General features: G+C 55.3%; 57 protein-coding genes, 2 tRNA genes, 1 other RNA gene and 1 riboswitch (2 of these 61 running past the window's edge). Of the genes, 39 read left to right on the forward strand and 21 right to left on the reverse strand.

The window, feature by feature from the left end; all coding sequences use genetic code 11:
- The 6 genes from C8R31_RS02030 to C8R31_RS02055 all read left to right on the forward strand — a co-directional run.
- Positions 1–268 carry the final stretch of an SPOR domain-containing protein gene (locus C8R31_RS02030; RefSeq protein ID WP_107692395.1) on the forward strand. The gene continues 422 nt to the left of window position 1, outside the view, so the window shows 268 of its 690 coding nt (coding positions 423–690); its start codon lies off the left edge, out of view; the stop codon is at positions 266–268.
- 75 nt (positions 269–343) lie between these two features.
- Entirely contained in the window at positions 344–850 is a 507-nt protein-coding gene (locus tag C8R31_RS02035) for a CvpA family protein (protein WP_107692396.1), read from the forward strand.
- Positions 851–966: 116 nt separating this feature from the next.
- Complete coding sequence (gene purF / locus C8R31_RS02040) at positions 967–2,487, forward strand: amidophosphoribosyltransferase (protein ID WP_107692397.1); 1,521 nt, start codon at positions 967–969, stop codon at positions 2,485–2,487.
- Positions 2,488–2,647: 160 nt separating this feature from the next.
- Complete coding sequence (locus C8R31_RS02045) at positions 2,648–3,826, forward strand: O-succinylhomoserine sulfhydrylase (RefSeq protein WP_107692398.1); 1,179 nt, start codon at positions 2,648–2,650, stop codon at positions 3,824–3,826.
- A 630-nt stretch (positions 3,827–4,456) separates the two neighbouring features.
- Complete coding sequence (locus C8R31_RS02050; protein WP_107692399.1) at positions 4,457–5,236, forward strand: choice-of-anchor N protein; 780 nt, start codon at positions 4,457–4,459, stop codon at positions 5,234–5,236.
- Between the two features lie 164 nt (positions 5,237–5,400).
- Positions 5,401–5,486, forward strand: a riboswitch (cyclic di-GMP riboswitch).
- 135 nt (positions 5,487–5,621) lie between these two features.
- On the forward strand, positions 5,622–7,502 hold the full coding sequence (locus C8R31_RS02055) for a S8 family serine peptidase (protein WP_107692400.1): 1,881 nt from the start codon (positions 5,622–5,624) through the stop codon (positions 7,500–7,502).
- Positions 7,503–7,641: 139 nt separating this feature from the next.
- Here C8R31_RS02055 and C8R31_RS02060 read toward each other — a convergent pair whose 3' ends face one another.
- From C8R31_RS02060 to C8R31_RS02080, 5 genes are all read right to left on the reverse strand, one after another.
- On the reverse strand, positions 7,642–8,463 hold the full coding sequence (locus tag C8R31_RS02060; protein WP_107692401.1) for a M48 family metallopeptidase: 822 nt from the start codon (positions 8,461–8,463) through the stop codon (positions 7,642–7,644).
- A gap of 134 nt (positions 8,464–8,597) precedes the next feature.
- Entirely contained in the window at positions 8,598–9,092 is a 495-nt protein-coding gene (locus C8R31_RS02065; RefSeq protein ID WP_107692402.1) for a peptidylprolyl isomerase, read from the reverse strand.
- Positions 9,093–9,101: 9 nt separating this feature from the next.
- Positions 9,102–9,707: a peptidylprolyl isomerase gene (locus C8R31_RS02070; RefSeq protein ID WP_107692403.1), complete on the reverse strand. Its 606-nt coding sequence runs from the start codon at positions 9,705–9,707 to the stop codon at positions 9,102–9,104.
- A 113-nt stretch (positions 9,708–9,820) separates the two neighbouring features.
- Positions 9,821–11,053, reverse strand: a complete 1,233-nt coding sequence (locus C8R31_RS02075; RefSeq protein ID WP_107692404.1) for a murein L,D-transpeptidase family protein — start codon at positions 11,051–11,053, stop codon at positions 9,821–9,823.
- On the reverse strand, positions 11,050–12,129 hold the full coding sequence (locus C8R31_RS02080) for a nuclear transport factor 2 family protein (protein ID WP_107692405.1): 1,080 nt from the start codon (positions 12,127–12,129) through the stop codon (positions 11,050–11,052). The genes C8R31_RS02075 and C8R31_RS02080 overlap by 4 nt, the downstream gene beginning before the upstream one ends.
- Positions 12,130–12,216: 87 nt before the next feature.
- On the opposite strand from C8R31_RS02080, the gene cysS reads away from it, so the two are divergent.
- The 12 genes from cysS (at position 12,217) to C8R31_RS02140 (ending at position 23,442) form a co-directional block, all read left to right on the forward strand.
- Entirely contained in the window at positions 12,217–13,599 is a 1,383-nt protein-coding gene (gene cysS, locus C8R31_RS02085) for a cysteine--tRNA ligase (RefSeq protein WP_107692406.1), read from the forward strand.
- Between the two features lie 215 nt (positions 13,600–13,814).
- On the forward strand, positions 13,815–14,207 hold the full coding sequence (locus C8R31_RS02090) for a DUF5675 family protein (RefSeq protein ID WP_107692407.1): 393 nt from the start codon (positions 13,815–13,817) through the stop codon (positions 14,205–14,207).
- A 45-nt stretch (positions 14,208–14,252) separates the two neighbouring features.
- Positions 14,253–14,774 (forward strand): hypothetical protein, encoded by a 522-nt coding sequence (locus C8R31_RS02095; protein ID WP_107692408.1) that lies wholly within the window; start codon positions 14,253–14,255, stop codon positions 14,772–14,774.
- 133 nt (positions 14,775–14,907) lie between these two features.
- Positions 14,908–15,633: an EI24 domain-containing protein gene (locus C8R31_RS02100; RefSeq protein ID WP_107692409.1), complete on the forward strand. Its 726-nt coding sequence runs from the start codon at positions 14,908–14,910 to the stop codon at positions 15,631–15,633.
- A 50-nt stretch (positions 15,634–15,683) separates the two neighbouring features.
- Positions 15,684–17,420 carry a hypothetical protein gene (locus tag C8R31_RS02105; RefSeq protein ID WP_375136111.1) on the forward strand — a complete coding sequence of 579 codons (1,737 nt, stop codon included), beginning with the start codon at positions 15,684–15,686 and terminating at the stop codon, positions 17,418–17,420.
- A gap of 143 nt (positions 17,421–17,563) precedes the next feature.
- On the forward strand, positions 17,564–18,127 hold the full coding sequence (locus C8R31_RS02110) for a DUF488 family protein (protein ID WP_107692410.1): 564 nt from the start codon (positions 17,564–17,566) through the stop codon (positions 18,125–18,127).
- A 130-nt stretch (positions 18,128–18,257) separates the two neighbouring features.
- Entirely contained in the window at positions 18,258–18,668 is a 411-nt protein-coding gene (locus C8R31_RS02115; protein ID WP_146164528.1) for a hypothetical protein, read from the forward strand.
- A gap of 111 nt (positions 18,669–18,779) precedes the next feature.
- The gene (locus tag C8R31_RS02120) at positions 18,780–19,904 is read left to right on the forward strand and encodes a DNA recombination protein RmuC (RefSeq protein WP_107692412.1); all 1,125 of its coding nucleotides are present in this window, start codon (positions 18,780–18,782) and stop codon (positions 19,902–19,904) included.
- A gap of 15 nt (positions 19,905–19,919) precedes the next feature.
- Entirely contained in the window at positions 19,920–20,687 is a 768-nt protein-coding gene (locus tag C8R31_RS02125; RefSeq protein WP_107692413.1) for a zinc-dependent peptidase, read from the forward strand.
- Positions 20,687–21,700, forward strand: a complete 1,014-nt coding sequence (glk, locus tag C8R31_RS02130; RefSeq protein ID WP_107692414.1) for a glucokinase — start codon at positions 20,687–20,689, stop codon at positions 21,698–21,700. Before C8R31_RS02125 ends, glk begins: the two co-directional genes overlap by 1 nt.
- 57 nt (positions 21,701–21,757) lie before the next feature.
- Positions 21,758–22,369, forward strand: coding sequence for a transcription elongation factor GreB (gene greB / locus C8R31_RS02135; RefSeq protein ID WP_107692415.1), 612 nt, complete (start codon positions 21,758–21,760; stop codon positions 22,367–22,369).
- Between the two features lie 239 nt (positions 22,370–22,608).
- Positions 22,609–23,442: an RNA methyltransferase gene (locus C8R31_RS02140; RefSeq protein WP_107692416.1), complete on the forward strand. Its 834-nt coding sequence runs from the start codon at positions 22,609–22,611 to the stop codon at positions 23,440–23,442.
- 9 nt (positions 23,443–23,451) lie between these two features.
- On the opposite strand, the gene C8R31_RS02145 is transcribed toward C8R31_RS02140, so the two are convergent.
- Positions 23,452–24,474, reverse strand: coding sequence for an MBL fold metallo-hydrolase (locus tag C8R31_RS02145; RefSeq protein ID WP_107692417.1), 1,023 nt, complete (start codon positions 24,472–24,474; stop codon positions 23,452–23,454).
- 36 nt (positions 24,475–24,510) lie between these two features.
- Positions 24,511–26,478 carry an acetate--CoA ligase gene (gene acs, locus C8R31_RS02150; protein WP_107692418.1) on the reverse strand — a complete coding sequence of 656 codons (1,968 nt, stop codon included), beginning with the start codon at positions 26,476–26,478 and terminating at the stop codon, positions 24,511–24,513.
- Positions 26,479–26,926: 448 nt separating this feature from the next.
- Between acs and rimP the strand changes: the two genes are divergently transcribed.
- Genes rimP through truB form a run of 5 tightly spaced genes read left to right on the forward strand, consistent with a single transcriptional unit; the run spans position 26,927 to position 32,911 of the window.
- Complete coding sequence (gene rimP / locus C8R31_RS02155) at positions 26,927–27,355, forward strand: ribosome maturation factor RimP (RefSeq protein WP_107692419.1); 429 nt, start codon at positions 26,927–26,929, stop codon at positions 27,353–27,355.
- Positions 27,356–27,381: 26 nt separating this feature from the next.
- Entirely contained in the window at positions 27,382–28,869 is a 1,488-nt protein-coding gene (gene nusA, locus C8R31_RS02160) for a transcription termination factor NusA (RefSeq protein ID WP_107692420.1), read from the forward strand.
- A gap of 17 nt (positions 28,870–28,886) precedes the next feature.
- Positions 28,887–31,511 carry a translation initiation factor IF-2 gene (gene infB / locus C8R31_RS02165; protein ID WP_107692421.1) on the forward strand — a complete coding sequence of 875 codons (2,625 nt, stop codon included), beginning with the start codon at positions 28,887–28,889 and terminating at the stop codon, positions 31,509–31,511.
- A 29-nt stretch (positions 31,512–31,540) separates the two neighbouring features.
- Positions 31,541–31,921, forward strand: coding sequence for a 30S ribosome-binding factor RbfA (gene rbfA / locus C8R31_RS02170; protein ID WP_107692422.1), 381 nt, complete (start codon positions 31,541–31,543; stop codon positions 31,919–31,921).
- A gap of 36 nt (positions 31,922–31,957) precedes the next feature.
- Positions 31,958–32,911, forward strand: coding sequence for a tRNA pseudouridine(55) synthase TruB (gene truB / locus C8R31_RS02175; protein ID WP_107692423.1), 954 nt, complete (start codon positions 31,958–31,960; stop codon positions 32,909–32,911).
- On the opposite strand, the gene C8R31_RS02180 is transcribed toward truB, so the two are convergent.
- A complete protein-coding gene (locus tag C8R31_RS02180; protein ID WP_107692424.1) occupies positions 32,906–33,745 on the reverse strand; it encodes a response regulator in 840 nt (279 codons plus the stop codon). The genes truB and C8R31_RS02180 overlap by 6 nt on opposite strands.
- A 163-nt stretch (positions 33,746–33,908) precedes the next feature.
- The gene (locus C8R31_RS02185) at positions 33,909–34,838 is read right to left on the reverse strand and encodes a diguanylate cyclase domain-containing protein (protein WP_107692425.1); all 930 of its coding nucleotides are present in this window, start codon (positions 34,836–34,838) and stop codon (positions 33,909–33,911) included.
- A gap of 336 nt (positions 34,839–35,174) precedes the next feature.
- Here C8R31_RS02185 and C8R31_RS02190 point away from each other — a divergent pair.
- The 5 genes from C8R31_RS02190 to recR all read left to right on the forward strand — a co-directional run bounded on the left by C8R31_RS02190 (position 35,175) and on the right by recR (position 38,518).
- Positions 35,175–35,251, forward strand: a tRNA-Met gene (locus C8R31_RS02190).
- Positions 35,252–35,585: 334 nt separating this feature from the next.
- Positions 35,586–35,684, forward strand: an RNA gene (gene ffs / locus C8R31_RS02195) — signal recognition particle sRNA small type.
- Between the two features lie 141 nt (positions 35,685–35,825).
- Positions 35,826–37,511, forward strand: coding sequence for a DNA polymerase III subunit gamma/tau (gene dnaX, locus C8R31_RS02200; protein WP_107692426.1), 1,686 nt, complete (start codon positions 35,826–35,828; stop codon positions 37,509–37,511).
- Positions 37,512–37,526: 15 nt separating this feature from the next.
- Positions 37,527–37,850, forward strand: coding sequence for a YbaB/EbfC family nucleoid-associated protein (locus tag C8R31_RS02205; protein ID WP_181320421.1), 324 nt, complete (start codon positions 37,527–37,529; stop codon positions 37,848–37,850).
- A gap of 71 nt (positions 37,851–37,921) precedes the next feature.
- Positions 37,922–38,518, forward strand: coding sequence for a recombination mediator RecR (recR, locus tag C8R31_RS02210; protein ID WP_107692428.1), 597 nt, complete (start codon positions 37,922–37,924; stop codon positions 38,516–38,518).
- A 248-nt stretch (positions 38,519–38,766) separates the two neighbouring features.
- Here recR and C8R31_RS16400 read toward each other — a convergent pair whose 3' ends face one another.
- Positions 38,767–38,898 (reverse strand): hypothetical protein, encoded by a 132-nt coding sequence (locus tag C8R31_RS16400; RefSeq protein ID WP_258192537.1) that lies wholly within the window; start codon positions 38,896–38,898, stop codon positions 38,767–38,769.
- Between C8R31_RS16400 and rluB the strand changes: the two genes are divergently transcribed.
- On the forward strand, positions 38,859–39,710 hold the full coding sequence (rluB, locus tag C8R31_RS02215; protein ID WP_107692429.1) for a 23S rRNA pseudouridine(2605) synthase RluB: 852 nt from the start codon (positions 38,859–38,861) through the stop codon (positions 39,708–39,710). The genes C8R31_RS16400 and rluB overlap by 40 nt on opposite strands.
- A 31-nt stretch (positions 39,711–39,741) precedes the next feature.
- On the opposite strand, the gene prmB is transcribed toward rluB, so the two are convergent.
- The 4 genes from prmB to dapC form a co-directional block, all read right to left on the reverse strand.
- Positions 39,742–40,647 carry a 50S ribosomal protein L3 N(5)-glutamine methyltransferase gene (gene prmB / locus C8R31_RS02220; RefSeq protein WP_219907441.1) on the reverse strand — a complete coding sequence of 302 codons (906 nt, stop codon included), beginning with the start codon at positions 40,645–40,647 and terminating at the stop codon, positions 39,742–39,744.
- A 227-nt stretch (positions 40,648–40,874) separates the two neighbouring features.
- Entirely contained in the window at positions 40,875–42,008 is a 1,134-nt protein-coding gene (gene dapE / locus C8R31_RS02225) for a succinyl-diaminopimelate desuccinylase (protein ID WP_107692430.1), read from the reverse strand.
- Between the two features lie 64 nt (positions 42,009–42,072).
- Positions 42,073–42,894 carry a 2,3,4,5-tetrahydropyridine-2,6-dicarboxylate N-succinyltransferase gene (gene dapD / locus C8R31_RS02230; protein ID WP_107692431.1) on the reverse strand — a complete coding sequence of 274 codons (822 nt, stop codon included), beginning with the start codon at positions 42,892–42,894 and terminating at the stop codon, positions 42,073–42,075.
- Positions 42,895–42,936: 42 nt separating this feature from the next.
- A complete protein-coding gene (gene dapC / locus C8R31_RS02235) occupies positions 42,937–44,127 on the reverse strand; it encodes a succinyldiaminopimelate transaminase (RefSeq protein ID WP_107692432.1) in 1,191 nt (396 codons plus the stop codon).
- A 102-nt stretch (positions 44,128–44,229) separates the two neighbouring features.
- Here dapC and C8R31_RS02240 point away from each other — a divergent pair, with 102 nt between their 5' ends.
- The 6 genes from C8R31_RS02240 to C8R31_RS02265 all read left to right on the forward strand — a co-directional run bounded on the left by C8R31_RS02240 (position 44,230) and on the right by C8R31_RS02265 (position 49,618).
- Complete coding sequence (locus C8R31_RS02240) at positions 44,230–45,114, forward strand: DMT family transporter (protein ID WP_107692433.1); 885 nt, start codon at positions 44,230–44,232, stop codon at positions 45,112–45,114.
- Positions 45,115–45,261: 147 nt separating this feature from the next.
- Entirely contained in the window at positions 45,262–46,212 is a 951-nt protein-coding gene (locus C8R31_RS02245) for a D-2-hydroxyacid dehydrogenase (protein ID WP_107692434.1), read from the forward strand.
- A gap of 342 nt (positions 46,213–46,554) precedes the next feature.
- On the forward strand, positions 46,555–46,974 hold the full coding sequence (locus C8R31_RS02250; RefSeq protein ID WP_107692435.1) for a rubrerythrin family protein: 420 nt from the start codon (positions 46,555–46,557) through the stop codon (positions 46,972–46,974).
- 128 nt (positions 46,975–47,102) lie between these two features.
- Positions 47,103–48,434 carry a heterodisulfide reductase-related iron-sulfur binding cluster gene (locus C8R31_RS02255; RefSeq protein WP_107692436.1) on the forward strand — a complete coding sequence of 444 codons (1,332 nt, stop codon included), beginning with the start codon at positions 47,103–47,105 and terminating at the stop codon, positions 48,432–48,434.
- 21 nt (positions 48,435–48,455) lie between these two features.
- On the forward strand, positions 48,456–49,082 hold the full coding sequence (locus C8R31_RS02260) for a DUF3501 family protein (RefSeq protein ID WP_308811257.1): 627 nt from the start codon (positions 48,456–48,458) through the stop codon (positions 49,080–49,082).
- Positions 49,082–49,618, forward strand: a complete 537-nt coding sequence (locus tag C8R31_RS02265; RefSeq protein WP_107692438.1) for a CNP1-like family protein — start codon at positions 49,082–49,084, stop codon at positions 49,616–49,618. Before C8R31_RS02260 ends, C8R31_RS02265 begins: the two co-directional genes overlap by 1 nt.
- A gap of 24 nt (positions 49,619–49,642) precedes the next feature.
- Here the strand turns inward: C8R31_RS02265 and C8R31_RS02270 are convergent, their stop codons facing one another.
- The 6 genes from C8R31_RS02270 to rplU form a co-directional block, all read right to left on the reverse strand.
- A complete protein-coding gene (locus C8R31_RS02270; RefSeq protein ID WP_107692439.1) occupies positions 49,643–50,392 on the reverse strand; it encodes an MBL fold metallo-hydrolase in 750 nt (249 codons plus the stop codon).
- 54 nt (positions 50,393–50,446) lie between these two features.
- A complete protein-coding gene (locus C8R31_RS02275) occupies positions 50,447–50,788 on the reverse strand; it encodes a TIGR01244 family sulfur transferase (RefSeq protein WP_107692440.1) in 342 nt (113 codons plus the stop codon).
- A 111-nt stretch (positions 50,789–50,899) separates the two neighbouring features.
- The gene (proB, locus tag C8R31_RS02280) at positions 50,900–52,018 is read right to left on the reverse strand and encodes a glutamate 5-kinase (protein WP_107692441.1); all 1,119 of its coding nucleotides are present in this window, start codon (positions 52,016–52,018) and stop codon (positions 50,900–50,902) included.
- A gap of 153 nt (positions 52,019–52,171) precedes the next feature.
- Positions 52,172–53,242, reverse strand: a complete 1,071-nt coding sequence (gene cgtA / locus C8R31_RS02285; RefSeq protein ID WP_107692442.1) for an Obg family GTPase CgtA — start codon at positions 53,240–53,242, stop codon at positions 52,172–52,174.
- 126 nt (positions 53,243–53,368) lie between these two features.
- A complete protein-coding gene (rpmA, locus tag C8R31_RS02290; protein WP_107692443.1) occupies positions 53,369–53,641 on the reverse strand; it encodes a 50S ribosomal protein L27 in 273 nt (90 codons plus the stop codon).
- A gap of 12 nt (positions 53,642–53,653) precedes the next feature.
- Positions 53,654–53,965, reverse strand: coding sequence for a 50S ribosomal protein L21 (gene rplU, locus C8R31_RS02295; RefSeq protein WP_107692444.1), 312 nt, complete (start codon positions 53,963–53,965; stop codon positions 53,654–53,656).
- A 205-nt stretch (positions 53,966–54,170) separates the two neighbouring features.
- Here rplU and ispB point away from each other — a divergent pair, with 205 nt between their 5' ends.
- The 4 genes from ispB to ampD all read left to right on the forward strand — a co-directional run bounded on the left by ispB (position 54,171) and on the right by ampD (position 56,503).
- On the forward strand, positions 54,171–55,139 hold the full coding sequence (gene ispB / locus C8R31_RS02300) for an octaprenyl diphosphate synthase (RefSeq protein ID WP_107692445.1): 969 nt from the start codon (positions 54,171–54,173) through the stop codon (positions 55,137–55,139).
- Positions 55,140–55,296: 157 nt separating this feature from the next.
- A tRNA-Pro gene (locus C8R31_RS02305) sits at positions 55,297–55,373 on the forward strand.
- Positions 55,374–55,657: 284 nt separating this feature from the next.
- Complete coding sequence (locus C8R31_RS16405; protein WP_107692446.1) at positions 55,658–55,894, forward strand: PP0621 family protein; 237 nt, start codon at positions 55,658–55,660, stop codon at positions 55,892–55,894.
- Between the two features lie 66 nt (positions 55,895–55,960).
- Complete coding sequence (gene ampD / locus C8R31_RS02315) at positions 55,961–56,503, forward strand: 1,6-anhydro-N-acetylmuramyl-L-alanine amidase AmpD (protein ID WP_258192496.1); 543 nt, start codon at positions 55,961–55,963, stop codon at positions 56,501–56,503.
- Positions 56,504–56,574: 71 nt separating this feature from the next.
- Here the strand turns inward: ampD and C8R31_RS02320 are convergent, their stop codons facing one another.
- Positions 56,575–57,671, reverse strand: partial view of an ABC-F family ATPase gene (locus tag C8R31_RS02320; RefSeq protein ID WP_107692447.1) — the 3' portion only. Its footprint extends 571 nt past the window's final position; the window shows 1,097 of its 1,668 coding nt (coding positions 572–1,668); its start codon lies beyond the right edge, outside the window — the gene reads right to left on this strand; its stop codon occupies positions 56,575–56,577.

The raw sequence follows: 57,671 nt of genomic DNA on the forward strand, positions 1-57,671 counted from the left end.
GCAACTGGGGGCGTTTACCGACCCGGCAAAGGCCAACCAGAAGGTGCAGAACCTGGTAGCGAAGGATATTGCTTCGATTATCGGCGCGGAAGCATATACTGAAACCATCAAGGTCGATAAGGGGCTGGATAGAAACGCGGAGAAGGCCGTGGGGAAGGGCGACATCACGCGGGTGCGTGTTGGCCCGTTTCGCACGCGTGAGGACGCGGAGAATGCCCGCGAAAAATTGAAGACGTTGGGATTCAACGGGGTGGTTGCCGATAAATAGCATGATGAGGCTGTGCTATTTTTCGCCGATGCTGCGGGGAAGCAAATCGGGTTTCGGTGGATTGATTAATCGCGCATGACTATTTTTGATTACGCGGTTCTTGCCATACTCGTACTATCGATTTTGCTGAGCGTGGTGCGGGGTGTGGTACGAGAGCTTCTGTCTCTGGCGGGCTGGATCATCGCATTCATGGTGGCAAGTTCACTTGCAGCAGGGTTTGCGCCGATGCTGCCGTCCGCGATTGTTGGCGACCAGTTTCGCGGCATCCTCGCGTTTGCCTCCATTTTCCTGTCAGCACTATTGGCAATGGGTTTGCTGGCGATGCTGGTATCAGCGTTGGTGAAAACAGCGGGGCTCGGATTTGCCGACCGCTTTATGGGATCTCTATTTGGTTTGGCGCGCGGCCTGCTAGTGGTGTTATTGGTGGTGCTGGCGGCGGGATTTACTGCCGTGCCGCAGGAGCCTTTCTGGAAAAAGGCCATGCTGAGCGGACCGCTCGAAACCGCGGCAATGATGATCATCCCGTGGCTGCCTCAGGATGTGTCGCGCCACATCAACTATGTGAAATCGAAGCGCGAATGATGAGCGATCGCACAGGTCAAAGATTTCATGCCCGGCATCCGGCTTGCGGCGTGGAAGGAGCTTTACTTTCAATTTTTCGCGGCGTTTATCCGGGCGATCTTTGCGGAGTGTAAATCATGTGTGGAATACTGGGTCTTGTCGCACAAACGCCCGTCAACCAGTTGCTATACGACGGGTTGCTGGTGCTTCAGCATCGCGGGCAGGATGCGGCCGGGATCGTGACCGCGCAAGGCAATACTTTTCATATGCACAAGGGCAACGGACTGGTCCGGGATGTGTTCCGTACCCGCAATATGCGCGCGCTACTTGGCAACATCGGGATTGGGCATGTGAGGTATCCCACGGCCGGTTCCTCTGAATCACCAGCCGAGGCGCAACCATTTTATGTCAATTCGCCGTTTGGCATCGTGCTTGGGCATAACGGCAATCTCACCAACGCGGCCCAGCTCAACCAGGAGTTGTTCCGGGAGGACCTGCGTCACGTCAATACCAATTCGGACTCGGAAGTGTTGCTGAACGTTCTGGCTCATGAATTGCAAACGAGCACGAAGAATCACCAGCTCGACCCTGCGGCCATTTTTGACGCGGTGGCCGGCGTTCATCGTCGATGCCGGGGTGCCTACGCGGTAGTAGCGATGATTGCGGGATACGGATTGCTGGCTTTTCGCGACCCCTATGGCATCCGCCCATTGGTATTTGGTGGCGCCGAGACGGAGCACGGACTGGAGTACCTTGTGGCGTCTGAAAGCGTAGCGCTCGATACCCTGGGGTTCAAGCTGATCCGCGACGTTGCGCCGGGTGAAGCAATATTTATCGACGAGCGCGGCAATTTTTATAATAAACAGTGCGCCGTCAACCCCGTGCACTATCCATGCATTTTCGAGTATGTCTATATGGCGCGTCCTGATTCGGTAATGGATGGCATATCGGTCTATGAAACGCGGCTTAACATGGGGGAGAGCCTGGCGGACAAGATTACCTCGACCATGCGACACCTGGATATCGATGTAGTCATCCCCGTTCCGGATTCCAGCCGCCCCAGCGCCTTGCAGCTGGCAAACCGCCTGGGAGTCAGTTTCCGCGAAGGGTTCGTCAAGAACCGATATATCGGCCGTACCTTCATCATGCCGGGACAACAGTTGCGGCGGAAATCGGTTCGCCAGAAACTTAACGCCATGAGCGTGGAATTTCGCGGAAAGAACGTGTTGCTGGTGGACGACTCCATCGTGCGGGGCACCACGAGTCGCGAAATTGTGCAGATGGCGCAGGAAGCAGGCGCCAATAAGGTATATTTTGCTTCTGCCGCGCCCCCGGTGAGGTTCCCCAACGTTTACGGGATCGACATGCCCACACGTCATGAGCTGATCGCCGCCGGCCGGGATGAAGACGAAATCCGCCGCGAAATAGGCGCTGATTTCCTTGTTTATCAGAAACTCGATGCACTCATAAAAGACGTGTCTCGGCTTAACCCATCCATCCAGAATTTCGAGACGTCGTGTTTCGATGGGCACTACATTACCGGGGATGTCACACCCGAGTATCTGGCCTTTCTGGAAGCCCAGCGGACAGGCGGGGAATTATTGTCGCGAACCGGATCCAGTACGCAACTGGATTTGAATCTGGCTTCAGCAGAGTAGGAAAATAATGGAGATTGACAAACTCAGCTACCGAGCGTAGCGTAACAGTTGTGCGCCGATTTGATATTCAGCTTGCGGGCGCGTTATAAATTCGGCTAAAGCGGGAAAACCCGTCTTAGCGTGCGCTGAACGGGTTTTTTATTTGGAGGAGATTTTTTGCATGTCTGACGATTTGGAGCTGCAAACACTGGCGTTGCATACCGGTGTTCACCGCAGCCAATTCAATGAGCACTCGGAGGCGCTGTTTCTAACCTCAAGTTTTGTATTCGAAAGCGCCGCGCAAGCGGCCGCGCGCTTCTCCGGCGCGGAGCCGGGAAACATCTACTCGCGCTTTACCAATCCTACCGTTACGGCGTTCGAAGAGCGGCTCGCCGCCCTTGAGGGTGCCGAAGCCTGTGTCGCGACTTCTTCCGGCATGTCCGCGATTCTATCCTGCGTGATGGGCCTGCTATCGGCGGGCGATCACATCGTCGCGTCGCGCAGCCTGTTTGGCTCCACGGTAAATCTGTTCAGTAATATTCTCACGCGTTTCAATATCGAGACCACGTTTGTTTCTGCTACCGACGTTGCGGCATGGGAGGCGGCGGTAAAGCCTGCCACAAAACTGCTGTTTGTGGAGACCCCATCAAACCCGCTTACTGAGATCTCCGATATCGCCGCGCTCTCGTCCGTGGCGAGGAAAGCCGGGGCGTTGCTCGCGGTCGATAACTGCTTCTGTTCTCCCGCGCTGCAACGGCCGTTGGGACTCGGTGCCGACCTCGTGATTCACTCGGCGACCAAATACCTGGAGGGGCAGGGCAGAGTCCTGGGCGGGGCAGTGCTGGGCAAGCGCGACCTGGTCATGGGTGGGGTGTTCAGCTTCCTGCGCACCGCCGGTCCGAGCTTAAGTCCGTTTAATGCCTGGGTTATTCTGAAGGGAATGGAAACACTTAAATTAAGGATGGATGCGCACTCGGCAAATGCATTGGAAGTTGCCCGCTGGCTGGAAGCGCGACCCGGAGTCGCGCGAGTACATTACCCTGGCTTGCCGTCCCATCCGCAACATGAACTCGCCAAGCGTCAACAGAAGACCGGCGGCGGAATCGTTTCATTTGAGTTGAAAAATGGCAAAGAAGCGGCATGGCGGGTGGTCGACTCCGTACGCATGATTTCAATTACCGCCAACTTGGGCGACACAAAAAGCACATTGACTCATCCTGCCAGCACCACGCACGCTCGCATTAGCCAGGAGAGCCGGGATGCTGCGGGAATTACCGATGGGTTGCTGCGAATTGCGGTTGGATTGGAAGCCCCGAAGGATATCCAGGACGATTTAGCCAGGGGACTGAGTGTGGTCTGAAGCAGGTATTCAGGCCGCCATAGACTCAGTTGGTTGATGTCCATAACGGCAACAGTAGCGCCGGAATATCACCAGCACGACTCCTCCCGATCCCAAAATCATCTGGGATTCACGCCGTCCGATCTTCGAGGCGCGCCTCAAGCGCTTGATTCACAAGCCGTGCGGGCGCATTCAAACATCTGCTCCAGCTTCTCGCCCACTTCCCCGATCCCCTGCAGATGGATGAGCGTGGGCGGAAAAACGCGTGTATCTCGCAGTGCCCGAGTCAGACTGATGCTTTTCGCACCCGTTTTATGGGATTGCTCGGATTCAGACAGCTCAAACTGAGTGTGCGTGGCCGAGCATGAGCGAATGAGCTACTCCTCAATTTGCGGCGTCGCGGCGCAGCATTTCCTCTAGACAAAAAACCTCATCGTTTTCCCCCACTAGCACAGCCGTTCATTTGAGACATTGCCAGCTACATGATAGCCAGGTATGTGCTTGTCGGATTCGTTTACACCTCCGTAGTACCTCCTCAGGGGATAAACCTAAAATACTATTCAAAACAATGTACTTATAACATGGCATGTAAATTGCTACATGCTTGTCAGAAGTTGGACACCTTTAAGAATAACGAAGAGAACAATAAAAATGAAAACAAAATACACTGCATTATCTATCGCGGTTGCTGGGTTGTTTGCGGCGACTCAGGCTGGGGCGGTTCCTGTTCTACAAATAGGCGCGCCTGGAGGATTTGGCGAGGGAACGTATGCTGACTACCAAGGTAGTAGCACAAGCCCCACTGAGAGCAACACCGCCATCACTTCAGGCGGCATCTTATATGTGGGAGGAGTCTACCAGAACAATAACGTGCTCTCTCTGGGGGGCCAGTTTGGAAGCGGTAGTAACTGGTCGAGCTTCGGCTTGCCTACCGTTTTCAATACCCATGATGCGGTATTGCTTGTGTCTGTGCCGCAAGGCACGCTGGCCACGGCGCTGGCATCTCTCACCGTTGGCGGTAATTTTGCATTCTATTCGGATGCAAATAACAGTTTTTTTCCGAATAATCATGATCCGGTAAAAGCCGCTGTCTCCGATTTCCTTTTCTTTGATATCGGGGATTTTGCGAAGATTGCGGGAGCGGTGCCCGATTTCACTACAGAAACCGGAGGAGCTGCCGGTCAGATTAAAACCCTGAACGTGGCTGGATTTGGCTCACTTCCCTGGGCGCATTTCGATGCGATGGCACTTGAGACGAGGACTCAAGGGCAAACCAGGATAAGCACTACGCTTGAAAACGATCCCGGGTCGCATGACGTGACCTGGAAAGGTGACGGTCCTCCGCCGCAAGAAATTCCGGAACCTGCTACGCTTGCGCTTCTCGGCCTGGGGCTGTTGGGCTTAGGCGTTGCGCGCAGACAAAAAAAATAACAGAGATGTTTTTAGAATAAAAACCCGCTTCGGCGGGTTTTTTTTGGTTACTGCAAACCCATGAGTGCGGTAGGCGCAACCTGCAAAGGGCAAATCGTTATTTGTAATACCTTAAAGTCGAAATAATTTTTACCGTTAATACTTTCAGCAAATTCATATTCGTATCTGTAAAAGGGCATACCCCGTGAAAACGGGGGACGCAAAGTCATCGGTCTACGAGGCGAAGCCTTAGGACGGCAGGACTGCCAGGTAACGCCATTATCTACCGGTTAATGAGTTAACCGCGTATCGGCAAACACTCGCTTCAAGATCGGCGAAAGTCGATTGTGAGTTTATGTCTCAGGCCATGCCAGGCAGTTCATCTCCATTGGGGAGAGGAACTGAAATGCGCACTAACGAGTTTTTATCTATACGTGTAACGGGTGGGGTGCCGTCAGGCGCAGCGTGGATAAACAATTGCCACTTGCAGCGTGTCCAGCGCGATCATTCTCGTGTGGCGGAACGTCTATTGGCGGTCCTGATAGGATTAGCTACGTTCAACGCCAGTGGCGCGCCGCCAGAAAGCAATGTGCCGGGTGGCAATAGTAGCGGAGCATGGGCTAACGGCCGGGTTCTGGTGATGCCGCGTGCTGGACTGACGGAGAAGGAGCTTGGGAAGATATTGAGCGAGCACGGCGGCAAGGGCAGAAAAATCGGCCAGAGCGATTTATATATCGTGGATCTACCGGCGAATGCATCGGAAAAGGCGGTGGCTGCGAGATTGGCTCATCACCCGGCATTCAAGTTTGCTGAGATCGACGAGATGGTTCTGCCCGATCTCATACCCAATGATCCCTACTATGGCAGCGCATGGCATTTGTCTAAGATTGGCGCATCGACAGCCTGGGACAAATCACAAGGGGCCGGTGTGACCGTTGCCATTCTTGATTCGGGCGTGGATAGCGCACATCCCGATCTTGGGACCAAGTTGGTACCGGGCTGGAATTTCTATGACAACAACTCCAACACGTCCGATGTATACGGTCACGGAACGAAGGTTGCAGGCGCGGCTGCGGCTGCGAGCAACAACAGTATTGGAATCGCCTCGGTGGCCGGGCAGTCCAGGATCATGCCCGTTCGCGTTAGCAATCTCAGCGGGGGAGGCTATTGGAGCACGATAACACAGGGACTGGTCCACGCTGCAGACAATGGAGCTCGTGTTGCGAATGTCAGCTTTCTCGGCGTTACCAGCAGCTTAACGGTTCAAAACGCTGCCCAATACTTGAAAAATAAGGGGGGGTTGGTGATTGTCAGTGGCGGAAATACGGGTACTCAACAAAATTATGTTTCGACTACGACGATGATTCCAGTATCCGCCACGGATGGCAATGATGTCAGGGCCAGTTGGTCGAGCTACGGCGCTTATATCGCGCTGGCGGCTCCGGGTGCAGGGATCTGGAGCACCACCCTTGGGGGAGGCTATGGCGCAGTATCGGGAACCTCATTCTCAAGTCCTATAACCGCCGGGGTGGTCGCCCTCATGATGTCCGCCGCTCCATCATTGCTGAATACGAAGATCGAAAGCCTGCTGTTTTCCACCGCTGTTGACCTGGGCGCTGCGGGCCGCGACCCCTACTATGGCTATGGACGGGTGGACGCCGCGAGGGCGGTGCAGGCAGCCGTTGCAACCGTTCCGGTGCCCGATACGCAGGTGCCTTCGGTGGCAATTTCATCGCCAAGTAATGGCGCGACGGTGGCAGGACTGGTTCCTGTAAACGTCAATGCCGCCGATAATATCGGGGTCACTCGCGTTGAGCTGAAAATCAATAGCACTACGGTAGCCATCGACAGTACGGCTCCGTTTGCATTCAGCTGGGATTCGCACGGTGTGCCCAACGGCTTGGTCAATCTCGTAGCATATGCGGTCGATGCCGCGGGCAACTCCAAAGCTTCAACGGCGATAACGGTAATGGTAGGGAACGGAACGGCCACCATTCCCAAGGATACGACAGCGCCGACGGTCAAAATCGTCAATCCGGTGGTGGGACCTGTTTCAGGCAACAATGTGGCGATCAGCGTGAATGCGACGGATAATAGCGGGCCCATGGGCATTACTCATACGCTCTATATCAATGGCGTACAAAAGGCAAGCGGAACCGGAAGCACGTTGGGCTACAACTGGTTTATCGGTAATGTCGGGGCCGGAGCACACCTGATCCAGGCGATGGTCAGAGATGCAGCTGGAAATGCTTCGTCCTCTTCCGTTTACGTTATGGTGGTGAAATAGGAAATCGGATTAGGAACAAAAGAATCGAATAGCAGCGCTTAACTTCCAGGCAGGGCCAAGTACGACCAGCACGCACTTGGCCCGGTTCTCATTTTTTGGTCAGTGCAGAAACCCATCACGGGTATAAGACCTTTCGAGGTTAAGTTCCGCGCCGCGCGGCTTCATAGAGCGGCATGACAACCGGTAATAGCGACTCGACCTGCTGAACCCTGGTTGAGTCTGCCGGGTGGCTGCTCAGAAATTCGGGCATTTGTCCGCCCTCCTTCGCATTCATCATTTTCTGCCATAGCGTGATACCCGCGCGTGGGTTGTATCCGGCGCGGGCGCTCAGCTCCAGACCGATACGATCAGCTTCTGCCTCATCGCTGCGGCTGAAATGGGTGGCGAGCAACGCTTGATAGCCGACAGCAGCGAGAGTGGCCGTATTCTGGCTGATGCCGAACGCAGCGGTTCCCAACCCGAGCGCGGTCTGCGCGGCGATTGCCTGCGATACCTGCTCGCGCGAGTGTTCGCGCAAGGCATGGGCAATTTCATGCCCCATCACTACGGCAATTTCCTCGTCGGTGAGTTTAAGCCTGTTGATCAGGCCGGAATAGAACATGATCTTGCCGCCGGGCATGCAAAACGCATTGAGTTCATCGCTATCGATTACATTCACTTCCCATTTCCAGCCGGGCGCGTCCTTGCGAAATACCGCCGTTTGAGGTTCGATGCGGCGGGCGATAGCCTGTACGCGTTGCAACAGCTTCTCATCCTTGTTCAATGCGCCTTTTTGTGACGCTTCTGACTTGAGCTTGGTATACCCGAGGGATGCAGTCTGCTCCAGTTGCTCGGACGATATAAGAAGCAATTGAGAACGGTTTGCGCCGACTGCGCCGCCGCTGGTGGTGGTGGCGCATCCGGCGAGCGCAAGTAGCCAGATACTGATCGATACCGATGCAACAACCCGGAAAGCAGACATAGTGTTCCCCTTGTGAAATATCTATCGTCGTGACGAGCGCTTTAGCTTTAACTGTTTACAACCAATTGAACCGTGGATCAAAAGCGGTTTGACCTTCCCCTGCTGGGAAGAAATCTTGATCGGTGACGATATTGCTACTCGATCACTTCCGCTTTCTCGAGCAACACATTCTCCACCGGCACGTTCTGATGCCCGGCCCGATTGCCGGTGTTCACCTTCGCGATCTTGTCGACCACGTCCATTCCTTCGATGACTTTACCAAATACGCAATAGCCGAATCCCTGAGAGTTCGGTGCACTGTAGTTGAGAAAATTATTGTTCGCGACGTTAATGAAGAACTGCGTGGTGGCGGAGTGGACGTCCGACGTGCGCGCCATGGCAACGGTGTACTTGTCATTTTTCAGGCCGTTCGCGGCCTCGTTCTGGATTGGCGCACGGGTTTGCTTCTGTACCATGCCCGGCTCAAACCCGCCGCCCTGAATCATGAAACCGTCAATAACGCGATGAAATATCGTGTTGTCATAGTTCCCGCTGTTCACGTAGTCCACGAAATTCTGGACGGTTAGCGGGGCCTTTTCGCTGTCCAGCTCAAGGGTAATGTCGCCGTAATTGGTGTGCAGTTTTATCATGTTTTATACCTATTTCGTGGATGGGTTGGAGGGTTGAGGAGATCCGTCTGGGATCAGCCTGACTTCTTCTATGATGATATCCGACTTGGGTACGTCGCCCGGGAAGGGTCCGCGTGCCCCGGTCGGCGTTGCCGCGATCTTTTCGGCAACGTCCATCCCCTGGACGACTTTGCCGAACGCGGTATAGCCGTAACCCTGCGGGGTGGGCGAGGTATGGTTGAGGAAGGCGTTACTGGAGACGTTGATGAAAAATTGCGCCGTGGCTGAGTGGGGGTCCGAAGTGCGGGCCATCGCAATGGTCCCGGCATCGTTCCTCAGGCCATTTGCCGCCTCGTTCTCGACCGGTGTCCGGGTTGGCTTCTGAGAGAGGTTTTTATCGAAGCCGCCGCCTTGAATCATGAAGCCGGGTATGACGCGATGAAATACAGTGTTGCGGTAGTAGCCATCTTTCACGTAGCGAAGAAAATTATCCACCGTCTTGGGGGCCTTATCGGGATAGAGTTCAACCACGATATTGCCGAGATTGGTCTTTATCTCAACCTGAGGATTGGCCGCATAGCTGGTGATGCTGAAAGAAAGCGCAAGAGCAAGGGCGAGACGTCCAAAAATATGCATAATGGGAAGAATGGTTGGAAAAAATGGATAAGGTATTGGAAAAGTAGCGTCCTACTTGTGTGCTCGAGAACCTTTTTCTCAGCGACTTGTGCCGCAATCTCTTGTTCCTGATTCTATGCGGCGCTTTCGTAGATTATTTTCCACGGCCCCGTGTCGTTTTCTTTCATCCAATATTGGCGCTTTCTCATCTTATTCGACAGGTTATTGCTTGCGTACTCCTGATCGAAATCCACGACCGCCAAGTCTTCCCGCCCCGGGTAGAGAAACATGCCTATATTGCTGATTCCGACCTTGATCCAGCTTTTGCTGGCGTTCACCTGGCGTTTGTGTTGTGCCCATTCGGACCGGCCCTGATTCCCGCTGACGAAATCGCGCCCATAATTCTTCAGGTAAGCCTCGATATTGCCACTTTCCCAATCCCGCCGCCAGTTTTCCAGATGCCGGGCCAGCCTGTCGCGCAGGAGCACAGTGTCTTCAGGTTTTACCCAATCGATCCGGTCGCTGATGATAACGGGCGTGACCCCGACCTGCAATTTGGGGCTAAGCCGGTCCAAATCCTGATTGGAGAGCACCACGCAACCATCGCTGGCACGAGGCGGCCGGCTGAAGGTGTCGGAGGGCGTGCCGTGGAGCCAGATGCCATATCCACTACGGCCGTGCCGCTTATCCCATTCGTTCGGGTAGTTAATAGGAAATGCTTTTCCGCCATAAAAATCGGTCAGTTTTTCCCGGGGAACATTAGCTGTAATAAAGTAGACGCCAATGGGAGTTTTTTTGTCTCCTTCTTTTAATTTCTGCGATCCGTTTTTCCCACTGCTAATGTAATAATCGGCCACGTAGCGGACTTTACCGCCCACATTCTCAAATATATACAGCCGGGATTTACCCGTATCGGCGATTGCGGCATATTTCTGCTCGGGTTGCATTTGCAGGAGGTACTTGGGCATCCTGTCGCCTGGAACCGGCTCAAGGTGGCGGCGCACTCGCGCTCTCGCTTCATCCCGAAGATCGGTAATTTGCTGTTGGCCGGTCCCGGCGGTCTCGCCCATCGCGCTGATGGGGCGGGTGCGAGCCAGCAACAGATCGCCTTTGATCAGATGAGCAAGCCGGAAGTTCGGGTTGGCGTGGAGGACTTGCTCAATTCCGGTCAAGGCGGAATCCATGCGGCTGTCCGCAATTTCCTGCAAGCTTTTGACGAGCATCGCTTCCGGCCCGGTTGCGGAAAGGCCCGCGGAGGCGGGACGATCACTGGCGAATGCGCTAGTCATGGCTGGACTCAATATCGTCATGGCAACCGCCAGCAGAGTGACAAGCAAGCTCCCTGCTGCAATGCCCGACGATGTCATCGCCCTACGTGTTCCTGATGGATGAGCCACTTGTCCCCTGTTTTGGTCATCTCAAGTGTTTTTAGCGTATTACTTTTGATGGCGTCCGAGTGGTAGGACTGCTTGAAAGTTACTCTGGCGTGGGTATCATCGATGAAACTGATTTTGGGATTGACGATGGCTACCTGAATGGATTTTGCCTTGCCGATGCGTTCCCGACGGCTTTTCTCCCATGTGCCGCGAGATGCGCCGCCGGGAGCGCGGAAATCGGTCGCATAAAAGGCAAGGTAGGCGGGGACATCCTTTTCCGACCAGGCTTTCGCCCACGCGTTCACGATCTTGATCACCTCGGAGGAACTGTCGGATACCGCCTGAGCTTCAGGCGCAGTTTTTTCGGCCGTGGCTGTTTTCTCAGATTCGGATTTCTCCGGTTGCTCTGCTTGCGGGCCGGTCTTCTCCGCTGTTTTGACGGGAGTCTTGGGTAACGTTTCCGCCGCTGACTCGCCCGCCAGCGCAGACGTTGCAGGAGCTGCCGCTGCGGTTTGAATTTTTCCGGATCTGCTCGCGAAGAGGTCTTTGATCATCGCAAGCTTGGTCTGCGCGCCGGCATTACGATTGTCCAGCTGAAGAGCCTTGCCGTAAGCCTGGCTTGCCATCTTTGCGTAAATGTCGCCAAGATTTTCGTGCGCCGTGGAATAGCTCGGGTGAGTACGTATTGCCGCTTCTAGCGCGCCCTTGGCTTTGTCGTACTGTCCCTGGCTCGCGTATAACACCGCGAGGTTGTTGTATGGCTCGGGCAGATCCGGGTAATCCTCTGTCAGCGAAGAAAAAACCTGAATGGCTGCTATGGTTTTCTTTTGTTCGGTAAGGATCAGACCCTTGTGGAAGCGCATTTGGGGGTCCTTGGGCTTCCTGGCCAGATAGGCATCGGCTTGCTCCAGCGCCTTCCCCAGGCTGCCTTGTTGGTAGAGCTTCGCAACTTCCTCATTTTCATCGGCCAGTGCGGCAGAATTCATCCCCGTCAGCAAAACAGTAATACAAACAGTGATACAGGCCGCAATAGGGGCATTTATCCGGCGAAAATCGAGCTTTTTCATTATGCTATACTTCTCCGGTTCTTGTTGAGTTATCTTGGAATCCGCACGATTCTACCAAGAAGCCTGTTCAATTCACAATCTTGCCAGATGCTCAGAATCCACAATTCTCTCGCCAGGGAAAAGCAGGACTTTATTCCCATGCTGCCCGGCAAGGTCAAAATGTACGTTTGCGGCATGACGGTCTATGACTATTGCCATCTCGGCCACGCGCGAATGATGGTGGTTTTCGATTTGGTGCAACGCTGGTTGCGGGCGAGCGGGTTCAACGTGACATACGTGCGCAATATCACGGATATCGACGATAAAATCATCCGGCGGGCGCACGAGAATGGCGAGTCCTTCGAGGCGCTCACCGCTCGCTTCATCAAGGCCATGGAAGAAGACGCGGCCGCGCTTGGGGTGGAACCGGCGACGTTCGAGCCGCTTGCGACGCGCCATATCGACAGCATGATTGCGATGATAGACATGCTCGTGAAGAAAGGCCTGGGGTATGCCGCGGCCAACGGCGACGTATATTTCGCCGTGCACGAATTTCCCGGCTATGGAAAGCTCTCGGGGAAATCCCTTGACGACTTGCGCGCAGGGGAGCGGGTGGGTATCGATCCGCATAAAAAAGACCCGCTGGACTTTGTGTTGTGGAAGGCTGCAAAACCGGGTGAGCCGCAGTGGGATTCGCCTTGGGGGATGGGTCGCCCCGGTTGGCATATTGAATGCTCGGCTATGAGTGAACATTACCTGGGTGAACACTTCGATATACATGGCGGCGGACAGGATCTGCAGTTTCCGCATCATGAAAATGAAATTGCCCAAAGCGAGGGAGCGCATGATCATCCCTTCGTCAATTACTGGATGCACAACGGTTTTGTGCGTGTCAATGACGAAAAGATGTCGAAATCACTGGGCAATTTTTTTACCGTGCGCGAAATTCTTGCCCGCTATCAGCCTGAGGTGGTGAGGTTCTTTATTCTGCGCGCACATTATCGCAGCCCGCTCAACTACTCCGACATGCATCTGGAAGACGCCAAGCGTGCGCTGGATCGTCTTTATACCGCGCTCAAAAGTTTTGACGCGAGTCAAGTTCCGATGGAAATTGATTGGCATGACCCCCACGCCGCACGTTTCAAGGAGGCAATGGATGACGATTTCAATACGTCCGAGGCCATCGCGGTGCTGTTTGATCTCGCGAATGAGACCAACAAATCCGCATCGTCAAAGAGTATCGCATCGCTGAAAGCGCTGGGCAGCGTGCTCGGGTTACTGCAACAGGACCCTCAGCATTACTTCCAGGAAGCTGGAGCGGCGGGGGACTCGGGGTTTACACCCGAACACATCGAACAAATGATTCAAAAACGTCTTCTTGCCCGCGCGAACAAAGATTACGGCGAGGCTGACCGTATTCGCAAGGAGTTGATGAGCGCGAGCATTATTCTTGAAGATACAGCGAAGGGCACGACCTGGAGGCGTTGCTGAACCCCGCGTCATTATCCCGGATTAGGGCGATCCTAACCTTAAGGCTTCGCGAGTATGCAAGCAATATATGGCTGTGAGGGGCCTAAAACGCATCCGAAGGCCATTGCCGCCGTTTGGTGTAAGCCCCGTGGCCCGTCTGCGTAAACGAATTATCCTGGAACGCCTAACTGTTTAGTCGACTGCCGGGTTCCTGTTTGGTTGAGAGGGGGGTTGGGATGGAACTGCGTGTAAAAAGAACGGATTTTTCCGAAGAAAGTACGATAGGCGAACTGTTGGTGAATGACCAGTTTGAGTGCTATACCCTGGAAGACAAGGTAAGGCCGGTAAAGATCGCGGGTAAGACCGCCATACCGGCGGGGCGCTACGAGGTGGTCATCAGTTTCTCGCAGCGGTTTCAGCGCCCACTCCCGCTGCTTTTAAACGTGCCGAACTTTGAAGGGATAAGGATACATCCCGGAAACAAGGCCGCCAACACGGAGGGATGCATTCTGGTGGGCGAAACGAAGAGCGCGGATTTCGTCGGGCAGAGCAGGGTAGCGTTTGACAGGCTATTCGAAAAATTGAAGGTGGCGGCGGTGACGGAAAAGATCTTCATGGAAATAGCGTGAAACCGGTAACAGCAACTCGGGTTCGACGCCCATGAGCAGCACGTTATGTCGGGCTTTTTAAAATGGGTGCTTCTCGGCTATTTTGCCGCGCCCTTATGTGTCTTTGCGCAAATGGAGGTGACAAGCCCGTTCGTGCATGAAAAAAGATATGTCCTGCCGTCCGGAAAAAAAGTCGAACTTACGTTGCAGGAGCGGCGCTGCAGAAACGGCGAGTGCCGCGAGGTGGATGCGGGCATGTGGGGCATGGACGGCGGAATCCCTCGATTTGTTACTGAGACCTTTCTCGTGGGTATTAACGGCAAACCGTTTCCGATTCCCGAGAAGCTCTATAAGGATCTCACCAATATGCACTCTGCGTCCGTTATTGAAGATAAAGAACGAATTATTCTGGAACTCAAAGGTGGAGACGGAGCCGGCGCGTATACGGCACGATTCGAGTTGGGTGGCATGTGCGGATTCGAGCGCAAGATCTGCGGTGAGGTGTGCGGCGAAATCTGGGAGCATACCACTTGGTACAATTCCTTTGCCTACGAAGGGGATCCGTTGTGCAAAAGCGGGATCCAGTGATCGCCTTCGCGGCATTTGTTGCTTTTCTGAACTATTGTGAAGCTTGAGCAGAGAATGCCTATTCCCTCTTACGAGTCTCATCGATAGCTCCGGGGTTTTCCTTGCCGACGCATTATTCCGGAAAGGAGCGTGCGTGACACCCGTATTCGAAGCACTTTCGCGCGCCTTTCGCGATATGTTCCAGTTTCAGGTCTTGTGGATCATTATCTGGCCCATTCTGGCGGCGGGCCTGCTGTGGTTGATTCTGGGCGTGGCCTTCTGGAATACTTTCTCGGTATGGATCGCGAGCGGTCTTACCGCAATTGGCATCCAAACCTGGCTTGAGGGTGTCGAACCGCGATGGATCGCGTACGGAATTCAGGGGATCGCGCATCTGATTCTGTTTGTGCCGCTGGTTTTCGTTACCGCGCTGGTCATTACCGCCTTATTTGCAATGCCTGCGCTGATCCGCCTGGTCGCGATCCGCGACTATCCCTCTCTTGCACGCAAAAACGGTGGCGGGTTTGCCGGCAGCGTGCTTAATGCCCTGCTCGCCCTCGCGATCTTTATAGCCATTTGGGTGGTCACGTTTCCCTTGTGGCTAATCGGCGTCGGTGTCATTATTCCCTTTGTCGCTACCGCCTATCTGAACCAGCGTCTATTCCGTTACGACGCCCTGGCGGAACATGCCAGCAGGGAAGAAATGCAAGCGATATTTTCCACGCAACGCCCCTCCTTGTGGGTCTTGGGGTTGCTGACGGGGTTGATGCAATTTATTCCGTTTATAAATCTGGTGGCCCCCGTATTGGCGGCGCTGGCTTTTATTCATTTTGGACTTTTCCGCCTGTCGGAGTTGCGTGGTCTGGAGGCGGGCCCGTGAACCGCGATTATCAGGAGGTGACATCGGTGAAGACCCATGGCGTGGATTTCATGACTGTTCGGTTGGCGGCAATCGCGGCCTGCGCTGCGGCCGTGTTCGCGCATAATGTCCTGGCTCACGAACCCGCTTCGGCTACCCGGGGTGCGAGCGGCGCGCATCAGCATCACGGACAGCCTGCCGGGGCAAACCTCCCAGGGCAGAGTGATGACGGCGCGCCGGAACTGTTGAATCTGGGCCCGCATACATTTCCGGTGAGCACGCGGAACAAGCTGGCGCAGCAGTTCATGAACCAGGGACTAAACCTTTCCTACGCATTTAATCATGCCGAGGCGGGCCGCGCATTCCGGGAAGCGGCAAGACTGGACCCATCGCTTGCAATGGCTTATTGGGGTCAGGCGCTTGTGCTGGGGCCGAATATCAACGCCCCCATGGAGCCGAAGGACGAGATGCCGGCTCTCGAACTGGTGCGCAAGGCAGCCTCTCTGGGGGAGAAGGCATCACCGCGCGAGCGCGCGCTCATAGCGGCCCTTGAAAAGCGTTATAGCGGCAACTCGGAACGCCGCAAGGCGAACGATGAGGCCTACGCTGACGCGATGCGCGAGGTGCATCGCCGCTTCCTGGCTGATCCGGACATTGCCATGCTCTATGTCGAGTCGTCGATGGACCTGAACTCCTGGGGTTACTGGATGCGCGACGGGTATCCAATGAAAGATACAGCTGAAATTGTCGCCATCACCGAGGAAGTAATGCGTCGCCACCCAAAACACCCTGGCGCGCTGCACTTTTATATCCATCTGATAGAGCCTACCGCCACTCCCGAGCGAGCGGAAAAGGCAGCCGATACGCTGCTGACGCTGATGCCGGATGCGGGGCATATCGTACATATGCCTTCGCATATCTACCTGCGGGTCGGCAGGTATGCGGACGCAATCAAGAGCAATGAGCGCGCGGTTGCGGCGGACGAGGCTTACTTGGCGCGGAAACACGCGCAGGGGTTGTATCCCGTAGCGTACTTTCCGCACAACATCCATTTCCTTTGGGCAGTTGCCAGCGCGGACGGTCAAAGCCGGGTTGCGATTGAGTCCGCGCGCAAAGTGGCCGGTACGGTGGACGACAGGATGCTGGAGGAGGTGCCACTAACGGCGGTGTTTCGCGTCGTCCCGTACTGGGCGTTGGCTCGGTTTGGGAAATGGAACGAGATTCTACAGGAGCCTGCCCCGTCCTCGACAAACGCATTTGTGAAGGGCGGCTGGCACTATGCGCGTGGGCTGGCTTTTGCGGCAACGCGGCAGTTGCAGCAGGCGGAACGGGAATTGGAAGTGCTGCGCGGTATCCTGCATGATGGGTCGCTGGAGCATCCGCTCATGTCGCTGAACACGGCGCGGTCCGTTCTGGCAATCGGTCCGGAGGTGTTGGCGGGAGAAATTGCCGCGGCGCGCGGTCAATCCGAGATAGCCATTTCTCATCTTGAACGGGCTGTCCGCCTTGAGGATGCGCTGGCTTACACCGAGCCGCCGGAATGGCAGTCGCCCCCCAGGCTGACATTGGGTGCCATGCTGCTTGAATCGGGGCGTCCGGCTGAAGCGGAAACAGTTTACTGGGAGGACTTGCGGCGAAATCGCAATACCGGCTGGGCGCTCTACGGTTTATTGCAGGCGTTGCGTGCGCAAAATAAAAAAGACCAGGCAGAACTGATCGAAGCCCGTTTTAAACAGGCCTGGAAGCGGTCAGACGTAAAACTCAACGCCTCACGTTTCGGCTGCGTTGCAGCGCCGTCCGGGCCCTAGCGTCCGAGCGTGCATTTTAAGGGCATATCAGCTGCCTGGTTGGTGTTTGATTGTTCAATCCCTGTTCCCGGAAAGCATACGTCTTGGCGTCGTTAATGTGGTAGAAGTTCTACCGATGTTCAGTGCAGGGAGGAACCGAACGTATGGAGAAACACGACGCGCAGCACGGGCCGCTTATATATACGATTGGACATTCAACACGCCCGCTGGGCCTGTTCATCGACATGTTGGCAGGGAATGAGATCGGCCTCGTTCTTGATGTGCGCACCATACCTCATTCCCGGCGGAACCCCCAGTACAGTCAGGAAACGCTGCCGCTAGCCCTGCGCGCATCAAACATTGGCTACCGCCACTTGCCGGGCCTCGGCGGGCTTAGACACGCGCGCAAGGACTCCATCAACAGGGGCTGGCGAAACGCATCTTTTCGCGGATATGCGGACTATATGCAAACGCCCGACTTCACCGATAACATTCGGACTGTCGTGGAGATTGCCGCATCCGGGCCATGTGCGTTGATGTGCGCGGAAGCCGTGCCATGGCGGTGCCACCGTTCGCTGATTGCCGACGCGCTTGTCTTGCGTGGCCTCTGCGTCGAACATATCATGGGTGTACAGGAGCGAAAACCGCATGTGATAACGCCCTGGGCACGAACCGATGGGCTGGAGATCGTATATCCCCCTGCCGATGAGGGCATAGTCGACAGGTGATCAACGATGGGTGGCTAACGATAGGTAGAATCCCGACTTTGCCCGGGTGTTGAGTGAAGCTATTCGAGATTATTGCAGCAACTTACCCTGAAATTCACTGGACCGAACAGCGAGAGGTGCCAATATCAATATGAAAATACGATGTAACAGATGGGCAGTGCTGGCCGTTGTGACTATGTCCGTGTCACAAGCCGCGGCGGACGAAGGCAGCCTGGGCGGATATCCGGAGGCCGGGGCGAGTCAGGCAAAGCCGCAAGCGCAGGACAATACCCCTTCAAAGCCGTGGGAAGCGAAACCCTGGGAGACGAAACCGTGGGAGGCGGCACAGGAGGAACTGCGACCCGGGGGGAGAAAAGCCATGGAAGAGCGACGCAGGGCTGGCAGAAAAGCGCGAAAGGAGCGGCTTGAGAACCGAAATGAAAATATTCAGCCGGTGGGTGGTTCGGCTGGAGGGGTTGAGGAGCCGCTTCGGGACCGGCAAAGCAAATGGCGCAGGCACCAGATGGAGAGCCAGAGATATTATCCTGCCGGCATGAAATAAGCAGGAATTCGCCGGTATGCAGCAGGCCGCGCGGCAGGTGAAGATAGAAGACGCTTCAGGTCGAAACACGCGCCGTAAGCATTCTTATTCTCCGGTATACTTTCACGCATCATGTCCGAAATCCTGCTGATTACCGCTTCCGCTGCCGTGATGCTGATCACCATGGCTTTTCTCGTCATCAGGCTGGGCATACTCTCCACCATGGTACGCGAACTGCTTGGACAGCAAGCGAGGCTGCTGGAAGACAAGCACCGCGACATGCTCAAGGACTTGCACGAGGGGTTGATCAACCAGGGCGACCGGTTGTCTGAATCGCTCGGCAAAACATCCGAGCAATTGCGCGGAACGATCGAAACACGGTTGGACCAGATCAGTGGACATGTTGCTGAACGTCTCGATGAGGGATTCAAGAAAACCAACGAGACTTTTACGAGCGTAATGGAACGGCTGGCCACGATCGACGAAGCCCAGAAAAAAATAGACAGTCTTACCACCAACGTCGTGAGCCTTCAGGAACTGCTGGGGGACAAGCGTTCCCGCGGCGCCTTCGGGGAGGTACAACTGGAAGCTTTGGTGCGGAATGTCCTGCCAGCTTCCGCATATGCGATGCAGCATACGTTGTCAAACGGCAGCCGTGCGGACTGTGTTTTGCGCCTGCCTCCTCCCACCGGAATGGTGGCTATCGATTCGAAGTTTCCGCTGGAGAATTTTCATCGCATGTTCGACCGCAACGCCGATGAAGCGAGCAGGGCTGCGGCGCAGAAGCAATTCAAGGCTGACGTAAAACGACATGTCGATGATATCGCGGCCAAGTATATTGTTCCGCCGGAAACCTGCGACGGCGCAGTCATGTTTGTGCCGGCGGAGGCAGTTTTCGCGGAAATTCATGCTTATCAATCCGATGTCGTCGACTACGCCATGCAGAAGCAGGTGTGGATCGTTTCGCCGACGACGTTGATGGCGGTTCTGAACACCGCGCGCGCAGTGCTGAAGGATATCGAAACCCGCGAGCAGGTCCATATCATAAAAATTGAACTCTCCAAGCTCGGCAAGGATTTTGCGCGCTTCGACGAGCGCATGAAGAAGCTCGCGGAGCACATCCGCCAGGCCAACCAGGATGTTGAAGAAGTACATGTTTCCAGTCGCAAGATCAGCCAGCGCTTTGCCCGGATTGACGCGGTGGACCTCGATGCGCCTCAAGTGGAAAATCAGGCGCAGGGTTCCCGGGGTGACTGATTTCGAGATTGGGTAATGCCTTTGAATGTCAAAGCCTGGTATCGCGGCCGCGTACTCAAGAATGAATCCCTTCCCGATGATCTCTGGCAGCAAGCAGTAGGACGTCTGCGGTTCCTGCGCGGACTCAGCAGTTCCGAGGTTGAGCGGTTGCGGGAGTGCGCTACGCTTTTTCTTCACGCCAAGCAAATAAGCGGAGCCCATGGATTAATTGTCACCGGTGAAATGCGTGTGACGATTGCGGCGCAGGCCTGCATTCTAATTCTGAATCTGGATTTGGACTATTATGATGGTTGGGTGGAAATTATTGTTTATCCGGGTGGGTTCGTCCGGGATTACGAATACATAGATGAAGATGGGGTGGCGCACCATGCGCGGGAGCCTGCGTCGGGCGAGTCATGGCTGGGGGGGCCGGTGATTGTTTCCTGGGAGGATGCGACGGTTGAGCCTGACGAGGGTTATAACGTCGTAATACACGAATTCGCCCATAAGCTTGACATGCTGAACGGGGATGCGAACGGCTACCCCCCGTTGCACGCGGACATGAGCCGGGAAGCGTGGAGCGAGGCGTTTAGCAGTGCCTATACGGATTTCTGCATGCGTGTGGATGCAGGCGAGGCGACGGCCCTGGATTCTTATGCGGCGGAAAATCCGGCGGAATTCTTTGCAGTGATGAGCGAGGCTTTTTTTCAAACCCCTCAGGTGGTCAGATCCCATTATCCGGCGGTATACGAGCAACTGGCTTCATTTTATCGCCAGGACCCGGCACAACGATTGGGTGCGTGATGACGGCTAATTTTGTCAGCGGTGACATCGGCGGAACCAAAACCCTGCTGCAGGCGGCGGAGTGGCTGGCTGGCGACGCTCAAGTACGTTTTGAGCGGCGTTATGCAAATCGCGAGTACTCAAGCTTTTCCGATGTGCTTGGGGATTTTCTGGGTAACACCTCGGCACTTGGCATGAAGCCCCCCCTGAGCGCCTGTTTCGCGGTGGCAGGGCCAGTCACGGAACAGGGCATCAAGCTGACTAATTTGCCCTGGTTGATGAATGCCAGGGTGTTGGAGCGGGAATTTGGGATCCCCTCCGTCAAGCTCATCAATGATTTCGAAGCCGTAGCGCTGAGTGTCGAGGTCCTGGCGGTAGACGATCTCGTGACGCTGCAGAAGGGCCTGCCTTACGCGAACGGGCTGCGCGTGACTCTTGGGGCGGGAACCGGCATGGGCGTCGCGTGGCTGATATGGCAGGGCGGACGCTACATCCCCTTGCCTACTGAGGCCGGGCACATCGATTTTGCCCCTGTGGATGAGTTGCAGATGCGGCTGCTTGATTATTTACGCAAGCGCTTCGGGCACGTATCGGTCGAGCGCGTATTGTCCGGTCCGGGACTCGTCAATATTTTCAATTTCCTGCTGGATGAATGGGGCGGTACGGAGAACCTGGCACAGGCGCGCCTGGAGAGCGACGAGGCCCCGCAGGTATCTGATCTTGCCTTCAACCAGGGGGATCCCGTTGCGATGAAATCAATCGATCTGTTTGTGGAAATTTATGGCGCCTACGCCGGCAACCTTGCGCTGGCCGGATTGTGCCGTGACGGCGTGTACGTGGCGGGCGGGATTGCGCCCAGAATCATCGGCAAGTTGCAGGAGGGCGGGTTTATTAAAGCGTTTCGCGAAAAGGGCCGTTTTTCCTCATTAATGGAGGACATCCCTGTGCATGTGGTGATGAATCCAACCGCCGGGCTCATGGGCGCGGCCGAAGAGGCGAAGAGGATGCTGGTTGCGGGGCCAGGACGGGAATGAGCGAGGTTTATACGTGTCTTGCCGGCAAAGAAAGGTGCTCCACCGGATGAGCAGGATATGAGCAAGGCGTTTACCAAAGAAACCGAGCCGGATAACGATTTCGGGGAAGAGGAGGTAAACAGTCCCCTGCCGCCATTGCCTGCGGGGAGCAAAAACTACATCACCCCAGCAGGGCACCAACGCCTGATGGACGAGTTTCAATGGCTGATGAATAAGGAGCGCCCCCAGGTGACTGCAACCGTGGCGTGGGCGGCTGCAAACGGCGACCGCTCGGAGAATGCCGATTATATTTACGGTAAGAAACGTCTGCGTGAAATCGACCGTCGCATTCGTTTTCTTACCCGGCGACTGGACATCGCTGAAGTCGTAGACCCGGCCGCACCGCGTGACGATGAAACGCGGGTCTTCTTCGGCGCTACCGTCACGTTTGCGAATCAGAAAGGTGAAGCGAAAACCATTTCAATTGTCGGAGTCGATGAAATTGACACCTCTCGCGGATATATCAGCTGGGTTTCTCCCATGGCGCGAGCACTGATTAAGGCGCAAGAAGGCACCGTGGTGACCCTGCACGCACCGGGAGGAACTGAAGAGCTTGAAATCCTCCAAGTCAGATATCGTACGATTCCAATCGAGCCGTTTGGAAAAGCGAATGGGGATGCACAACGGTGAATGACTCTTTCAGCAACTGGTGCTTCCTGTGCTGGAAACGCGATTTTTTGCCAGCATAGGTAGTATGAGAATCGGGAAACAGGGTTCGATGCACTTCCCTTAGTGCAGCCTGGGTACTACCCAGCGCGGTCTGCGCTGCCTCTTCGAGGCGCGTCCTCTAATTCCCGCCTTTAGACAGTGCTTCAATTCCAGTTATCGGTCGCGCTCATTTATAACCCGCTGCCATTGCCACCAGAAACGTGAAACTCATTTCCTCCCGGGATAATGCTTTTTCCAAGCAGCTCGTCAAGCTGGCAGGGTCGGCGCATCAGCGCAGAGCAACAGGCTTAACGCTACTCGACGGCATTCATCTGATCCATGCGTACCGGCTTGCGCTGGGGCGGCCGAAAAACCTGATTGTGAGCGAGTCGAGCTACCGGAATAAGGAGATCAAACAGTTACTGGCGGAACAGGATGAAGAAGAGGCAAGTGTAATTGTGCTCAGCGACGCGTTGTTTCGCGCAGTCTCGCCGGTAAAGACACCCACCGGTGTCATCGCGCTGGTGGACATTCCCGCGCAAGGGTTGCTGCCCGAACGCGAGGAAGACAGTTTTTGGGTACTGCTCGAAGCCATACAGGACCCGGGCAACCTTGGCTCGATACTGCGCTCCGCGGCCGCTGCGGGCGCAAGCAATATCTATCTTTCGGACGGCTGTGCCGATGTCTGGTCACCGAAAACGCTGCGTGCCGCAATGGGCGCGCATTTTCTGGTTCGGATACATGAGCAATCCGACCTTGCGAGCGTGGCGCGGACGTTCAGCGGCAAAGTGATCGCCACCTCGCTCAGGGCAAAGAACAGCCTCTACCGGACGTGTTTGACCGGACCGGTGGCGTTCGTATTCGGCAACGAAGGGATGGGCCTTTCTGATGCGCTGCTGCAAGCGGCCAGCGACCAGATCGTTATTCCCATGCGGGGCTGCACGGAGTCGCTGAACGCCGCGGCCGCCGCCGCGGTGTGTTTTTTTGAGAGGGTGAGGCAAATGAGCGAAGCGCCTACGGACACAACGGGACACAACGGCCGACAAGACGGATAGATGATTCGACTACCTTGCCCCGGCGTGGTCCAGCCAGTTCTCCAGGCCTTGCGCGTTCAACCTGACGTCCAGGTCCAGCAGGCTGCGAATTTCTTCCTCGGGCAATTTGCAGCCGTGATTGATGATGTGGTCAAGGAGCAATGCGCCAAGTTCCTCCGTCAGCACTGCCAATCTTTCGGGGCCGTAGTCACGAAGTTTCAGGGCTAGCGTTACGTGCACATCGATCAGATCGTGCATTTCGGCGACGTGGCGCGCCAGATGCCCAATGCGCCCGTAATGGGTCAGGAAAGCGTATGAGGGGTGATAACTCATGAGCCGCTCCAGCGATGCATGGGCGGCGGCGGGGTCAAACTGAACCGGGGTGGTGGTCGGAAAGACGAATTCCATACCGTCCACGTCGAATTCGCGATAAGAGATCCCGAACGTGTCGCCGGTAAAAAAGGACTGATATCGCTCATCGAGAATGCAGTAGTGATGACGCGCATGACCGGGTGTGTCGAGGAAAAGCAGCGGGCGGCCATTGAGGTCGAGGCGAAACCCATCGGGTGCTTCGATAATGCGGTTGGGATCCACGGGGCGAATAGTGCTGTATATGCGTCTAAATTCCGCTTCGCCGTACACGCTTGTGGCGCTTGCGATTAGCCTGGCGGGATCGATCATATGCCGCGCGCCCCGGGGATGCACCACGAGTCTGGCGTTCGGAAATTGGTGCATGAATTCACCCGCGCCGCCAGCGTGATCGAGATGTATGTGGGTGAGGAACACGTAGGCGACATCCGCGGGAGTAAGATTTTTTTCCCGCAACGCGTTCATCACCCCTGCAACGGAAGAAGAGGTTCCGGTATCCACCAACGCCGCCTGACCGTTCTCTTGGATCAGGTGAATAGCGGCGAGTCCTCTACGCAGATAGTCGGCATCAATGGCGCTGACACCATTCTCATAATCGGTGGTGTGGGGCACGGGGGGATGCGATGGAGGTGACGGATGTGACTTGGCGCCCATTTCCGCCCCTGCGGGCAAGTCGTTATTCATGTACTGTATATTTGATTCAGCGGAAAAACACGCTTGCTACGCGATCGCGCGTTTCAGTTGTTCCAATATGGCGGGGTTCTCCAGGGTGGAGACGTCCTGGTTTATCTCCTCGCCTTTCGCCAGTGTGCGCAGCAAGCGACGCATAATCTTGCCGGACCGGGTTTTTGGCAGATTATCCCCGAAACGGATTTCATCCGGACGGGCAATCGGCCCGATTTCCTTTGCAACCCAGCTCCGCAACTCAGCCGCGATATCCTGAGCGGCCTTACCTTCGGGCCGCGCGCCTTTCAATACGACGAACGCCACGACGGCTTCGGTCTTGATATCGTCCGGCTTACCCACGACTGCCGCTTCTGCGACCAGCGGGTTTCCGACCAGCGCCGATTCGATCTCCATGGTGCCCAAACGGTGTCCAGAGACGTTTAGAACGTCGTCGATGCGCCCCATAATCCAGAAATATCCATCAGAATCTCGATTCGCTGAATCCCCGGCCAGATAATATTTACCGCCCAGTTCCCCTGGAAAGTATGATTTCTTGAATCGCTCCGGGTCCTCCCATAATGTTCGGGCCTGTGAGGGAAAGGGGCGTTTGATGACAAGAAACCCGCCGCTGCCGTTGGGCACGTCGTGACCCGCCTCGTCCACAATCGCGGCCATGACGCCTGGCAGAGGCAAAGTGCAGGAGCCGGGCTTTAGCGGCACCGCGCCCGGGACCGGTGCAATCATGTGACAGCCCGTTTCCGTCTGCCACCATGTATCCACCACCGGGCAGCGGGATTGGCCCACGGTTGTGTAATACCACATCCATGCCTCCGGATTAATCGGCTCGCCCACCGAACCGAGCAGTCGGAGCGAGGAAAGATCATATTTGCCCGGCAGCTCGGGGCCAAGTTTTATCAGCGAGCGAATGGCGGTGGGCGCGGTATAAAACGTCGTGACTTTGTGGTCCTGTATCATCCGCCAGAAGCGCCCGGCATCGGGATAGGTGGGGACGCCTTCAAATATCACTTGCGTCGCGCCGACAGCCAGGGGGCCATAGGTGACGTAGCTGTGTCCGGTGACCCAGCCTACGTCCGCGGTGCACCAGAAAATGTCATTGGGCTTATAGTCGAATATCCAGTTCATGCTGACGATCGTACCCAGCAGATACCCGGCGGAGGAATGCTGCACGCCTTTTGGCTTGCCCGTCGAACCAGAGGTGTAAAGTGTAAATAAAGGGTGTTCGGCATCGATCCATTCGGGTTCGCAGTCATCGCTCTGATTGCTGATCAGCTCGTGCCACCACACATCGCGAGAGAGTGCGGATAATACGTTGCCGCTGCCGCGCTTATACACGACGACTGTCTTCACCGCTTCGGCTCCACCCATTGCAAGCGCCTCATCCACGGCCGCTTTCAAATGGTTGATCTTGCCGCCCCGGTGTTGTTCATCAGCGGTGATGACCGCCACCGCGCCGGCATTGAGGATGCGTTCATTCAGGCTTTTGGCGGAGAAACCGCCAAATACGACTGAATGCGTCGCACCGATACGGGCGCAGGCCTGCATCGCCACCACGGCTTCAATGCTCATCGGCATGTAGATAATGACACGGTCGCCCTTGCGAATGCCCAGCGATTTGAGACCATTGGCCAGTCTGCAGACCCGCTGATAGAGTTCCCGGTACGTGCAACGGGTGACCGTGCCGTCATCCGCCTCGAAGATGATCGCGATTTTATCCGGCTGGGTAGATAAGTGACGGTCGAGACAATTGAACGAGACGTTTAATTCGCCATCGTCAAACCACTTGAAAAAAGGGTGATCGCTCTCATCTAGCACTCTGGTGAATGGCTTCCGCCAGGCGATGTGTTCGCGCGCGAGCCTCCCCCAGAACGCAGGCAGATCTCGTTCCGCTTCAGCGCAGAGAGCCTCGTAGCTTTCCATGCCGCTCAGATTAGCCTGACTTACAAACTCCGCACTAGGGGGGAATACCCGGGTTTCATGTAAAATGGATTTTATCGCTGACACGACGCGGCTCCGGTGGGTTTTTCTTTTCTGATGATCGTGAAAGGAAATTGTATCATCCACAGACGAAGGAATCTCTTATTGGGCCGGCACGGCGTCCAAGAAATAGCGTGATAGTGGGGCATGTATTGTCCGGGTAGCAGGAAAGCAACAGGGATCTCGGCGCGAGGGTGAGCGTGAAGTTGTATTTCCCCAGCCGTAGGGTAAACTTCTTTGGCACCACGATGCTCTAACGGTTATAAGAAATCAGTATGAATACGACCTAGCAAGCGATTGAGGACTGGGATGGCGGACCGGCGCGGGACATAACTGTGGATAACGTTTGCTCGATGTGCCTGTGAAAAGTCTGCGCTACCGCAACAATTTATAAGCTTTCATTAATTGTAAATTTTTGCTAAAATGGCGCCGATTATGGGCTCTTTTCAGCCCATTTTTTGTTTGTATCGGTGCCATGGATTTGTATGAATTGCTCGAATCGACCTTGGCCGGCCTTGGGTATGAGCTGGTTGACCTGGAGCGATCGCTGCGCGGGAAACTGTTACGGGTCTTTATCGACAAGCCCAACGGTGTGAGCGTGGATGATTGCGTAGCGGTCAGCAATCACCTGAGCCGATTGCTTGCGGTTGAGAATATTGATTACGATCGGCTGGAAGTATCGTCGCCAGGTTTGGACCGGCCGCTAAGGAAGGCTTCTGACTTCATCCGCTTCTCGGGCGAGTCGGTTACGTTGCGGCTGCGCGTGGCATTGCAGGGGCGGAGGAATTTTGTCGGAGTTGTGCGCGAAGTAAAAGACGGGATACTAAAGCTGGAAATGGACGGAAAGACGCTTGATCTTGAGCTGAGCAATCTTGAAAAGGCTCGTCTGGTTCCGAAATTGTAATAATCGGAAAATGGGGTGGAGGGAACATGAGCCGCGAGGTTTTGCTATTGGTGGACGCGCTGGCGCGCGAAAAGAATGTCGAGAAAGACATTGTTTTTGTCGCACTTGAATTGGCGTTGGCATCCGCTACAAAAAAGCGTTTTCACGAGGACGCTGATGTGCGGGTGTCGATAGACCACCAGACTGGCGATTATCAGTCGTTGCGGCGCTGGCAGGTGGTGCCTGACGATGCGGTGGAAGACCCATCCCGTCAAATTGTGTTGAGCGAGGCAATACAGCGTGATCCGGAAATCAAACCGGACGAGTTCATCGAGGAGGTGCTGGAACCGGTCGAGTTTGGGCGCATCGGTGCGCAGGCTGCCAAGCAGGTAATATTTCAGAAAATACGTGATGCTGAACGTGAACAGATTCTGAACGATTTTCTTGAGCGCAAGGAATTCATGGTCACCGGGACCATCAAGCGCATGGAGCGCGGGAACGCGATTATCGAGTCCGGCAGAGTTGAGGCGGCTTTACCGCGCGATCAGATGATTCCGAAAGAAAACCTGAGAGTTGGGGATCGCGTGCGGGCCTATTTATACAAAATCGATCGCAACGTCCGGGGTCCGCAGTTGATACTATCCCGGACCGTGCCGGAATTTCTGATTAAGTTGTTCGAACTGGAAGTGCCGGAAATCGAGGAAGGTCTGCTTGAGATCAAGGTCGCGGCAAGGGATCCGGGTTCGCGGGCCAAGATTGCCGTCAAGTCCAACGACCCCCGAGTCGATCCCATCGGCACTTGCGTGGGGATGCGTGGTTCCAGGGTACAGGCGGTAACCGGCGAATTGGCTGGAGAAAGAGTGGACATCGTGTTGTGGGCCGACGATCCGGCGACGTTTGTGATAAATGCCCTGGCGCCAGCGGAAATCAGCAGCATCCTCGTGGATGAGGAAAAGCACAGTATGGATATCGTGGTGGACGAGGACAACCTTGCACAGGCTATTGGACGCGGGGGGCAGAACGTACGGCTCGCTTCCGAGTTGACCGGGTGGGAGCTCAACATCATGACGATGGAAGAGTCGCAGGCAAAAAATGAGGAAGAATTCTCGGTGCTGCGTCAGCTCTTCATGGAAAAACTTGATGTAGACGAGGAGGTGGCGGATATACTCGTGCAGGAAGGATTTACCACTCTGGAAGAGGTTGCATACGTGCCAATCAATGAAATGCTGGAAATCGACGCATTTGACGAGCAAACCGTTAACGAGTTGCGTAATCGCGCCCGTAATGCGCTCTTGACCGAGGCGATTGTCAGCGAGGAAAAAGTAGAGCACATCGCGGAAGATTTGCTAGCCTTGGAGGGCATGGATAGCCAGACGGCGCGCGAGCTGGCCGCCAAGGGAGTGAATACTCAGGAGGATCTGGCCGATCTGGCGGTGGATGATCTGGTGGAAATGGTGGAGATGGATGCCGAACGAGCCAGGCAATTGATCATGGCTGCGCGCGCCCCGTGGTTTGCCGATGCGGATAGGGCATAGGTTATAAAAGGTTATCAATGTCTCAAACGAATGTAGAACAATTTGCGAGCGAATTGGGCGTGCTTCCGACGGTACTGTTGGAGCAGCTCCGGGCTGCGGGCGTCAGCAAGAATCTGACAGAAGACAGTCTGACCGAGAAGGACAAAACACAGCTTCTCGAATATTTGCGCAAAATTCACGGTACCCGAGAGGAGAAAAGCAGAATTTCGCTTCCCCGTCGGCAGACGTCCGAAATCAAGAAATCGGATAGCAGCGGCAAAGCCCGCAGCATCCAGGTCGAGGTGCGCAAGAAGCGCGTATTTGTTCAGGGCGATTTGGGCGAGAAGCCGGCCGTGGGGAGCAAGCCCGTCGAGGTGGCGGCGCCTTCAGCCCCTGCTATTGCCGTACCCGCTCCCACGCCGGTGATCGATGCAGCGCAGCAGGCGTTGAGGGAAGAAGAGGCGAGAAGACAGGCCGAATTAATCGCGCGACAAACCGCGGAATTGAGGGAAAAGAAACTGCGGGAGAGACCTGCGGCAGTTCAAGCCAAGGAAGCAGAGCCAGTCGCTCCAGCTTCGGCCGCTCCCGTGACCGTGCCTGAGTCTGTCCCCGCGCCTGCCGCCACACCGGCGTCGACTCAGGCGGCTGAGACGCCTCAGCCGCAGGCTGCCACAACCGAAGGGACGCTGCATAAACCGGTAGTCAAACCCGAAGACAAGGCGAAGGCGGACAAGAAAAAGAAACAGGCGAAGCAGGTTGTCTGGAAAGATGAACGCCTCGAAAAACGAGGGCTCAAGACCCATGGCGATCTATCCGCAAACAAGGGATGGCGGACGCGCAGGGACAAACACGGCAAGCATGTCTCCGACGACCACGGTCCTCACGGTTTTTCCGCGCCTACAGAACCGCTCGTCCATGAGGTAATGGTTCCGGAAACAATTTCCGTCGGAGCGCTGGCGCAGAAAATGTCGATCAAGGCGGCTGAAGTGATCAAGGCCTTGATGAAGATGGGAAACATGGTCACGATTAATCAGATGCTGGATCAGGAAACCGCCATGATAGTGGTGGAGGAGTTGGGCCATATTGCCAAATATGCAACTCTGGATAGTCCTGAAGCGTTCCTGGCCGGCACCGAGGCGCCGGCCATCGAGGTTAAAACAGAACCACGTGCGCCAGTGGTTACCGTAATGGGTCACGTGGATCACGGCAAAACATCGCTCCTGGATTACATACGGCGGACACGAGTCGCGAGCGGAGAGGCGGGCGGGATCACGCAGCATATTGGCGCATATCACGTCGAAACCGAGCGCGGTATGGTTACGTTCCTGGACACGCCCGGTCACGAGGCTTTTACGGCGATGCGTGCTCGCGGCGCGAAGGTCACCGACCTTGTTGTATTAGTAGTGGCGGCCGATGACGGCGTGATGCCCCAGACCATCGAGGCGATCCACCATGCCAAGGCGGCCAAGGTGCCCCTCGTGGTGGCGGTAACCAAGGTGGACAAGCCGGACGCGAACCCGGAGCGCATCAGACAGGAACTGGTAACACAGGAAGTAGTGCCTGACGACTGGGGGGGAGACACGATGTTTGTCAATGTTTCCGCCAAGACTGGGGTGGGCATCGACGAACTTCTGGAAAGCGTATTGCTTCAGGCGGAAGTGCTGGAACTGCAAGCGCCGCAGGATGCCCCTGCGAAAGGTATCGTCATTGAATCGCGTCTGGACAAGGGACGCGGCCCGGTAGCGACAATACTGGTGCAATCCGGCACGCTGAGGCGTGGTGATGTATTGCTTGCCGGCGCGGTGTATGGCCGGGTACGGGCGATGCTCGACGAAAATGGGAAGCCGGTAGAACAGGCGGGACCCTCTCTTCCTGTTGAAATACAGGGTTTGTCGGAAGTGCCGGTAGCCGGCGAAGCCGTAGTGGCGCTGGCTGATGAGCGCAAAGCGCGAGAAATAGCACTTTTCCGTCAAGGCAAGTTTCGCGATGTGAAGCTTGCCAAACAGCACGCAGCCAAACTGGAAAACGTGTTCGAGCAGAAGGGCGAGGTCAAGGTGCTTGCGCTCATCATCAAGGCCGATGTCCAGGGCTCCTACGAGGCGCTAACGCATGCGCTGCAACGGCTTTCCACGGATGAGGTAAGGGTGAACATCATCCATAGCGGCGTGGGTGCAATTACGGAGTCGGATATTAATCTTGCGCTGGCATCCAAAGCGGTTGTGATTGGCTTCAATAGCCGCGCGGATACGGTGGCGCGCAAGCTCATCGGCTCCACTGGCGTGGATGTGCGTTATTACAGCATCATCTATGAGGCGGTGGATGAAATCAAGGCTGCGCTATCCGGCATGATGACGCCCGACCGAAAAGAGAATGTCACCGGGTTGCTCGAAGTTCGCAATGTCTTCCGCATTTCCAAGGTTGGTACAGTGGCGGGTTGCTACGTCCTGGAGGGCATCATCAAGCGGGGCTCGCTGGTGAGATTGATCCGTAACGGTGAGCTGGTTCATACGGGTGAGCTGGACTCCCTGAAGCGCTTCAAGGACGACGTGCGAGAGGTGAGGGCGGGTTTCGAGTGCGGACTTTCGCTGAAAAACTTCAACGATATCGAGCTTGGGGATCAACTGGAAACATACGAAATCGTCGAAGTTGCGCGCAGCCTGTAACGCGGGCTGCGCGGCCCGCGTGAAGCATTATGCCTAAAGATTATTCCCGCTCCTTGCGCATCGCCGACCAGATCCAGCGCGAACTGGCTGATCTGATTCGCAACGAGCTTAAAGATCCGCGCATCGGAATGCTCACTTTGACCGGCGTTGAGGTGAGTCACGATTATGCGCACGCCAAGGTTTTCTACACGACGCTGCGCAGCGAAAGCGACAACTTTCTCATTAGTAACGGACTGGAGCATGCGGCGGGATTTTTACGCAGCCAGTTATCCCATCGCCTGAAGCTCCGCGTGGTGCCCCAGCTTCATTTCGTCTATGACGAGTCGATCGAGCGCGGGGTGCGCCTATCGCAACTGATTGATGAGGCCGTGGCGCGTGAAGGATCCGCGAACAAGCCGGATGAGAGCTGACTTTCCGCATCATCGCCGGGTTCTGATTCATTTCGCATATTGAAAGCCGAAGTTGCGCGGCCAGTGCGAATCAAGCGCGAAATCAGCGGCGTCCTGCTGCTGGACAAACCCGGCGGCATATCCTCGAATCAGGCGCTCCAGATTGCCAAACGTTTCTTTTGCGCGCGCAAAGCCGGTCATACCGGCACGCTCGATCCTATGGCGACTGGCCTGTTGCCCATCTGCCTTGGTGATGCGACCAGATTCTCTTCCGCCTTGTTGGGAGCGGACAAGACTTATGAAGCGACGCTGAGACCTGGATATATCAGCACGACCGGGGATGCGGAGGGCAATATTTCAGTTGCGGGAGGGGTTCCGCCTCAGGGTTTGAAAAACGCACTGCCTCAAGTAAAGACCGTACTGGGCGGTTTCACCGGCTTGATCAACCAGGTGCCCCCGATGTACAGCGCCCTGAAGCATCGGGGTAAGCCCATGTATGCCTACGCCAGGGAAGGCATGGAGATCGAGCGGCAACCGCGCGAGGTGACTATTCATGAGTTGCGCCTGACGGCCATTGACGACAATGAAATCAGTATCATGGTCAGATGTGGTTCGGGTACGTATATTCGCACGCTGGCGGAGGACATTGGTAAAGCACTGGGCCTGGGGGGCGCCTATCTCACCGCCTTGCGCCGCACCATTCTCGATGATTTCGATTTGTCGCAGGCGTATACGCTGGATGCGCTTGAGGCCATGTCGATACCCGAGCGCGATTCTCGCCTGCTTCCGGTGGACGCGCTGCTGCGAGGTCTACCCGCCGTTATGCTGGAGGCTCCGGCAGCGGCATTCTTAAGACAGGGACGCAGCGTGGCAGGCGTTGGAAGAGCCAACGCGGAAGGGCAGAAGATTCGCCTATATGACGAGAAAAAGAATTTCCTGGGCCTTGGGGAAGTGACGGCGGGAGGAGATATTGCCCCAAAAAAAATCGTAGGGAACGTACAGAAATTATGAATGTTCCTTGGATCGCATGCTGTCCGTCACGTCTTTTCCTATCCCCCGATACCCGGTAAAGCGGCCTGAAGAGTCGAACATCGGTTCGCCGCTTACCATTAAATATTGTTGGGACCCGTCGGGTCGGGTACGGCTGTAAACAAAATCGATAAAAGGCCGGCGTGCCTCAATGTTTGCCTTGAAGACAGTGTACTCAGTCTCGTTCCAGCGCGCCCCCACGTTTTCTTTTGGTTCACCCAGCAAGTTGTCTACTGTGATCCCGAGCATATCCAGGACGGGACCATAAACTTTGATGAAATTCCCTTTCTCATCCTGTTCCCAGTACCAGTCGGAAGCCAGTTCCGTCAAGCGGCGGAAGCGTGCTTCGCTTTCGCGCAGCTCCGCAGTCCGCTCTGCCACGGTTTGCTCCAGCACCTTGTTGTAATTTTCCAGTTGCTTATACAAGAGGCGCACCTCGAGCATATTGTAAATACGAGTCTGGACTTCGATCAGGTCGAATGGCTTGCTGACGAAATCTTTCGCCCCCGCTTGCAGTGCTCGCAGCTTATGCCCCGGTTGGGCGGTGATCACGAGTACCGGCAGATAGCCATGCGTTTCGATTTTCTTCAGTTCTTCCAGTACCTGAAAGCCATCCATACCCGGCATCTGAAGATCAAGCAGAACCAGGTCATAACGGTTCTGCCGATAGAGTTCACCCACCTCTCGTGGATTCATTGTTGAAGAAATGTGGGTATAACCGCCATCACTCAGCATTTGCTCAAGCAACCGGACATTCGCCTCCTGATCATCAACGACCAGGATTTTCGCATTGAGAATTTCGGGTTTACTGATCATTATTGTCCCGTGCACTGCACTTTATCAACTCGGAAGGTTGTCTTCAGATGACACACCTTGTTCCGAAAAGTTATTATATAGCTGATCTGTATTATATTTGTGTTTCCACCAGAAACAATTGGACACAAGTACAACCCTTGGAAGGAAACAATGAATTAATGGCTCATCCGTGCGAAATACGATAAGTGTTCTTGTTGGCCTGCTTGGCTTCGAGCAGCGCGGTGTCTGCGTTTTTCAACAGGGTCTTCACTTCCTTCCCATTGTGAGGATAAAGACCAACCCCGGCGCTGGCCGTCAGTCTGACGTCATTGCCCTGGACACTATAGGGCTGTGATAGTGCTTTGATGATTTTTTCCGCGGCAAGAGCCACTCCATCAATGCTATTTACATAGGGCATTGCAATTACAAATTCATCACCGCCGAGACGCGCTACCGTATCCTCCTGCCGCACAGCCGCCACGAGGCGCGCTGCAACCAGTTTAAGCAGCAGGTCGCCGACATCATGACCCAACGTGTTGTTGATTTGCCTGAATCCGTCCAGGTCCAGATATACGACAGCCATGATGCTGCCGTTCCTTTTTGCATGAATAATCGCCTGCGAGACTCTTTCTACCAGAAGGCGGCGGTTTGCAAGCCCCGTGAGCGGGTCGTGCAGTGCCATGAATTCCTGGGTTTTTGCATAGCTGCGGGCCTGCTGATGCAATAGGCGTACTTCGAGCAAATTGTGCACCCGCGCGAGCACCTCCGCCATATCGAACGGCTTGCTGACAAAATCCTTGGCCCCGGATTGGAGTGCGCGAAGCTTGCAATCCGGATTGGCCGTAACGACCAGTACCGACAAATAGCCATCTGCCTCGATTTCCTTCAAAGCTTCCAGCACCTGAAATCCGTCCATCCCGGCCATTTTCAAATCAAGCAGAATCAGATCGTAATGATTCTGACGGTGCAATTCATAAACCTTGTATGGATCCGTCGTGAATGAAACAGAAGTATAGCTAGCGACTTCCAGTACGCGTCGTAACAGCAAAACGTTTGATTCCTGATCGTCAACAATCAGTATTTTTGCGTTATGAATCTCGGTTTCGCTGATCATATAACTATGTTTTCATCTCTACCTTGCTCATCTTATTAGACATTCAGGTGGTAATTCATGTCCCTGAGTTCATAAGGAGAGAACGGTCGGGCGAACTGGCCGCGGTCGGCAGGCCGCTATCGTATTGTTAATTCCTCACCACAGATTTACCCGTTTCTCATGCTTATTCTTAGCAAATCGCTATTTTGCCGTTATTTCAACCCCCCCTCTGTGCGTTATCTCTCATAACAGCACCATAAAAGTGATTTTGTTGTGCAGAGTTTGAGCAGCGCGCCGCTCGTTTGGCGAGACCGTGAACGCAATTTGCTCTTTTGAACTGGTCTGGTATAATGCTGGCGCGGGGTGGAGCAGTCTGGCAGCTCGTCGGGCTCATAACCCGAAGGTCGTAGGTTCAAATCCTGCCCCCGCAACCAACTTCCAAAACGCCGATTTTCATTCAGAGAATCACAACGGCGCCCTCCAGAGTATTAGCTCGCTGAACCGGATGGCTGACATACGTCCAGGAAATTTGCTCAATCAGGAGCAACTCCGCCCGGATACGAAAAATGAACGCCGCCCCTGTGCGCAATCTTACGTATAAGCAACCTTACCTCTGTAAGCAACATTAACGTAGGGCGGTATCAGCAATTCTTGCTCTGGCCACTACGTTCTATGCTCGTAAGGTTATCCTCGCCGGTATGCGTGTTACAATACCTTTCAATAGTATGAAGGTTGGAATTTATTAGTGTCGTACTTTCAGCTTTATATGGCGGGCCTCCCCGCATTGCATGGTAGTGAACCTGGTCAGGTCCGGAAGGAAGCAGCCACAGCTATTTTCTGCAAGTGCCGGGGGACAGGCTCGCCACCCATTTTGTTCGAGAAAATGGTCGGGGTGCAATAGAACCAGCAGAGCCGGCAGCGAGCCGGTTCTGCCCAACTTCAAGTTGTCAGCACAACAAATCCGCCCTTGCCCTCCGTCGACAATAACTGCCTCTTCTTTTATTCATCGTGTCCCAGACTCAAGTTCTTGCCAGAAAGTGGCGCCCAAAGAGCTTCTCCGAACTGACCGGACAAGACCATGTGGTCAAGGCGCTTACCAACGCCCTTGAACAACAGCGGCTGCATCATGCCTATCTTTTTACAGGTACCCGCGGGATCGGCAAGACCACCATCGCGCGCATTTTAGCCAAGGCTCTCAACTGTCGAACGGGAATTACCGCGTCACCGTGCGGCATATGTTCCGCCTGTACTGAAATTGACGAGGGGCGCTTCGTTGATTTGCTCGAGGTGGACGCCGCTTCCAATACACAAGTGGAAAAGATGCGGGAATTGCTGGAGAACGCGCTTTATGCGCCTACAACTGCGCGTTACAAGGTTTACATCATTGACGAAGTTCACATGCTCTCCAAATCGGCTTTCAATGCGATGCTGAAAACACTGGAGGAGCCGCCGGAGCATGTCAAGTTCATCCTTGCAACGACCGATCCACAGAAGATTCCCGTTACTGTTCTATCCCGGTGCCTGCAATTCAACCTGAAGCAGATTCCACCGGGCCTGATTGCCGCCCATCTCAAGTACGTGCTTGAACAGGAACAGATCAGCTGCGATGCGATTTCGCTGCAATTGCTCTCGCGCGCCGCGCAAGGCAGCATGCGTGATGCCCTGAGTATCCTGGACCAGGCCATCTCGTTTGGGGAGGGCAAGATCGAAGAAGCGGGTGTGCGCGACATGCTGGGCGCAATTGATCAGAGTTATCTTTATGATCTGCTTGACGGGTTGGCCCGCAAAGACGGTGCGTATATGCTGGCAATAGCCGACGCCATGGAAAGCCATAGCGTTTCATTCGATGCGGCGTTGCAGGATCTGGGATCACTTTTGCACCGCATTGCGCTCGCACAGATCGTGCCAGCGGCTATTGCTGAGGATACGCCGGAGCGAGAGCGCGTTTTTGCGCTGGCAAAAACATTCACCCCGGAAGACATTCAACTGTTCTATCAGATCTCCATCCATGGCCGCGGCGACTTGAGCAGGGCACCGGACGAATATGCGGGTTTCACGATGACGCTCATGCGCATGCTAGCCTTCATGCCGCAGGATTTCCCGCACACCCTATCCCCACCCCCGCCCGCGCCCGCTGTTAAAGCGGGCGCCAAGGGTTCCGATATCGAACGCGGGGTCGATGCAACAGATAAATCTTCACCGCCGCCGGAAATGGCAAAGCCAGTCACGACAGAGCCAGTCGCAGCAGCGGCAGCCGCGGAAACGCCAGTGGTGGAAATAGCCGCAGCGCAACCGGACGCTGACACAGACCTGTTCAGCGGTGACTGGATAGCGGTGGTGCAGGAGTTGAAGCTGAACGGCCTGGCGAAAATGCTAGCCCAGAACAGCGAAGTGAAGCGTGTAGCGTCGAACGAAATCGAGGTTTGCGTGCCCGAGACGCATAAGCACCTGCTGAACAAAGACTATCAGGAAAGGGTGCAGACTGCGCTGAGGGCGTATCTGGGCAAGCCCATCCGGTTAAAGTTCTCAGTTGGGGTGGTGACAGGGATGACCCCAGCGGAACTGGAGAATCGTGAGAAACAGGAGAGGCAATCTCAGGCCATCACAGCCGTCGAGTCAGACCCGTTTGTGCGCGAACTGGTGGAGCAATTTGACGCAAAAATAATCGTTTCTTCGATCAAACCCATTCAATAGTGGAGGTATAAGATGATGAAAGGCGGCTTGGGCAATCTGATGAAACAGGCTCAGCAGATGCAGGAGAACATGAAAGCCATGCAGGAAAAGCTGGCCTCGGTGGAAGTCGAGGGGCAGTCTGGTGCGGGGATGGTGAAAGTGGTAATGACATGCCGTTATGATGTGAAGCGCGTCAGCATCGATAACAGCCTCCTGGGCGATGATAAGGAAATGCTGGAAGATCTGATAGCAGCCGCGGTAAACGATGCGGTACGGCGAGTCGAATCAACTACCCAGGAAAAGATGGCCGGGTTCACTTCGGGTTTGAATCTGCCACCCGGAATGAAACTGCCGTTTTGATCTTGCCGCTTGATCTCGCGCTACGACAGGAGTGCATCAAGCAGTTCCCGTATACTTATGGCCTCAATTGATTGAAAACGCCCCATAGCCTGGATGAGTTGATCGATGCGCTGCGCTGTTTGCCCGGCGTCGGTCCCAGGTCCGCGCAGCGTATGGCGTATCACCTCCTGCAGCGCGATCACGCTGGTGCTCGGCGACTCGCCAGTTCGCTTGATTATGTGCTGGAGCACATCAGGCACTGCGAGAAGTGCAATAATTTCACCGAAGAGGTCGTCTGCGAATTATGCCGTTCGCACCATCGGGACGCGACCCTGTTATGCGTCGTCGAAATGCCGGCCGACTTGCTGATGATGGAGCAGGCGCATTGCTATAAAGGCATGTATTTCGTATTGATGGGCAGGCTTTCGCCATTGGACGGCGTCGGCCCGCGGGAAATCCACCTCGACCGTCTATTGAAGCGGGCGCAGGACGGCATGGTGAAGGAAGTTGTGCTGGCGACCAATTTTACGGTTGAAGGCGAGGCCACTGCGCACTATATTGGCGAGCTGCTGCACCACAAGGGCGTGAAAGTCACGCGCATTGCACGCGGGCTGCCGGTCGGCGGTGAACTGGAACACGTGGATAGCGGTACGCTCGCGCAGGCAGTGATCGAGCGGCGAGAGGTTTAGCACCGGGTTGAGGACCGGGTTCAGTAACTTAATGATCGTGCGGAGAGAACGACGTCAAACCTTGTCGTGCTCGACCGCGAACTCAATTGACCTCAACGATTCATGCTGAATGCACCTTGATGTTGCTTCCGTAACCATAGCGTTATACTTCTGCCTCGCGGCTCGAAGAGCTCGTAAAGAGGCCACAATGAAAGCCAAGTCTCCAAAATTAACCAAGACCGCAACACCTTCCGGACGCCCCAGGTCGGCTAAGTCGACCAGGCCGGCAAGATCGCCCCGATCTCCCCTACGGCCAGCGCTGGGGCGGTCCGAATCGCCCCGATCTCGCCCGTCGCCCCCATTGCCTCAATCTCCTCAATCTCCTCAATCTCCTCAATCACCGAGCCAAGCCGAATCGCTTAGATCGAGCAGAAAAAACACGTCTGCAAGCGCCGATCTAAAGGCTCGCCCGGAGTCACTCCCCGTAACGCAGAAATTACAAAAGTTGCTGGCGCAGGCAGGGCTGGGCTCCCGGCGGGAAATGGAAGAACTGATTAGTGCCGGGCAGGCGACCATCAACGGAAAGGTCGCACACATTGGTGATCGTGTCGGGGCCGAAGATGTAGTGCGAGTGGGAAAGCGCGTGATCCATTCCAAATCCGGCAAACGCCCCCCGCGGGTAATGCTTTATCACAAGCCGGAGGGTGAGATCGTGAGCCGGGATGATCCGCAGGGTCGCCCATCCGTATTCGACAAACTGCCGCAGATGCAGTCGTCGAAATGGATAGCGATCGGCAGGCTGGATTACAACACCAGCGGCTTGCTTATATTCACTACCGATGGAGAATTGGCTAACCGGTTGATGCATCCCCGCTTCGAGGTAGAGCGCGAATATGCGGTGCGAATTATTGGACGCTTAACGCCGGAGCAGACGGAACTGCTGACCACCGGGGTTAAACTGGAAGATGGCCTGGCAAAATTCGATTATTTGTCGGACGAAGGCGGTGAAGGTTCCAATCACTGGTACCGCGTGATACTGAAAGAAGGCAAGAACCGCGAGGTACGCCGTATGTTCGAAGCGGTGGGATTGACGGTAAGCCGGCTTATGCGGGTGCGCTTCGGTCCCATCAATCTGCCGCCGCGTCTGAAGCGCGGAAGGTGCCTGGAGTTAAACGAGACCGAGATACGCCGACTGCTGGGGCTGGTCGCCTAGTTACCCCTGCAATGTCAGGGAGAGGAAACAATCAGGGGAGCTGGTCTCGTTGCAGCAGGAACACAAACTCGTCCCCAGCACTTGTTTCCAGCCAGGTGAAAGGCACCTCCGGGTAGGCCCGTTCCAGGCTTTCTCGATTATGGCCGATCTCAACGATTAATACCCCCCGATGGGTTAAATGACCGGCTGCCTCGTTGAGTATTGTCCGCGTAGCTTCCAGCCCGTCCACCCCGCTTGCCAGCGCGTTTTCGGGTTCATGGCGGTATTCCTCCGGCAGCGCCGCCATCGCCTCCGCGCTGACGTAAGGCGGATTGCTGATGATGAGATCATACGTGCGCCCCCCTAATTCCGCAAAAAGATCCGACTGGATCAGATTCACTTGATGCTCCAGGTTGTAATCCGCCACGTTCCTTTGGGCGACTTCCAACGCCCCCGGTGAAATGTCAGCCGCATCTATGGTGGCGTTGGGGAACGCGTATGCGAGCAGTATGGCAAGGCAACCGGAACCGGTGCACAGATCCAATGCGGAGCGGATTGCACCGGGGTTTTCTATCCACGGCGCAAGTTGTTCCCGCAGCAACTCGGCAATGAAGGAGCGTGGTACGATCACGCGCTCATCGACGAAAAAGCTGAAATTTCCCAGCCATGCCTCGTTGGTGAGATATGCCGCAGGGATTTTTTCCGACACGCGGCGCTCGATCACCCCCAGCACCTGCTCCAGCTCAGCCGTGGCAAGCCGGGCGTCGAGAAACGGCTCCAGCCGGTCGAGCGGGAGATGGAGCGTGTGGAGAATGAGATAAGCCGCTTCATCATAGGCCGAGGCGGAGCCATGGCCGAAAAAGAGGCCGGCTTCGTTAAAGCAGCTTACCGCAAAGCGGAGCAGGTCGCGGATAGTTTGGAGTTGACTTCTGGCTTCTCGGTACACGTTGATCGCCATCATAGGGGATTAAACCGGGCGCTGAGCAGTATTCTGTAATACCTCAAATGAGCTTGATTAACTGCTACGTGGCTGGCTGCATGGAATGGTGAAGCTCGACCCTTACCACCAGTCCGGGTTATTGCGCATGCTTGTGCAGAAATATCTACTGTATTTGCGGCGGCTGGCGCTGCGTTTCAAAGATGTGCGAGCCATGGTAGCAGGGGGGTGAACGCTCAGAAAAGGAGTTATCTCAGCAATAGGCTCTCCAGCGTCAACCGGTAGATATGTGGTAAGTGTTGCAGATCCTCTACTTCGACATATTCGTTGAGCTTGTGGATGGTGGCATTGCGGGGTCCCATCTCTACCACCTGGGGGCAGATGTCGGCAATGAAACGGCCGTCGGACGTTCCGCCGGATGTGGAAAGTGCTGGCTCGATTCCCGTTACGGTTGAGATAGCGTGGCTTATCGCATCCACCAGGCTGCCCCTGGGTGTCAGATAGGGTTTGCCTGAAAACTCCCATCGCAGATCGTAGTCAAGGCCGTGGCGGTCGAGGATTTCATGCACTCTCTGTTGCAGCGATTCGACCGTGCTCGCGGTGGAGAAGCGGAAATTGAAAAGCATCGTCACTTCACCCGGGATGACGTTGGTCGCGCCCGTGCCCCCATAGATATTGGAAATCTGCCAGGTGGTGGGCGGAAAATATTCGTTGCCCTCGTCCCATCTTGCTTGCGCCAGTTCGGCAATGGCGGGAGCGGCCAGGTGGATAGGATTTTTTGCCAGATGAGGGTAGGCGATATGGCCTTGTATGCCTTTCACGGTCAATGTCCCGGAGAGCGAGCCGCGCCGGCCGTTCTTGATCGTGTCCCCGAGTCTGTCCACGCAGGTGGGTTCGCCCACGATACAGTAGTCGATCAGTTCGTTACGCGCTTTAAGGGTTTCCACCACACGGACCGTTCCGTCGACGGCAATGCCTTCCTCATCCGAGGTGATCAGCAGCCCAATGGAGCCGCCGTGGGTGGGGTGTGCAGCGACAAACGCTTCAATTGCGGTAATGAACGCCGCGAGCGAGCCTTTCATATCTGCGGCTCCCCGGCCGTAGAGCCTGTCATTCCGGATTACCGGAACGAAGGGATCGCTGTCCCATTTGTCGACCGGGCCTGTCGGCACCACATCGGTGTGTCCGGCGAAACACAGCAGCGGGGCGGTCGTTCCGCGCCGGGCCCATAAATTATCCACCTCGCCGCAGCGAACTCTTTCGATGCTGAAGCCGATTTTTTCCAGGCGGCTGATCAGGATTTCCTGACAGCCGTTATCGAAGGGCGTGAGCGAACGACAGGCGATCAGCGCTTGTGCGAGAGCCAGCGTTTCATTTTGCATGACGGATTTTCCAAAAGGGTGGGACAGGGAAAGGCACGGAGCAGGATGTGGTCATAATGTTCTGCTAAATGCCGCGCAGAAGCTCGTTTATACCGGTCTTGGCCCGTGTTTTGGCGTCCACCTGTTTCACGATAACCGCGCAATAAAGGCTGTATTTGCCATCCGCTGAGGGAAGGTTGCCCGAGACAACGACTGATCCGGGCGGAATGCGCCCATAGCTGACTTCACCCGTTTCACGATTGTAAATCTTGGTACTCTGGCCGATGTATACCCCCATGGAAATCACCGAGTTCTCGCCGACAATGACGCCCTCGACAATTTCCGAGCGCGCGCCGATAAAGCAGTTGTCCTCGATTATCGTTGGATTCGCTTGAACGGGTTCGAGCACGCCGCCTATTCCCACACCGCCTGAGAGATGCACATTCTTGCCAACCTGAGCGCATGACCCGACCGTGGCCCAGGTATCGACCATTGCGCCTTCATCGACATACGCACCGATGTTGACGTACGACGGCATTAGTACCACATTGCTGGCAATGAACGCGCCTTTTCGCACCGCTGCCGGGGGCACGACGCGGAAGCCGCCATTACGGAAATCCTTGGAACTGTAATCCGCGAATTTGGACGGAACCTTATCGAAATAGTTGGAAAAACCGCCCTTGATGAAAGTATTGTCCTCTATGCGAAAGGAAAGCAGCACGGCTTTTTTGATCCATTGATACGTGTTCCATTCACCGTTTATTTTTTCCGCCACTCGCAGTTTACCGTTGTCGAGCATTTCCAGCACCTGCGCTACGGATTCCTTGAGTTTTGCATCCACATTTCGTGGCGTGATCTCGGCACGGCGTTCGAATGCTTCTTCAATGGTACTTTGCAGCTGATCCATGGTTTTCCTTTGGTTGTTTTGTTGTCCAGGTTTATCGCCGGGTCAGGCGGATACCAGCATTTTTATCCGTTGGACCGCTTCCACGCACTCCGCCAACGGCGCGACGAGGGCGATGCGGATGAAGTTTTCGCCAGGGTTGATTCCATTGGCATGCCGCGCAAGGTAGCTTCCCGGCAAAACGGTAACATTATAATTGCGATAGAGCTCACGGGTGAACTGTACGTCGCTACCAGGTGTCCTTACCCACAGATAAAACGCCGCGTCGGGCATTGACACCTGCAGGCTTTCCTGCAGCGATTTCGTAACGGCCTGAAATTTCTCCCGGTATAGGCGCCGGTTTTCGACGACGTGATCCTCGTCGTCCCACGCTGATTTGCTCGCCGCCTGGACCGCCGGGTTCATGGCGCTGCCATGGTAGGTACGGTAGAGCAGAAATTTCTTGAGTATCGACGCGTCGCCTGCGGCAAACCCTGACCGCATGCCCGGCACATTTGATCTTTTGGACAGGCTGCTGAATACCACCAGCCTGGGAAAGCCGCTACGGCCCAGACGATGAGCGGCTTCGAGGGCGCCAAGCGGGGGTGCGTCCTCGTCGAAATAAATCTCGGCGTAGCACTCGTCGGAAGCAATGACAAAACCATAACGATCGGATAATTCGAACAGATATCTCCACTCGTCCATGCTCATTACCCTGCCTGTGGGGTTGCCGGGAGAGCAAACGTAGACCAACTGACAACGCGACCAGGTATCCTCGGGCAGTTGTCCATAGTCGAGCGCAAAGTCGTTCTCTGGCATCGTGTTCAGGAAATGGGGAGTAGCACCCGCCAACAAGGCCGCACCTTCATATATCTGATAAAAAGGATTCGGACACACTACAATTGCCTCTGCCCGGGACGGATCAATCACTGCCTGAGCAAAGGAAAACAGGGCTTCACGACTTCCGTTGACCGGAATGACCTGTGTTTCGGGATCAATTTCCGGTAGCCGGTAGCGTCGGGTCAACCACGCTGCAATGCTGGTTCGTAGCGATCGGGCGCCCAGCGTGGTCGGGTAAACCGCCATGCCGGCAAGATTCTCCGTCACAGCCTGGCGGATGAAATTGGGCGTGGCGTGTTTAGGCTCGCCGATGTGGAGGCTGATGGGCGAATAGGCCTGCTCCGGCGCCGCCCCCTCAAACAGCTTGTTGAGCTTCTGGAAGGGATAGGGCTGCAGGCGGTCGAGATTGGGATTCAATTTTATGGTTTGGCCTGACTCTTGAAGGAGAATTGCCTAAAAGACGGGGTCCATTGATCGTAGCGGGATTATAAAGTGGCAAGCGTTTTGCTACCAGACAAAATGACTAATCAAAACCAGCAAAATGTGTATCCCGTGTTGGCCCTGCTCGGGGGGGCGGCTATTTGGGGTCTGCTATGGTATCCCTACCGGCTGCTGGAAGAAGCGGAGGTGAGCGGTCCTATCGCTACCGCGCTCACTTATGTTATCGCATTATTGCTGGGCTTGGCCCTGTTCGGGAGAAACCTGCGAACGTCCCGAATTCTATGCGGTAAGCCCCAATTATTGCTCTGGATCGGATTGTGCGCCGGGTGGACTAATCTTGCATACGTGCTCGGCGTGATTCACGGCGAAATCATGCGAGTTATGCTCTTGTTTTATCTCGCACCGCTTTGGACGATCGTGTTTTCGCGCCTGCTGCTGACCGAAGTGCTCAGTCTGCACGGATACCTGGTTATTGCGTTGTCTCTGGCTGGGGCGATTGTCATGCTATGGCAACCCCAACAGGGCTTTTCAATGCCTTCGTCTTATGGCGACTGGATGGGATTGTCTGCCGGCTTCATGTTCGCCCTCTCAAACGTGATAAGCCGCATGGATCAGGCGCACACCATACAATTGAAGTCGCTTGCGGTGTGGATGGGGGTTACGGTGATTGCCTTCGGCTACAGCCTTTTTTTGTCGCCGCCATCGCTGGGCAGTGTTCCTGCCGAGATTTATCTGCTCATCCTGGGCGTGGGGGTGGTGGTGTTCGGGCTGAGCGTGGCGGTGCAATATGGCCTGACGCATGTTTCCGCAAATCGCGCGATTGTCATTATGCTGTTCGAACTGGTCATTGCTGCGCTGGGGGCTTACTTTCTCGCGGGCGAGGCCATGACAGCGAGAGAATGGATTGGCGGCGCAATGATTATTTCCGCCAGCCTGTTTTCCTCGCGGATGAATCGGGCGTAACATAAACCTTTGCCCGCTGCCCATACGATCCATGCCCCTGCCCTTAGGTGCCGTTATTGACCTTGTTGGTGTTGCCGCCCTTGACGTCCATGCCGGTAACATCGCAATGGTGCCAACTTGCGTGCTTCGCATTTTATCTCCGGAATAATGAGCCAGTACGTGGTTTTTCTGGAGCGGGACTCTCTGAAGGCGCAGGTGCGCCGGCCGATTTTCGAGCATAGGTACGAGGAATACGCGCATACGGCCAACGATCAAGTCGTGTCGCGGCTGCAACAAGCGACAGTGGCCATTATTAACAAGGTACGGCTGAACGACGAGATTCTCGCGCAATTACCCAGCCTGAAACTGATCGCAATGTGCGCGACGGGATATGACGGCATCGATCTTGCCGCCTGCCGCCGCCGGGGTATCGCGGTGACGAATATTCGCAACTACGCCATCCACACCGTGCCCGAGCACGTGTTTGCGCTGCTGCTTGCGTTACGCCGGAATCTGCTGGCCTATCGGCAGGAGATCGAGCAGGGAGCATGGCAAAAATCGGAGCAATTTTGCCTCTTCACGCATGATATTGGTGAGCTGTTCGGCTCCGCCATGGGGATCATCGGCGAAGGCGCCATTGGACAGGCGACAGCTGCCATTGCTCGTGGCTTCGGCATGCGGGTGCTGTTTGCATATCATCCATCGTCTAGGAAAAAAGATCTGGCGTTCACGCCTCTGGATCAGGTGCTTGCCGAGTCCGACGTGCTTTCGCTGCATTGTCCCTTATTGCCGGCCACGCGTAACCTGATTGGTATCGAGGAGCTGCGCAAGATGAAGCGCAGTGCGTTTCTCATCAATACCGCGCGTGGCGGATTGGTGGACGAGCCGGCGCTGGTTCGGGCGCTGGATGAGAAGCTGATCGCTGGCGCTGGCTTCGACGTGCTCACCGAAGAGCCACCGGTGAACGGCAATCCGTTGCTCGAGTTACGACGTCCCAACTTTATCCTTACACCTCATGTTGCATGGGCTTCGGCCGAAGCAATGCAGACGCTGGCCGACCAGTTGATCGATAATATCGAGGCGTGGGTAGCCGCCAAGCCACAAAATCTCGTCACTTGACAGATGCCTGAGCAGTTCCCCTTGCGTCCTACATAGCAATTCGCGGGCCACCGCTCGGAGGCAACAGGACAGTGGTTAGCGCACCAATGGATGAGCGAGCTTGAGTTGAAATAACCGCTGGAGAAAGGCTGGAGGGGCGAGTACCTCGAGCGAATGGCGGGCGCCCGCAAGCGCAAGCCCGGCTGTTGACAAGCCAGGTTCCCTCCGATAGTCTTTTATGGTTAAGCTTGACCTGATATTACTGGTATCGGTCGGGCTGATTTAATTCATGCGATTCAGCATGCCAACCGGCTTCAAACACCCAATCAGTTTGGTAACTGCCAACTATAACAGGAGGGAACTATGGAACTCAAAGGATCGAAAACTGAAGGAAACCTGAAAGCGGCTTTTGCCGGTGAGTCTCAGGCCAATCGCCGTTATCTCTACTTCGCAGCCAAAGCGGATGTGGAGGGACAGAACGACGTGGCAGCGGTATTCCGTTCAACGGCAGAGGGCGAAACCGGCCATGCCCATGGTCATCTGGAATATCTCGAAGGCTGCGGCGATCCGGCTACCGGTCTGCCCTTCGGCTCATCCCGTGCGAATCTGCAAACAGCCATAGCGGGAGAGACGCACGAATATAGCGACATGTACCCCGGCATGGCCAAATCTGCGCGCGAAGAAGGTTTTGATGAAATAGCCGATTGGTTCGAGACGCTAGCCAAGGCGGAACGCTCTCATGCCAACCGTTTTCAGAAAGCTTTGGACAGCCTGACAGAGTGAGCGGCACCAGTAATACTATGGACTGGATCGAGCGACGAGCTCGATCCAGTCGGCGTTGTTTTTTCTGCCTCAGTTCAATCGCCATAATTCCTTATTTTCCTCATTTCCTTATTTAATTTTCCTATGTCATGACCACTCGAGAAGGCAGTCTGGAGCCACCCAAGCGTCATCCGCTCGATTGGGAAAATCCCGAATTCTATGACGAACCGAAACTGTTCAATGAGATGGAACGCGTCTTCGATATATGTCATGGCTGCCGTCGGTGCGTCAATCTGTGCACGGCCTTTCCGCGGTTATTCGATCTGATAGACGAGGGCTCCACAGGCGAGCTCGATGGGGTGGAGAAGCAGAAATATTGGGAGGTGGCGGATCAATGCTACCTCTGCGACATGTGCTTCATGACGAAATGCCCCTATGTTCCGCCGCATCCATGGAACGTCGATTTTCCACACCTGATGCTGCGCGCCAAGGCGGTAAAATATGAAAAGGGCGAGACCGGTTTTCGTGACAAACTGCTTTCCAGCACCGATCTCGTGGGCAAGGTGGCCAGTGTTCCAGGAGTCGCACAGACGGTAAACGCCGTTAACAAGAACCCGGCCGCCCGAAAGCTGATGGATAATCTGCTCGGTATTCACGCCGAGCGGAAACTTCCCGATTATGATAGTAGAAAATTTCGTGCCAACGCCCGGATCAATACCGCTCATGAGGTTCGTGCCGGTGCAAAAACGCCGGGAAAAGTAGCGATATATGCGACCTGTTACGTGAACTACAACGAGCCCGGTATCGGGCACGATTTATTGAAGATTCTGGATCACAATGAAATTCCTGCTTGCCTGGTAGAAAAAGAAGCGTGCTGTGGGATGCCAAAGCTGGAATTGGGCGACCTTGCAGCGGTGAAGGAACTTAAGGAAAAAAACATACCTCCGCTCGCCCGACTCGCGCGGGAAGGATATGCCATCCTTACCGCGGTGCCTTCCTGTACGCTTATGTACAAACAGGAGCTGCCGCTCATGTTCCAGGTGGATGATGATGTGCAAGCGGTAGCGGACGCGATGTTCGATCCGTTCGAATATTTGACATTGCGGAAGCGGGATGGCCTGCTGAAGACCGATTTCAAGCAGCCCTTGGGTAAGGTCTCCTACCACATTCCGTGCCATTTGCGGGTTCAGAACCTGGGGCAGAAGACCAGGGAAATGCTGCAATCGATTCCCGGCACTCAGGTAACGGTAGTGGAGCGTTGCTCCGGCCATGACGGTACCTGGGGCGTAAAAACCGAGTATTTCGCCAATTCCATGAAAATCGGAAAACCGGTATTCAGGCAGATGGCCGCCCCGGGCCCTGATTACATCAGCTCAGATTGCGCCATTGCCGCCCGACACATCGAGCAGGGCATGGGGGAAACAAAAGCGCAGAAGCAGCACCCGTTGACGCTTATGCGTATCGCGTATGGGATTGGCTGAACAATTTGTACGGAAATTCTATTGACCTCTCTTAGATTTACCCTGAACATGCGCCGTATAACCTCTGATAGCCTCATGACCCTGGAAGCGTATGCCAAAGCACGGCAAGAATTCCGTGCCCAAATGATCGCGCATAAAAAAAACCGCAAGGTGCATCTCGGCGAGCACGTTACGCTCATGTTCGAGGATGAGTTGACGGTACGGTACCAGATTCAGGAAATGCTGCGGGTCGAGAAGATTTTCGAAGAAGCAGGCGTACTCGAGGAACTGGAAGCGTACGGAGCGCTGCTGCCTGACGGAGGCAATTGGAAAGCGACCATGATGATTGAATTTTCTGATCCGGTTGAGCGTACCGCTCAGCTGAAGGAATTGATCGGGATAGCGGATCGGGTGTACGTAAAAGTGGATAATCATGACCCGGTACACGCCATCGCCGACGAAGACCTCGACCGTGAAACGGAAGAGAAAACTGCTGCAGTGCATTTTTTGCGGTTTGAGCTGGCTAGCGACGTGGTCGCGGCATTAAGGGACGGCGCCCCCTTGAGCATGGGTATAGATCATGCGGCCTATTCAGTGCCAGCCACGCCGGTCGACACGGGAGTGCGCAATTCCCTGGTAAGCGATCTGGATACGGACGCTACTTCGTAATGAGGCGACTGCTTATATTGTTGTGCCTTCTTTCGGTGGCCGCGCCGGCTACGGCTTTTTTCGGCCCCAAAAAAAGCTCGGATTACGAGTACGAAAATGAAAAGCCCTGGGTCGAAATACAGGCGCAACTGCCGAGCTATCCGAAATCGGAGAACCTGTTAGAGTTCGACGCTGGTCCCGCGAGCACAAATCTTCATTTCGTCGATGGCTCGTCCATTAGTGTGGGGGAGGATGGCGTGGTGCGCTACAGCCTAGTGGTCAAATCGCCAGCGGGGGCGATGAACGTGAGCTACGAAGGCATACGTTGCCAGACCAACGAAAGGAAAGTTTATGCTTACGGCCGGGCCAAAGATGAGTCGTGGGCACCGACAAGAATGGGCAAATGGTCGGACCTGGAAAATATCAAGCAGAACTATGCGCAACGCGCCCTCTATCGATATTATTTCTGTCCGCTCGGGATAGGCATGGTGAAAGACGCGGACGAGGCAGTTCAGGCATTGAAAGCGGGAGGCCACCCGAAGGCAGTCCGGTATTAACGGATCAGCCTGGGCTCTGATAGACTAGCCTTGAGGACTTTGGGTCATGCGCCGGCAATAGTTTTGCAAATTGTCGGGCAGATCGTCCGGGCAAACGCCGCACAGGCAGTTGCCTTGCATGGCATAATCAATGAATTTCGGAGGCTCCAGCTTGAGGTTCGCCATGATGTCCTTGAACTCTTCAAGGGCGCGGTTGTTCCCGAGCCGGGAATTGCGCGTTTTTTCCTGCGCTATCGAGGAAACCCGCCGGCTGTTGTAGTCGTGGGCGGGGTAAACCAGGCAGTCATCCGGTAGGGAAAACAATTTTTCGGTAACGCTCCTGAATAGCGTCTCCGCATTGCCGTTCTGGAAGTCCGTCCGTCCGCACCCGTCAATCAATAGCGCATCCCCGGTGAATACCCTGTCGTCGCACAGGTATGCAAAATGCCCGTCTGTATGACCCGGCGTATGGAGTGGTTGCAACGCAACGCTGCCAATGCGCAGGGGTGTTCCTTCTTCAATGCCAAACTCCGTGCAGGGGAGGCGGTCGAAGGCGGGCCCGGCGATTTTGCTGCCCGAGATCCGTTTCAATTCAAGCGCGGCAGTAATATGGTCCGCGTGGATATGCGTCTCCACGCTGTAGGCAAGAGTCACTCCGAGCTTTTTGATTTCGTCAAGATCCCGCTCCAGCGCCGTTATCACCGGATCGATCAGTACGGCCTCTCCGGTTTCCTCGCAGCCGAGGAGATAGGTATACGTGCTGGACAAAGGCTCAAACAGCTGACGAAAGATCATGACGCCCCTTATGATCTCGCCCTGGGGGATCTGGGGCGAGCTGGCCCGCCGGACTCAGGCGGTAGCGTTTGCTCTCTGATAAAGCGTTTTAGCTCGCATCCCCAGACGGCAATAGCCCAGAACGGGCCCCGGGAGCGTTTCCATGGCTGTCTTGAATTCGGACACATGCTCATCGGTTATTTGCCCAGGCACGACCGGCAAATAAAAAAACTCAAGACCGAGCGTCCTTGCTGTAGATTCGAGCAGCGCATGGTCGGCATGGGCGCCCCCGTCCTCGTCATCCGGCCGGTTGCAGATGACACTTTTAAAACCAGCTGCTTTAATCTCCGCCAGGTCATCAACATCAATTTGCGGGCTGGACGAAAAGTGATCGTCAATTGGGGTAAGCGGTTTCATTGAATCTCCTCAGGCAATGTCGTTTCGAGATATTGTATGTGAGTCCCGGAACCTTTGAATAATTCCCACGCGCTCCGGGGAGGATTTGTTGAGAGGTTCGTCAAAGGTTCACTAGAGCAAAACCAGATTATCCCGGTGTATGAGTTCCGGTTCAACTACGTAACCCAGGAGGGCTTCGATATCGCTGCTGGAGCGCCGAAGGATCTTCCTCGTTTCGGCAGCGCTGTAATTGACGAGTCCGCGGGCAACTTCCTTTCCGTCCGTATCAAGGCACCCGATTGCTTCGCCGCGCTCGAAGTTGCCGCTGACATCCATGACGCCTATGGGCAACAGGCTCTTTCCGCCGGCGGCAAGCGCGTTAACCGCTCCCTCATCCAGGGTCACATTGCCGCGCAGTTGCAAATGGTCGGCCAGCCATTGTTTCCGGGCCGCCAGCGTCATGGTATCCGCCAACAGCTGGGTTCCGATCAGCTGGCCTTGCGCGAGGGAAATCAGAACGTCTGTTTCATGACCGGATGCAATCACCGTGTGGGCGCCGCTGCGCGCAGCCCGCTTTGCCGCCAGCACTTTTGTCAGCATGCCCCCGCGCCCGATCTCGCTGCCGGCGCCGCCTGCCATGGCTTCAATGGCAGGGTCGCCGGCCTTCGCGTGTTCCACCAGCGTGGCTTGCGTATCCTTGCGCGGGTCCGCTGTGAATAATCCTCCCTGATCGGTGAGAATCACCAGCACGTCGGCTTCGATCAGGTTGGTGACCAGCGCCGCTAGGGTGTCGTTATCGCCGAAGCGGATCTCGTCGGTCGCGACCGTATCATTTTCATTGATTACCGGAATGACATTGAGGCTTAGCAGGGTGGTCAGGGTTGAACGTGCATTCAGGTAGCGTTTGCGGTCAGCCAGGTCCTCATGCGTAAGGAGCACCTGCGCCGCATGCAATTCGTGGCTGCGGAAGCAGGATTCGTAAGCCTGTACGACCCCCATTTGTCCGACGGCGGCCGCGGCCTGCAGTTCGTGTAAGGCATGCGGACGTTTTTTCCAGCCCAACCGTTGCATGCCTTCCGCAATTGCGCCGGAAGAAACCAGCACGACCTCCTTGCCCATTGCCTTGAGTTTGGCGATTTGCTCCGCCCAGCGCGCAAGTGCCGCGTGATCCAGTCCTTGTCCCTGGTTTGTTACCAGACTGCTGCCCACTTTAACGACGATGCGCCGGGCGCTTTTCAAGATGGATTGCATGATGTTTTACGCTGAGTTTTACGCTGAGACAGTGTGATGATGCGTGGTAGCGCAAATTCTGTGGCGAATGTACGTGGGGTGGATTCCGGCGAGGGCCGCGCTCAAATGAAAGGCCTGAGTAGTATAATCGTTGTGCTTCTGTTTATGAACAGCCTATGGCGATGGGTTCTGCAGATATTCGCCCGATGGTGCATGTTCCTCATTTGCGCCTGCTGATTCCTGCTCCAGATATTCCATGATTGCATAAGTCAGTTCCCTGCAACCTTCCCCCGTTACCGCCGAAATGAGGAAGCTTTTGCCTTTCCACCGGAGTTCGCGGAGGAATTTCTTGCCAGCCTTATCCCGCTCTTGCTCATTCAACAGATCAGCTTTATTGAGGACCAGCCAGCGCGGTTTGCGATAAAGCGATTCGTCATACTTCTTCAGTTCCTTGACGATGGCTTTGGCTTCGCGCACCGGATCGACATTTTCATCCAGCGGCGCGATATCAACGACATGCAACAGCAGACGCGTGCGGGCAAGATGCTTTAGGAAGCGGTGTCCCAGCCCTGCGCCTTCTGCCGCGCCTTCGATCAGACCGGGGATATCGGCCATCACGAAGCTCCGATTCTGGTCTACGCGCACCACGCCCAGATTCGGATGCATGGTGGTAAAGGGGTAATCGGCCACTTTTGGGCGCGCAGCGGAGACAGCACGAATAAGGGTCGATTTACCCGCGTTTGGCATTCCGAGGAGCCCTACATCCGCCAAAACCTTGAGTTCGAGTTTAAGATCGAATTCCTCTCCGGGTTCACCAAGGGTAAATCGACGTGGCGTACGGTTAATGCTGGACTTGAAATGCAGGTTGCCAAGGCCGCCTGTGCCACCCTTGGCCAGCAAAACCGTTTGTTCATGCCCCGCCAGATCGGCAATCACTTCCCCCGTAGCCGCGTTTGAGATTACGGTGCCTACTGGCATCCGCAAGACGATGTCTTCGGCCCCCTTGCCGTAGCAGTCCGAGCCGCGCCCGTTCTCGCCCTTTTTTGCCCGATGTTCGCGGGCGAAGCGGTAATCTACCAGCGTATTGATATTGCGATCGGCAATGGCAAAAATGCTTCCGCCGCGCCCGCCATCGCCCCCGGAGGGGCCGCCTTTGGGGATGTACTTTTCGCGCCGGAAACTGGCGACGCCATCTCCGCCTTTGCCGGCGGTGACATGGATCAGTGCTTCATCTATGTATTTCATCGCATCTTGTCCCGCTTATCAGGCTGAAAACAAAAAAGCCCTATCAGATCGACAGGGCTCTTTCGCGGTGGTTCCTGGAAAAACTATATCTGGACAAGAACAAGTACTGGGGCTGCGGGGAACGATTCAGAGCGTGCTTGACTCGACCGGGTGGATACTGACTATTTTACGCTGCTGCGCACCTTTCATCCCAAAATTTACTGTACCGGTGACCTTGGCGAACAAAGTATGATCCTTGCCCATGCCAACATTTTCTCCGGCATGGACCTTGGTTCCGCGCTGGCGGATGATAATGCTTCCAGCGGAGATGAGTTCTCCACCGTAGCTTTTCACGCCCAGGCGTTTCGAATTTGAATCACGTCCGTTCCGTGAACTGCCGCCTGCTTTTTTGTGTGCCATGCTAAGCTCTCCCTATGCCGAAATATCTTTGATCTCAATTTCGGTGTAATTCTGCCGGTGTCCTTGATGTTTCTGATAGTGTTTGCGCCGCCGCATTTTGAAAATGCGTATCTTGTCGTGCCTGCCCTGTTTCAGCACGGTGGCGGTCACCGAGGCGCCGCTCAACACAGGCTTGCCCATTGAAATATTGTCGCCATCCGAGATCAATAACACCTGGTCGATCACAACTTCGCTACCTATATCTGCAGGTATCTGTTCAATCTTGAGCTTTAGCCCGTTCTCGACGCGGTATTGCTTGCCGCCCGTTTTTATAATTGCATACATTTGAATTCTTTCTCTTACGTAAGTGGCCAAAGTACCTGGAAAAAAGTACCTGAAAAAGGTAAACGACAATTATACATTACCCCCTTGATTAGGTCAAAGTTCTGTTGCGAATGAGTTTTGTGTCACAATAGCGGGTTACTCCGTTAGCGGCTTGACATACTGGCGGTGACGTTTCTACCATGGCACCTTTTTTGCGGGAACCTCTGTGTCGATTGAACGTATCAGAAGCCTTATCGCCCAGGATATGGTCGCGGTGGATACTGTTATCCGCGAGAAACTCTACTCCGATGTGGCGCTCATCCGCCAGGTAAGCGAATACATTATCAATAGCGGGGGAAAACGCCTGCGGCCCGCGCTGGTAATTCTCTCGGCCGGTGCATTCAACTACGCTGGCAAGCATCACTACAATCTTGCCGCCATCGTCGAATTCATCCATACCGCCACGTTGCTGCACGACGACGTCGTCGACGCGTCCGAATTGCGGCGCAGCAAGGCGACGGCAAATGCCCTGTTCGGCAATTCCGCCAGTGTGCTGGTCGGAGATTTTTTATATTCACGCGCATTCCAGATGATGGTCGAGGTGGACAGCATGCGCGTCATGCGGGTGCTGGCCGATGCCACGAATACGATCGCGGAGGGCGAGGTATTGCAGTTGCTCAACTGCCGCGACCCTGATGTGGATGAGGAGAACTATCTGCGCGTGATCCGTTATAAAACCGCGAAACTGTTCGAGGCGGCAACCCGTCTGGGGGCAATCCTGGGCAACGCCACCATGGCGGAGGAGGAGGCGATTGCCGCTTACGGGATGCATCTCGGCACAGCATTTCAGTTGACGGATGACATGCTGGACTACTCGGGGGATTATCAGGAAACGGGCAAGAATCTGGGCGATGACCTGGCCGAAGGCAAGCCCACCCTGCCGCTCATCTATGCCATGAAAGCGGGATCGAGCGCCCAGGCTGCAATAATACGCAACGCGATAGAGAAGGGCGGCGAGGGAGGCTTTCAGCCCATCCTGGACGTCATCCAGCAGACCGGCGCACTGGATTACGCCCGGCAGCGGGCGCAATCCGAATCCGAAACTGCATCCAGAACGATCGCGTCATTGCCCGATTCCGATTACAAGGAATGCCTGTTACAGCTCAGCACTTTTGCAGTAGCAAGAAATTATTAGCCGCTCAGCAAATAGGGACGGAGAATGGTTGAACTCACAAACGTTTCCCGCGGCCCGGAAGGAAATTTGAATTGCCCGGAAATCCCTTCCTGCGTACAATTGCTGCCCACGCGCAGGAAGCGATTATCTCAGGCGCATGTAAACAGCACGGTCAATTCGGGGTGTAGCTCAGCCTGGTAGAGTACTGCGTTCGGGACGCAGGAGTCGGAGGTTCGAATCCTCTCACCCCGACCATGTTTCATAGGGATCACTTTCAAGCAGGTTTTTCCCGGGCATGCCGGGATTCCGGGATTCGATTGCGGAAAACCGGAGGACGTGGCAGCGGTTACCCACAGGTTCCGGGAGCCATGGCCGGGCCGCAGCGCCGGTTCCGAAAGCGTCATGTTATTTCAGCCTTACCCCGTTCCCGGAAGATCCGTCCGTTATGACTTGCACCGTTCTGCGCAGTCGGTAGAATGCAAAGTCTTCTGCTTAGCAGTAGGTGCGCCCAATTCTGATGCGGCAACGGAAACAATACCGTGGGTAGAATTCTTTTCTTCGCTCTTATTATCGTCGTTGTTTTCTGGATAATAAGAAGCTACCGACGGTCGCTCAAAAAGCGTGAAGAAGCGCATGAGGAGCCGCGCTCCCTGGAGGGAGAGGATATGGTTCGGTGCGTCCACTGCGGCGTACATCTGCCGAGGAGTGAAAGCATCACATCCGAAGGGGAATTTTTTTGTAGCGATGAGCATCGCCGCCTGCACCTGAAGTTATAAAAAACCTGGAGTGTCGATAGGTGCGTGGAATGCAACGGCAAGCCGATCAAAATGCAGGTTGATCAAATGCAGACTGATCCAGCGATTTGCCCGAGCAACGTCCGCTTTATTCCTTCTCCCAATTTTGATGAGCGCCCGCCCGGGTGTGAAATAAACCTGCTGGTCATCCACAACATCAGCCTCCCGCCGGATGAGTTTGGCGGCGATGGGGTGATTGATCTCTTCACCAACCGGATCGAGCCCGACACGCATCCCTATTATCGGTCCATATGCGGACTCAAGGTTTCAGCTCACTTTTTCATACGCCGGAATGGCGAAACCATTCAGTTCGTTCCGTGCGAGAAGCGCGCGTGGCATGCTGGTGAATCCTGCTGGCAGGGCAGGAGCCGGTGCAACGATTATTCGATCGGTATAGAGCTGGAGGGGAGCGACAGCGTTCCGTTTACCGACATTCAGTACGCTGCGCTGGCGGTGCTGACCCGTGCGCTACAACAGCGCTATCCTATTGTGGAGATAGCCGGGCACTCAGATGTCGCGCCGGGGCGCAAGACCGACCCCGGCCCCTGTTTCGACTGGGGGCGTTACCGCGCGCTGCTCTCGGACCGTTGATCTCACTTCAAGTCCCCTCTATTCCCTGGATTTCGTTTCCGCGGTCTTCTCCTTTTTTGCAGAGCGCGTGATTATCTTGACGACATGCGCGCCTTTTCCTTTGGCGCCTGATTTCCGCTATTAAAGCCGGAACCGGACACGACGCCCTGGCCACCCAGATAGTCTTCGTAGTTACCCTTGAAGTCCGTGATTCCATCCGATGTCATTTCAACAATACGCGACGCGAGCGAAGAAACGAATTCCCGGTCATGGGAAACAAAGATCAACGTGCCCGTGTATTTCTCCAGCGCCGCATTGAGCGACTCGATCGATTCCATATCGAGATGGTTCGTGGGCTCATCCATCAGCAGCACATTGTTTCTTTTCAGCATGAGCTTGCCAAACAACATTCGTCCTTCCTCGCCCCCGGATATGACTTTCACCGATTTTTTTACTTCGTCGCCGGAAAACAGCAGTCTCCCAAGAACGCTGCGCACAGCCTGATCATCGTCCCCTGCACCCCGCCATTGCGTCATCCAGTCAGTGAGCGACATGTCTTCCTCGAAATCGTCCGCGTGGTCTTGCCCAAAATAACCGGGGCGAGCCTTTTCCGCCCACTTCACCTCGCCTGCGTCCGGCGCGATATCCGCAGCGATAGTGCGCAGCAGGGTGGTCTTGCCGATGCCGTTGGGGCCGATAATCGCGATCTTCTCCCCTGCTTCCACATTGAGACTGAACTTGTGGAACAGCGGTTTTTCCATACCCGGAAACTGCTTGCTGATGCTTTGCACGGATACCGCCAGGCGGTGCAATTTTTCGCGCTCATCCATCTCGAACCGGATGTATGGGTACTGGCGGCTGGAAGGCTTGATATCCTCCAGCTTTATCTTCTCGATCTGCCGTGCCCGACTGGTGGCCTGCCGTGCCTTGGAGGCATTGGCGGAAAACCGGCTGACGAACGATTGCAGCTCCGCGATCTGCGTTTTCTTCTTGGCATTGTCAGCCACCATGCGTTCGCGCACCTGAGTGGAAGCGATCATGTAGTCGTCGTAATTTCCGGGGTAGATGCGGATCTCGCCGTAATCCAGATCCGCCATATGCGTGCAGACGCTATTAAGAAAATGTCGGTCATGGGAAATGATAACGATTGTGCTCCTGCTCGCGTTGATAACATCTTCCAGCCAGCGAA

Source organism: Nitrosospira sp. Nsp2, assembly GCF_003050965.1.
Lineage (GTDB): Bacteria > Pseudomonadota > Gammaproteobacteria > Burkholderiales > Nitrosomonadaceae > Nitrosospira.

Bases quoted from the DNA above. Each gene is read 5' to 3' on its own strand.
- C8R31_RS02035 (WP_107692396.1), top strand. From the start codon at position 344: ATGACTATTTTTGATTACGCGGTTCTTGCCATACTCGTACTATCGATT.
- purF (WP_107692397.1), top strand. From the start codon at position 967: ATGTGTGGAATACTGGGTCTTGTCGCACAAACGCCCGTCAACCAGTTG.
- C8R31_RS02045 (WP_107692398.1), top strand. From the start codon at position 2,648: ATGTCTGACGATTTGGAGCTGCAAACACTGGCGTTGCATACCGGTGTT.
- C8R31_RS02050 (WP_107692399.1), top strand. From the start codon at position 4,457: ATGAAAACAAAATACACTGCATTATCTATCGCGGTTGCTGGGTTGTTT.
- C8R31_RS02055 (WP_107692400.1), top strand. From the start codon at position 5,622: ATGCGCACTAACGAGTTTTTATCTATACGTGTAACGGGTGGGGTGCCG.
- C8R31_RS02060 (WP_107692401.1), bottom strand. From the start codon at position 8,463: ATGTCTGCTTTCCGGGTTGTTGCATCGGTATCGATCAGTATCTGGCTA.
- C8R31_RS02065 (WP_107692402.1), bottom strand. From the start codon at position 9,092: ATGATAAAACTGCACACCAATTACGGCGACATTACCCTTGAGCTGGAC.
- C8R31_RS02070 (WP_107692403.1), bottom strand. From the start codon at position 9,707: ATGCATATTTTTGGACGTCTCGCCCTTGCTCTTGCGCTTTCTTTCAGC.
- C8R31_RS02075 (WP_107692404.1), bottom strand. From the start codon at position 11,053: ATGACATCGTCGGGCATTGCAGCAGGGAGCTTGCTTGTCACTCTGCTG.
- C8R31_RS02080 (WP_107692405.1), bottom strand. From the start codon at position 12,129: ATGAAAAAGCTCGATTTTCGCCGGATAAATGCCCCTATTGCGGCCTGT.
- cysS (WP_107692406.1), top strand. From the start codon at position 12,217: ATGCTCAGAATCCACAATTCTCTCGCCAGGGAAAAGCAGGACTTTATT.
- C8R31_RS02090 (WP_107692407.1), top strand. From the start codon at position 13,815: ATGGAACTGCGTGTAAAAAGAACGGATTTTTCCGAAGAAAGTACGATA.
- C8R31_RS02095 (WP_107692408.1), top strand. From the start codon at position 14,253: ATGTCGGGCTTTTTAAAATGGGTGCTTCTCGGCTATTTTGCCGCGCCC.
- C8R31_RS02105 (WP_375136111.1), top strand. From the start codon at position 15,684: ATGACTGTTCGGTTGGCGGCAATCGCGGCCTGCGCTGCGGCCGTGTTC.
- C8R31_RS02110 (WP_107692410.1), top strand. From the start codon at position 17,564: ATGGAGAAACACGACGCGCAGCACGGGCCGCTTATATATACGATTGGA.
- C8R31_RS02115 (WP_146164528.1), top strand. From the start codon at position 18,258: ATGAAAATACGATGTAACAGATGGGCAGTGCTGGCCGTTGTGACTATG.
- C8R31_RS02120 (WP_107692412.1), top strand. From the start codon at position 18,780: ATGTCCGAAATCCTGCTGATTACCGCTTCCGCTGCCGTGATGCTGATC.
- C8R31_RS02125 (WP_107692413.1), top strand. From the start codon at position 19,920: ATGCCTTTGAATGTCAAAGCCTGGTATCGCGGCCGCGTACTCAAGAAT.
- glk (WP_107692414.1), top strand. From the start codon at position 20,687: ATGACGGCTAATTTTGTCAGCGGTGACATCGGCGGAACCAAAACCCTG.
- greB (WP_107692415.1), top strand. From the start codon at position 21,758: ATGAGCAAGGCGTTTACCAAAGAAACCGAGCCGGATAACGATTTCGGG.
- C8R31_RS02145 (WP_107692417.1), bottom strand. From the start codon at position 24,474: ATGAATAACGACTTGCCCGCAGGGGCGGAAATGGGCGCCAAGTCACAT.
- rimP (WP_107692419.1), top strand. From the start codon at position 26,927: ATGGATTTGTATGAATTGCTCGAATCGACCTTGGCCGGCCTTGGGTAT.
- nusA (WP_107692420.1), top strand. From the start codon at position 27,382: ATGAGCCGCGAGGTTTTGCTATTGGTGGACGCGCTGGCGCGCGAAAAG.
- infB (WP_107692421.1), top strand. From the start codon at position 28,887: ATGTCTCAAACGAATGTAGAACAATTTGCGAGCGAATTGGGCGTGCTT.
- rbfA (WP_107692422.1), top strand. From the start codon at position 31,541: ATGCCTAAAGATTATTCCCGCTCCTTGCGCATCGCCGACCAGATCCAG.
- C8R31_RS02180 (WP_107692424.1), bottom strand. From the start codon at position 33,745: ATGATCAGTAAACCCGAAATTCTCAATGCGAAAATCCTGGTCGTTGAT.
- C8R31_RS02185 (WP_107692425.1), bottom strand. From the start codon at position 34,838: ATGATCAGCGAAACCGAGATTCATAACGCAAAAATACTGATTGTTGAC.
- C8R31_RS02205 (WP_181320421.1), top strand. From the start codon at position 37,527: ATGAAAGGCGGCTTGGGCAATCTGATGAAACAGGCTCAGCAGATGCAG.
- prmB (WP_219907441.1), bottom strand. From the start codon at position 40,647: ATGGCGATCAACGTGTACCGAGAAGCCAGAAGTCAACTCCAAACTATC.
- dapE (WP_107692430.1), bottom strand. From the start codon at position 42,008: ATGCAAAATGAAACGCTGGCTCTCGCACAAGCGCTGATCGCCTGTCGT.
- dapD (WP_107692431.1), bottom strand. From the start codon at position 42,894: ATGGATCAGCTGCAAAGTACCATTGAAGAAGCATTCGAACGCCGTGCC.
- C8R31_RS02240 (WP_107692433.1), top strand. From the start codon at position 44,230: ATGACTAATCAAAACCAGCAAAATGTGTATCCCGTGTTGGCCCTGCTC.
- C8R31_RS02245 (WP_107692434.1), top strand. From the start codon at position 45,262: ATGAGCCAGTACGTGGTTTTTCTGGAGCGGGACTCTCTGAAGGCGCAG.
- C8R31_RS02250 (WP_107692435.1), top strand. From the start codon at position 46,555: ATGGAACTCAAAGGATCGAAAACTGAAGGAAACCTGAAAGCGGCTTTT.
- C8R31_RS02255 (WP_107692436.1), top strand. From the start codon at position 47,103: ATGACCACTCGAGAAGGCAGTCTGGAGCCACCCAAGCGTCATCCGCTC.
- C8R31_RS02265 (WP_107692438.1), top strand. From the start codon at position 49,082: ATGAGGCGACTGCTTATATTGTTGTGCCTTCTTTCGGTGGCCGCGCCG.
- C8R31_RS02270 (WP_107692439.1), bottom strand. From the start codon at position 50,392: ATGATCTTTCGTCAGCTGTTTGAGCCTTTGTCCAGCACGTATACCTAT.
- C8R31_RS02275 (WP_107692440.1), bottom strand. From the start codon at position 50,788: ATGAAACCGCTTACCCCAATTGACGATCACTTTTCGTCCAGCCCGCAA.
- proB (WP_107692441.1), bottom strand. From the start codon at position 52,018: ATGCAATCCATCTTGAAAAGCGCCCGGCGCATCGTCGTTAAAGTGGGC.
- cgtA (WP_107692442.1), bottom strand. From the start codon at position 53,242: ATGAAATACATAGATGAAGCACTGATCCATGTCACCGCCGGCAAAGGC.
- rpmA (WP_107692443.1), bottom strand. From the start codon at position 53,641: ATGGCACACAAAAAAGCAGGCGGCAGTTCACGGAACGGACGTGATTCA.
- rplU (WP_107692444.1), bottom strand. From the start codon at position 53,965: ATGTATGCAATTATAAAAACGGGCGGCAAGCAATACCGCGTCGAGAAC.
- ampD (WP_258192496.1), top strand. From the start codon at position 55,961: ATGCAGACTGATCCAGCGATTTGCCCGAGCAACGTCCGCTTTATTCCT.